The 51,702-nt window shown below is 70.4% G+C and carries 40 protein-coding genes and 2 pseudogenes; 23 read left to right on the top strand and 19 right to left on the bottom strand.

All coding sequences use genetic code 11. The annotated features are described in order from the left end of the window. Positions 1-91: 91 nt before the first annotated feature. The 15 genes and pseudogenes from ACZ63H_RS30400 to ACZ63H_RS30330 all read left to right on the top strand — a co-directional run. A pseudogene (locus ACZ63H_RS30400) lies at positions 92-343 on the top strand (NF041680 family putative transposase); the annotation flags it as partial. A gap of 959 nt (positions 344-1,302) precedes the next feature. Further along, positions 1,303-1,524, top strand: a complete 222-nt coding sequence (locus ACZ63H_RS30395) for a hypothetical protein (protein ID WP_469870544.1) — start codon at positions 1,303-1,305, stop codon at positions 1,522-1,524. Between the two features lie 72 nt (positions 1,525-1,596). Beyond that, positions 1,597-2,811 carry a tetratricopeptide repeat protein gene (locus ACZ63H_RS30390; RefSeq protein ID WP_469870542.1) on the top strand — a complete coding sequence of 405 codons (1,215 nt, stop codon included), beginning with the start codon at positions 1,597-1,599 and terminating at the stop codon, positions 2,809-2,811. Continuing rightward, positions 2,798-3,988, top strand: coding sequence for an outer membrane protein assembly factor BamB family protein (locus ACZ63H_RS30385; protein ID WP_469870540.1), 1,191 nt, complete (start codon positions 2,798-2,800; stop codon positions 3,986-3,988). Before ACZ63H_RS30390 ends, ACZ63H_RS30385 begins: the two co-directional genes overlap by 14 nt. Beyond that, on the top strand, positions 3,985-5,775 hold the full coding sequence (locus ACZ63H_RS30380; RefSeq protein WP_469870538.1) for a M3 family metallopeptidase: 1,791 nt from the start codon (positions 3,985-3,987) through the stop codon (positions 5,773-5,775). Before ACZ63H_RS30385 ends, ACZ63H_RS30380 begins: the two co-directional genes overlap by 4 nt. Next, positions 5,766-7,580, top strand: coding sequence for a M3 family metallopeptidase (locus tag ACZ63H_RS30375; protein ID WP_469870536.1), 1,815 nt, complete (start codon positions 5,766-5,768; stop codon positions 7,578-7,580). The genes ACZ63H_RS30380 and ACZ63H_RS30375 overlap by 10 nt, the downstream gene beginning before the upstream one ends. Then, positions 7,580-8,242: an O-methyltransferase gene (locus ACZ63H_RS30370; RefSeq protein ID WP_469870534.1), complete on the top strand. Its 663-nt coding sequence runs from the start codon at positions 7,580-7,582 to the stop codon at positions 8,240-8,242. The genes ACZ63H_RS30375 and ACZ63H_RS30370 overlap by 1 nt, the downstream gene beginning before the upstream one ends. Before the next feature lie 34 nt (positions 8,243-8,276). After that, on the top strand, positions 8,277-8,780 hold the full coding sequence (locus tag ACZ63H_RS30365; protein WP_469870532.1) for a hypothetical protein: 504 nt from the start codon (positions 8,277-8,279) through the stop codon (positions 8,778-8,780). 2 nt (positions 8,781-8,782) lie between these two features. Next, the gene (locus ACZ63H_RS30360) at positions 8,783-9,430 is read left to right on the top strand and encodes a DUF6445 family protein (RefSeq protein WP_469870530.1); all 648 of its coding nucleotides are present in this window, start codon (positions 8,783-8,785) and stop codon (positions 9,428-9,430) included. Beyond that, positions 9,427-10,137 carry a pentapeptide repeat-containing protein gene (locus tag ACZ63H_RS30355; protein WP_469870528.1) on the top strand — a complete coding sequence of 237 codons (711 nt, stop codon included), beginning with the start codon at positions 9,427-9,429 and terminating at the stop codon, positions 10,135-10,137. The genes ACZ63H_RS30360 and ACZ63H_RS30355 overlap by 4 nt, the downstream gene beginning before the upstream one ends. A 40-nt stretch (positions 10,138-10,177) precedes the next feature. Beyond that, complete coding sequence (locus tag ACZ63H_RS30350; protein WP_469870526.1) at positions 10,178-12,019, top strand: M3 family metallopeptidase; 1,842 nt, start codon at positions 10,178-10,180, stop codon at positions 12,017-12,019. After that, positions 12,016-12,774 carry an SDR family NAD(P)-dependent oxidoreductase gene (locus ACZ63H_RS30345; RefSeq protein ID WP_469870524.1) on the top strand — a complete coding sequence of 253 codons (759 nt, stop codon included), beginning with the start codon at positions 12,016-12,018 and terminating at the stop codon, positions 12,772-12,774. Before ACZ63H_RS30350 ends, ACZ63H_RS30345 begins: the two co-directional genes overlap by 4 nt. A 34-nt stretch (positions 12,775-12,808) precedes the next feature. Beyond that, a complete protein-coding gene (gene mpaD, locus ACZ63H_RS30340; RefSeq protein WP_469870522.1) occupies positions 12,809-14,080 on the top strand; it encodes a daptide-type RiPP biosynthesis aminotransferase in 1,272 nt (423 codons plus the stop codon). Continuing rightward, on the top strand, positions 14,077-15,522 hold the full coding sequence (locus ACZ63H_RS30335; protein WP_469870520.1) for an NAD(P)/FAD-dependent oxidoreductase: 1,446 nt from the start codon (positions 14,077-14,079) through the stop codon (positions 15,520-15,522). Before mpaD ends, ACZ63H_RS30335 begins: the two co-directional genes overlap by 4 nt. A 37-nt stretch (positions 15,523-15,559) precedes the next feature. Beyond that, positions 15,560-16,882, top strand: coding sequence for a glycosyltransferase family 4 protein (locus ACZ63H_RS30330; RefSeq protein ID WP_469870518.1), 1,323 nt, complete (start codon positions 15,560-15,562; stop codon positions 16,880-16,882). Between the two features lie 39 nt (positions 16,883-16,921). On the opposite strand, the gene ACZ63H_RS30325 is transcribed toward ACZ63H_RS30330, so the two are convergent. From ACZ63H_RS30325 to ACZ63H_RS30315, 3 genes are read right to left on the bottom strand one after another with little or no spacing between them, the layout of a single operon-like run. Next, a complete protein-coding gene (locus ACZ63H_RS30325; protein ID WP_469870516.1) occupies positions 16,922-17,722 on the bottom strand; it encodes an ABC transporter permease in 801 nt (266 codons plus the stop codon). 8 nt (positions 17,723-17,730) lie between these two features. Next, positions 17,731-18,531, bottom strand: a complete 801-nt coding sequence (locus tag ACZ63H_RS30320) for an ABC transporter permease (RefSeq protein WP_469870514.1) — start codon at positions 18,529-18,531, stop codon at positions 17,731-17,733. Continuing rightward, complete coding sequence (locus ACZ63H_RS30315; protein ID WP_469870512.1) at positions 18,528-19,520, bottom strand: ABC transporter ATP-binding protein; 993 nt, start codon at positions 19,518-19,520, stop codon at positions 18,528-18,530. Before ACZ63H_RS30315 ends, ACZ63H_RS30320 begins: the two co-directional genes overlap by 4 nt. 608 nt (positions 19,521-20,128) lie before the next feature. Here ACZ63H_RS30315 and ACZ63H_RS30310 point away from each other — a divergent pair. After that, positions 20,129-20,854: a class I SAM-dependent methyltransferase gene (locus tag ACZ63H_RS30310; RefSeq protein WP_469870510.1), complete on the top strand. Its 726-nt coding sequence runs from the start codon at positions 20,129-20,131 to the stop codon at positions 20,852-20,854. Between the two features lie 652 nt (positions 20,855-21,506). Here ACZ63H_RS30310 and ACZ63H_RS30305 read toward each other — a convergent pair. From ACZ63H_RS30305 to ACZ63H_RS30285, 5 genes are all read right to left on the bottom strand, one after another. Then, positions 21,507-21,668 (bottom strand): hypothetical protein, encoded by a 162-nt coding sequence (locus tag ACZ63H_RS30305; protein ID WP_469870508.1) that lies wholly within the window; start codon positions 21,666-21,668, stop codon positions 21,507-21,509. 271 nt (positions 21,669-21,939) lie between these two features. After that, positions 21,940-22,206 (bottom strand): hypothetical protein, encoded by a 267-nt coding sequence (locus ACZ63H_RS30300; RefSeq protein ID WP_469870506.1) that lies wholly within the window; start codon positions 22,204-22,206, stop codon positions 21,940-21,942. 205 nt (positions 22,207-22,411) lie between these two features. Next, entirely contained in the window at positions 22,412-23,788 is a 1,377-nt protein-coding gene (locus tag ACZ63H_RS30295) for a globin domain-containing protein (protein ID WP_469870504.1), read from the bottom strand. 323 nt (positions 23,789-24,111) lie between these two features. Continuing rightward, a protein-coding gene (locus ACZ63H_RS30290) for an IS5 family transposase (RefSeq protein ID WP_469870502.1) occupies positions 24,112-25,024 on the bottom strand; the annotation gives its coding sequence in 2 pieces (ribosomal slippage) (positions 24,112-24,667 and positions 24,666-25,024; 915 coding nt in all). A 61-nt stretch (positions 25,025-25,085) separates the two neighbouring features. Further along, positions 25,086-26,273, bottom strand: coding sequence for an MFS transporter (locus tag ACZ63H_RS30285; RefSeq protein ID WP_469870500.1), 1,188 nt, complete (start codon positions 26,271-26,273; stop codon positions 25,086-25,088). A 55-nt stretch (positions 26,274-26,328) separates the two neighbouring features. Here ACZ63H_RS30285 and ACZ63H_RS30280 point away from each other — a divergent pair, with 55 nt between their 5' ends. Continuing rightward, positions 26,329-27,072 carry an AraC family transcriptional regulator gene (locus tag ACZ63H_RS30280; RefSeq protein ID WP_469870498.1) on the top strand — a complete coding sequence of 248 codons (744 nt, stop codon included), beginning with the start codon at positions 26,329-26,331 and terminating at the stop codon, positions 27,070-27,072. Between the two features lie 51 nt (positions 27,073-27,123). Here the strand turns inward: ACZ63H_RS30280 and ACZ63H_RS30275 are convergent, their stop codons facing one another. Then, the gene (locus tag ACZ63H_RS30275) at positions 27,124-27,309 is read right to left on the bottom strand and encodes a hypothetical protein (RefSeq protein ID WP_469870496.1); all 186 of its coding nucleotides are present in this window, start codon (positions 27,307-27,309) and stop codon (positions 27,124-27,126) included. Between the two features lie 240 nt (positions 27,310-27,549). Here ACZ63H_RS30275 and ACZ63H_RS30270 point away from each other — a divergent pair, with 240 nt between their 5' ends. Continuing rightward, positions 27,550-28,092 (top strand): hypothetical protein, encoded by a 543-nt coding sequence (locus tag ACZ63H_RS30270; protein WP_469870494.1) that lies wholly within the window; start codon positions 27,550-27,552, stop codon positions 28,090-28,092. On the opposite strand, the gene ACZ63H_RS30265 is transcribed toward ACZ63H_RS30270, so the two are convergent. From ACZ63H_RS30265 to ACZ63H_RS30255, 3 genes are all read right to left on the bottom strand, one after another. Further along, complete coding sequence (locus ACZ63H_RS30265; RefSeq protein ID WP_469870492.1) at positions 28,080-28,871, bottom strand: hypothetical protein; 792 nt, start codon at positions 28,869-28,871, stop codon at positions 28,080-28,082. The genes ACZ63H_RS30270 and ACZ63H_RS30265 overlap by 13 nt on opposite strands. A gap of 1,144 nt (positions 28,872-30,015) precedes the next feature. Further along, positions 30,016-31,062: a hypothetical protein gene (locus tag ACZ63H_RS30260; RefSeq protein ID WP_469870490.1), complete on the bottom strand. Its 1,047-nt coding sequence runs from the start codon at positions 31,060-31,062 to the stop codon at positions 30,016-30,018. Between the two features lie 38 nt (positions 31,063-31,100). After that, on the bottom strand, positions 31,101-32,753 hold the full coding sequence (locus ACZ63H_RS30255) for a DNA/RNA non-specific endonuclease (RefSeq protein ID WP_469870488.1): 1,653 nt from the start codon (positions 32,751-32,753) through the stop codon (positions 31,101-31,103). 362 nt (positions 32,754-33,115) lie between these two features. On the opposite strand from ACZ63H_RS30255, the gene ACZ63H_RS30250 reads away from it, so the two are divergent. After that, positions 33,116-33,409: a hypothetical protein gene (locus tag ACZ63H_RS30250; RefSeq protein WP_469870486.1), complete on the top strand. Its 294-nt coding sequence runs from the start codon at positions 33,116-33,118 to the stop codon at positions 33,407-33,409. Positions 33,410-33,774: 365 nt separating this feature from the next. On the opposite strand, the gene ACZ63H_RS30245 is transcribed toward ACZ63H_RS30250, so the two are convergent. From ACZ63H_RS30245 to ACZ63H_RS30235, 3 genes are all read right to left on the bottom strand, one after another. Continuing rightward, positions 33,775-36,000 carry a trypsin-like serine protease gene (locus ACZ63H_RS30245; RefSeq protein ID WP_469870484.1) on the bottom strand — a complete coding sequence of 742 codons (2,226 nt, stop codon included), beginning with the start codon at positions 35,998-36,000 and terminating at the stop codon, positions 33,775-33,777. A 14-nt stretch (positions 36,001-36,014) separates the two neighbouring features. Further along, entirely contained in the window at positions 36,015-36,521 is a 507-nt protein-coding gene (locus ACZ63H_RS30240) for a hypothetical protein (protein WP_469870482.1), read from the bottom strand. A 162-nt stretch (positions 36,522-36,683) separates the two neighbouring features. Continuing rightward, on the bottom strand, positions 36,684-39,992 hold the full coding sequence (locus ACZ63H_RS30235; protein WP_469870480.1) for an ALF repeat-containing protein: 3,309 nt from the start codon (positions 39,990-39,992) through the stop codon (positions 36,684-36,686). Positions 39,993-40,735: 743 nt separating this feature from the next. Here ACZ63H_RS30235 and ACZ63H_RS30230 point away from each other — a divergent pair. From ACZ63H_RS30230 to ACZ63H_RS30220, 3 genes and pseudogenes are all read left to right on the top strand, one after another. Continuing rightward, the gene (locus tag ACZ63H_RS30230) at positions 40,736-41,713 is read left to right on the top strand and encodes an AraC-like ligand-binding domain-containing protein (RefSeq protein WP_469870546.1); all 978 of its coding nucleotides are present in this window, start codon (positions 40,736-40,738) and stop codon (positions 41,711-41,713) included. Between the two features lie 19 nt (positions 41,714-41,732). Next, positions 41,733-42,639 (top strand): annotated as a pseudogene (locus ACZ63H_RS30225) (IS110 family RNA-guided transposase); the annotation flags it as partial. 151 nt (positions 42,640-42,790) lie between these two features. Continuing rightward, a complete protein-coding gene (locus tag ACZ63H_RS30220) occupies positions 42,791-42,985 on the top strand; it encodes a hypothetical protein (protein ID WP_469870478.1) in 195 nt (64 codons plus the stop codon). Positions 42,986-43,415: 430 nt separating this feature from the next. On the opposite strand, the gene ACZ63H_RS30215 is transcribed toward ACZ63H_RS30220, so the two are convergent. The 4 genes from ACZ63H_RS30215 to ACZ63H_RS30200 all read right to left on the bottom strand — a co-directional run bounded on the left by ACZ63H_RS30215 (position 43,416) and on the right by ACZ63H_RS30200 (position 50,857). Continuing rightward, positions 43,416-46,682 (bottom strand): FG-GAP-like repeat-containing protein, encoded by a 3,267-nt coding sequence (locus ACZ63H_RS30215; protein ID WP_469870476.1) that lies wholly within the window; start codon positions 46,680-46,682, stop codon positions 43,416-43,418. Between the two features lie 1,298 nt (positions 46,683-47,980). Then, positions 47,981-48,700, bottom strand: a complete 720-nt coding sequence (locus ACZ63H_RS30210) for a DUF4232 domain-containing protein (RefSeq protein WP_469870474.1) — start codon at positions 48,698-48,700, stop codon at positions 47,981-47,983. Between the two features lie 307 nt (positions 48,701-49,007). Next, complete coding sequence (locus tag ACZ63H_RS30205) at positions 49,008-49,646, bottom strand: response regulator (RefSeq protein WP_469870472.1); 639 nt, start codon at positions 49,644-49,646, stop codon at positions 49,008-49,010. Between the two features lie 8 nt (positions 49,647-49,654). Continuing rightward, positions 49,655-50,857: a sensor histidine kinase gene (locus tag ACZ63H_RS30200; RefSeq protein ID WP_469870470.1), complete on the bottom strand. Its 1,203-nt coding sequence runs from the start codon at positions 50,855-50,857 to the stop codon at positions 49,655-49,657. A 151-nt stretch (positions 50,858-51,008) separates the two neighbouring features. On the opposite strand from ACZ63H_RS30200, the gene ACZ63H_RS30195 reads away from it, so the two are divergent. After that, positions 51,009-51,596: a VanZ family protein gene (locus ACZ63H_RS30195; protein ID WP_469870468.1), complete on the top strand. Its 588-nt coding sequence runs from the start codon at positions 51,009-51,011 to the stop codon at positions 51,594-51,596. Positions 51,597-51,702: the final 106 nt, after the last annotated feature.

The raw sequence follows: 51,702 nt of genomic DNA, 5'->3' as shown, positions 1-51,702 counted from the left end.
CCGTTACGACAAACGCGGGTACGTCTTCCTCGGCACCGCCACAGCAGCAGCCCTGGTCATCTGGCTGCGAACTTGATCGCCCGGACAAGTCCTAGCCGAGGACCTCCGCCGGCCCTGGGAACGCCGCGCCGAACCCCGCCGCCTGACCCCCGCCCGCGTCCGGCGCGGGTTTCGCAACCTCCGCGCCGCGACCGCGAGGCCGGCGGCCGCCCCAAAACCCACACGACCGGGCCCTGGACGACCTCCCGGCTCGAAGAACAAGCAGCGGGCCCCACGTCACGACGTCGGCAAGACGGCCAGACGCGCCGAATCGATCAAGGAACATCAAGCCCGACGACCATAAACGCCCAGCTGAGGCAGCGCAAGGCGGTTCTGGGACGTGGGCCGGGGCCTAGATTGGTGTTCTGGGCAGGTACGTCTCGATGACCCGAAAGCGGGTTGGAGGGAGACCATGCGGTGTCCGGGGGCCGGGGAGTGGGCTGACTGTGCAAACAGGGCGCCAAGACGCGCAAGGAGGCGGGCGAGGGGGAAGGGGTGATATTCGCGATGCCGGTCAGGGGAAGGGGTCTGTTGGTTTCGGGAGCATAGGCGGGACAGAGCACGGTCGGGTGGTGGGCTCCGGCCCCGGCGCGAACTCACCCAGAAGAAGCTCCGCCGCGGTGTCTACCGCTCCGTCCAGGCCCTTTCGGCTGGGTAAGTGGCGAGACACCCCACCCATGTGAGGGAGATGCCCAGTTCACGGCCTTCTGCAACACCCTTTAGCCGGTACGGACGCCGCCCTGCCGGGCGTCCCGCCGCCCGAGACCAGAAACCGCGTCGCCCCGCGCCGCAACACAGCCGGGTTCCGAAAGGATCAGAAAGCCATACATGGATCGTCCGGCAAGCGGCGGCAATGCGGCGACGGATCGCTGATTTCCAAAACCGGGGATCCGCTGCATACTTTGTCCCCTCGCTGACCGACCGTCGGAACGGCAGCACACCGCACGACGCCCGTGATCGACAGGACTACCGCTCCCGGATGTCGGCGGGTACCGCACTGGGCGCGGATCAGTCCTGACTGTGTTACCGCGCTTATTCAGGCCATCTTTGTCATCCGTCGCGATCAGCGATCACCCGCCGGAGCGTAGATCGGAAATGCTCGGTGCGATCTTGCAAATAGGAAGCATCCTTGCTGGTCGGCGCACTGGCGGCAGTGAGAGGCAGGAGATGATCGTTGCTGAAAATTCCTCGCGGAGATGTAACCGGGCGTGCCGGACGATCATATGCCGGCGCGCCTGTTGGTGTTGACCGAGGTGCCGACGCGTGCCAGCCTGCTTTCCGTCGTGTTGTCAGATCGCACTCAAGGCCGCAGAGAAGGGGGCAGTCGAGATGGGTGATCAGTTACTGCAGAAGGAACCCGCTTTCTTCCCGTTCGTCAGTGCGGAGATCTTCTTCGAGGCCGAGTCCGACGTCGAGGAAATCGATTTCGGAGACGCGCTCGACTCCGAGCTCGATGAAATGCTGCAGATCAGCGATTCGGAATGATTTGACGCCAGGAGGAGGATCACCGTCCGCTTCCTGGCGTCCCGCCTCCTCTCTGACGGGAATATCTTCTCGATGGAGTTCAAGCGCAACTCATTCCATGACACCATGACCGGCCTGGGCCGCGGCAGCCACCCGGAGTGCGATGCCGACATTTTCTCCCGGGCCTGCGTGGAATCCTTCGAGTCGTGCACATGGGCAGAGTTCGGCTATAGATTCACCCAGGTGTTCGAGCCTTCCGTGCTCTACGAGATTGCCCTGCTGGAAGGCGCCCCCTACGCCTCGCTCGCCGGCCTGGAAGACCGCGGCACCGAAGCTCTGGCCAGACTCGGCGGAATGCTCGACCAAGGTCCCGAACTCACTGTGGTCGAGCTGGTGAACGTAGCGTCCGCCTTGATCAGTATCTCGCGCTTCGAACTCGTACGGAACGTGCTCGCCATCCTTTCCAGGCGCAGTACAACGCCTCGAGAGGAATTCGAGATCGGATGGCTGGAGTTCGTCGTATCCAACCGGTGTGAAGGCGGCGCCGAATCCCCGGCCGCTTTCGAGCGGATGCGCCGGGCCGTCGACACGCGTGCGGTTCCGGTGAGCCGGATGCTGGACGCCTGCACCCAGGCCGTCGTGTGGTACGTCAAGCGCCGGGAGTTGCCGACCGCGGCCTTCGCGCGATGGCTGCGGCTCGGAATTTCGCTCAGCGGAACTCCGGAACTGATCGAACCCGGCGCTCTGTCGTCGTGGTACCGCGGTGTCGCCATGGTTCCCGCGGCGAGCGGGGACGCTGTGGCCACCCGCCGTGCGATGGACCGAGCCCGAGAGGCGGCCGCTGTACGCAGCGGAGGCGAGGCCCGGGCCACCGACCTGAATATGATCAAGACGTACTACGAATCCGCCATCAAGGAGTACCTCTATGTCCAGCGGGACATGGACGCGGCTGAGGAGGCAGGCAGGTCACTCATCGCGTTGGACCCCGTCTGGTCGGTCAGCTACGGAGAACTCGCGGAAGTCTATCTGCGGTCGAAACGAACAGAGGAAGCCGCTCAGTTGTATGAGCAGGCGGCCACGGCCGGGCCTCCGTACGTCGCGCACCATCTCCTGAAAGCGGCGATGTGCCGCGACCGGTGCGGAGACCACTCGCGCGCCATGGCGCATTTCGAGGAGCTGGCAGGCTTTGTCCCGCGCAGCCGACGGGTCATGTCGGCGGGCCTCGATCTGGCCCGCCGTCTCTCGCACCCTTCGGCGACGGCGTTCGAGCGCGGCCTACGGGAGATAGAGACCCATGCAGCCGATTGACGCGCCCGCGTTCCGCCACGATCCGCGGAAGGCGGTGCTCGAGTTGCGGACACCCACCGTCAACGCGTTCCACTTCGACCGCGAGCCGGTGGTGTGCGGTCACCACCGCTGCACACATCTGCGCGCGGACGGACAGCGGGTCGCCGTGCCGGTCTGTGCCACACCGGTCGCGGTATCCGGCCTGGGCGCTGTCTTCGCCACCTACGACGGGCGCGTCCGGCTCTGGGACAGCAGCCTGGAAAAACTTTACTGGGAGCGCCGGCTCGACCACGCGGTGTACGCCTCCCCGGTGGCCGACCCGGCTCGGCGGGCTGTCGTCCTCGCCACGACCAGCGGCCTCGTCCGGTCTTTCGATCTGCGCGGCCGGCCGCGCTGGACGGCTGAGGCGGGCGGGCCGGTGTACGCCACACCCACGCTGCTGCCCGACGCGGACATGCTCGTGATCGCGGCATTTGGCGGCCGGTGCGTCGGACTGCGGCTCGACACGGGTGCACAGGTGTTCGCCCGGGAGCTGCCGCGCCCGTGGCACGCCCGGTGGGGCGGCACGGCCGCCGATCGGGACCCGTACGCGAGCCCGGTGACACTCGACACCGGAGACGTGGCCGTCGGATGTGCCGAGCACGTGGTGTGCCTGGCCCCGGACGGGACGCGGCGCTGGTGCCGGGACCTGGGTAGCTCCGTCCGGGCGTCGCCGGTGGCCGTCCACTCCGAAAGCGCGGTCGCCGTGACGACCGTGGACGGCCGTTGCACCTTCCTGGACAGCCGCACCGGTGAGGAGCGGGGCGCCGTGGCGCTCGGCGGCAAGGTGGTGGGGAGCCCTGCGCTGTCCGGCACCGTCCTGGCCGCCGGGACTCAGGACGGCACCGGCTTCGGGATCGACGTGTGCACGCACGAGGTGCGCTGGCGGGTACCGGGCGCCGCGCCGCGCGATCACTCCTCGTACACCGTCACCCCGAGCGGTGGCTTCGCGGTGACGACGGCACGGGGCAACGTCCTGGGCCTCGGCCGGGACGACGGCCGGTTCCTGTGGGAGACCAGCCAGCTCCTCGGCCTCGCCGAGCACGACCCCGCGCTCGATGTCACGCCGATCGTGGCATCCGACGGAAACATGTACTGCGGGTCCTACTCCGGGATGGCCTACCGCTTCCGGTTCCGTCCGCGGCAGGACTCGCCATGACAGCCGCCACGCGCACCGAGGACAACAACCCGGTCGGCGCGGCCCTGGTCCGCACGGCGACCCGGTACCGCCGACTGGCCGCGCGGGACCGGCTCGCGGACGCCGAGGTGGAGGAGCTCGCGCTGCTGTCCGCGAACGCCGCCCACCTGCTCGCGTACGCCGAGGGAAACCAACGCCACCTCGGCCCCGCGCGCCCACTGCGGTCCGGCTGGCAGCGGCTGCTCGCCGACCCGGAAACCGACGCGGCACTGCTGGCCTTGCTGGAGAGCTCGGTGTGCGCCGGGGAAACCGCCGAGCGGACCCGGTGCGAGTTGCTGAGCCGGCTGCGCGAGCGGGCCGGCACCCGGAGGAGCCCGACGGCCGCGGAGATCGCCGCCGGATACCAGCGGGCGCGAGAGGCCCTCGACCGCGTGGACGAGGCGCAAGCGTCTTGGCTGGAGCGCCTCGGACTGCGCACCCGCGGGGCCGCACCCGCCGCCGTGTTCTCGCGGGTGGTGCGCGCGACGGCAGCGCCCACCACCCGCGAGAAGCTGGTGCGCGCCTGGGAAGCGCTGCGGATCCGGCACACCGGCCCGGTGCTGGAGCAGCTCGACGAGGTCCTCAGGCTGCGCCGTGAGCAGGCGCGTGCGGCGGGGGCGTCGAGCGTGGTCGAACGCACCCTGGAACGGTCGGCGGTGGACGAGGCGCGGGCCGCGGAGTTCATCGACGAGTACCTGGTACGCGCGGCGGACAGCACCAGACGTCTCGCGGCGCGCATCCGGGAGACGGCCGGCGCGACAGACCATCCGCTTGCTCACTTCAACACCTACGCGCGCACGGTGGCCGGCGGTGCCGCGCTGCCCGCCCTCCCGCTCGACGGCTGCCTGGACTACCTGACCGCTGTGACCCGAGACGTCCTCGGCATAGCGCTCACGCCGCCGGCTTCCGACCGCCGGGCCGAGCACATCGTCCTCGGAACCGCCGGCGGACGGGCCATCGGCGTCGTCTTCTTCGACCTGATGGAAACACCTCACCGCGACTCCGGCGACCGGACGGCGACCGCGCCCGTCGCCGCCCCGGCCGGGGCCGAGCGGGCCGAGGAACGGCCGGCAACGCTGCCCGAAGCGCGCGTGCTGTGCCGCTACCACTACGACGCCTCCGGCAGGCCGGTGGTCACCTTCGCGAGCCTGCACAGCATGCTGCACGAGTTCGGGCACGCGGTGAACCACTGGCTGCTGCGGCGGCACACCCCCAGCGACACCGGACTGGACTACCTGCCGATCGAGCGCATCGAGGACCTGAGCACCTGGTTCGAGAAATGGGCCTACCACCCGCGGCTCGCCGAACACCTCGGTCTCACCTCCGAGGACGCCGCCGGGCTCGACATCTGCGCCCGCATCAAGCGGCTGGAGTTCCGCAGCGCGAACCTCGACCGGGCGGTCGTCGCCGCGCTCGACTTCGACGTCCACCGGCGGGACTCCGGCGGTTACTCCGACTCCTTCCGCCGGCTCGACGGGCGCTTCCACCTCGGTGGCCTGTGCGGCCTCGGTACGATCGCCGGCTACCTGATGTCGCCGCTCTGCCAGGCCTACCCCGGCGCGAGCTTCACCTATGCGTGGGGAGCCGCGTTCGGTGCCCAGGCCTTCGCCCCGTGGCTGGTCACCGGCCCGGGCGGCGGCCACGCTGCGGCACGAGCGCGGGCCGACCGGATCCTCGCACCGTGCTTCGACCCGGACGCCCCCAGCGAGACGCCCGAACTCGACCCCCTGTTCCGGTTCTACGACGCGAGCGGTGAGCCATGCCTGTAGACCTGCCCGCCATTCCCGTGGGTGCGAGCCTCGCCGCGACGGATGCGGCCCTGGACGCGATGATGACACGGCTGCGCGCCCTGCTGGACCCGGACGACCTGGGCGAGGACGCCTTCGTCGAAATCTGCGCGATCTACAACAACGTCGCCTACCTCTTCCTCTATCTGGAGTCCAACGAGGCACACGTCGACTACAAGCGGCTCCTGCCCTGGCGGGACGCGTTCCACCGCGACGCCGGTACGGACGCCAAGCTGCTCGACCGGCTCCTGACACTGCGTTGCGCCGACCCGGAGGCCGAGGAGGCGCGCACCGCCTACATCGCCGGGCTTCGCGCCAAACTCACGACCGGACACGGGCACGACAATGACAGCCGGGAGCGGCTGCTCGCGGAGGCCAAGGACATCCTCGACGGAATCCGGCAGGACAGCGCCCTGCTGCTGAGGCGCCTGGGCAGCACCAGCGGAGCCGCCAACCCTAACGCCGTCTTCTACAAGCTGGCCGGCTCCACGGACAGCGCGGCGACGCGCGCCAAACTGGGTCGCGTGTGGCGCGCCACACGCGACCGCCGACTGGGCGACCTGGTCTCGGTGGTCGATCGCATGGTCGACGCGCGGCGGCGGGAGAGTCGGGAACAGGGCGCGGACTCGGTGCTGGCGGGCACGCTGCGCCGGTGCCGGGTCTCGGAGGAGACAGCCTGGCGCCTCGTCGAGCAGTACCTGACCGGCTCCCTGGAACACCAACGGGGGCTCGACTGCGAGGTCCTGGCCGCCACCGGCGCCACGGACCAGGCCATGGACCACTTCGGCCACTACGTGCGCGGCCTCCAGGCAGGCCGGGAGGTCCCGCTGCTGCCGGTGGAGGGCTGTCTGTCCTTCATCCAGCACGTGGCACTGCGCCTGTTCGGTCTGACGCTCAACGAGTCACCCGTACGGTCGACGCCCCAGGTGCGTGCCTTCGACGTCGCGCTCGACGGACGCCTCATCGGCCAAGTGAACCTCGACCTGTGGGAAACCGGCTCCCGACGCCGCACCGCCAACACCACGAAGGGAATCCGCAACCGGACGCAGTGGAAGGACATCGTGCAACTGCCGGTCGCCTATGTGTCCTGCAGGTTCCGCCGGGCCGCGGACGGTTCGAACCGCATCACCTTCCAGAACGTGCACAGCCTCTTCCACGAGTTCGGGCACGCCGTGAACCACCTGCTGATCCGCAAGCGGCTGCCCACCCGGTCCGGACTGGAGTACCTGCCGCTGGAACGGCTGGAAGATCTGAGCATGTGGTTCGAGAAGTGGGTGTACCACCCGCAGTTCGCCGACCACCTCGACCTGTCACCGGCCGAGCGGGACGGCCTGCGGCTGTGCCAGGACGTCAAAAGGCTGGAATACCGTCGCTCACACCTGGACCGCGCCGTCACCGCGGCTCTCGACTTCAGGCTGCACTGCAGTCCCGACGAGGGGATCGAGGAGGTGTTCCGGCGACTCGACGAGGAATACGGCATTGGCGCGCACTGCACGCTGGGCGACTTCCCGCCGTACTTCACCTGGCCGATGTTCCAGGCCCACCCGGGTGCCAACTTCGCCTACCTGTGGGGAGCCGGCGCCAGCGCGCAGCTGTTCGCCCCCTTCCTCGGCACGGCTATCGAGCATGCCGGCGAACCGGAGAGGGTGCGGGAGACATTCTCCCCGTGCTTCGAGTTCGACCGGCCCAGCGTCGTGCCGGACATGGCAGGCGTGTTCGCGTTCTACGAAACCCCGCCGCGCTCCGGAGCAGCACACGCACCGGCAGGGGAAGGAAAGGCAGGGTAATGCCCCCCTCAGCGAGTTATCTCCGTGCGGTGTTCCCGCCCCGGGAGAAGCTGCTCGACGCCATCCTGCGCGATTCCCTGCTGGCCGGCGGTCTGCGGCCGATGCAGATCGACGACGACGCGGCGCGGGTCCTCCAGCTGCTGACGACGCTTCACCGCCCGCGACGGGTCGTCGAGATCGGCACCTACATCGGCTACTCGGCGATCCACATCGCCCGCGGACTGCCCCCCGGCGGCCACCTGGTGAGCCTGGAGGCCGACGCCGGCCTCGCGAATCTCGCACGGGACAACCTGAAGACGGCTGGCGTAGCCGACAGGGTGGAGGTCGTGACCGGCCCTGCCGCCGACCATCTCACCGAGCTGGCCCCGGAAACCCTGGACATGGTGTTCATCGACGCGGACAAGGTCTCCTACTCCGCCTACCTCAGGCTCTGCTTTCCGCTGCTCCGCCAGGGCGGGCTGCTGGTGGCCGACGACGCGCTCCCCGACGGCGACTTCAGCAGCGAATCCCCGGACGACGGCGGGGCCGGAGCGCTCCGCGCGATCAACGCGTACAACCGGGCAGCCGCCCGCAGCCCGAGACTGCTGTCGGCCTTCATCGGCACCGGCAACGGCTTGATGGTCAGCTGCAAACTCGGTGAACAGCTCCGTGACACCTGCTGAAGGGACATCCGCCGCCGACCCGGAGGGCGCTGACATGCGGAAGACGATCGAGGTCGTCGACGACTTCTACCGTGATCCCCATGCCCGGCGCGAGCAGTTGCTCGCCCGGGGCACGGCCGCGTCCGGCGCCGCGGCGCCGGACGCCGAAGCTCGGACGCGCCTGGCCGAGCTGCTCGGGTGTACCGAGGTCGAACTGCCGGAGGTGACCGGCCGGCTCACCCACGTCGGTGCCGACGGGCAGGAGGGGGCGGCTCCGTACGCCTACGACAGCGCGTGGGCCGCTCTCGTGTACCTTGCACCGCCGGAGGCCGGTTTCCCCGGCGGCATCGGGTTCTACCGCCTCGCGGCAGCCGTCGGCGCACACCCGCGCGCACAGCGCTGGGAGGAGACCGCGTACGTGCCGTTGGCCTTCAATCGGGTGGTGCTGTTCCGCGGCGCGGTGGCCCACCGGTACACCGCCCGGGGCATCGACCGCGAACCGGTGGACGACCGGGTGGCCCAGCTGTTCCTCTTCGACGAGCCGGACGGAGGGCGGTAACGGTGTCCAGCAAGGTCATCGTCGTCGACGACTTCTACGCCCGACCCGACGCGGTCAGGGCCAAGGCGCTCAGCTCGCGTTTCGGCAGGATCGAGCCGTCCGAATACCCCGGCTTCGTCAGCCGGCTGGTCGTCGAGTCACGCTCGTTGGAGCAGGTGTTCGCCGAACTCATCGGCGCAGAGTTGAAAGTCGAGCGAGGCCGGTTCACCTGGGGCGGTTTCCGCTACATCACCGAGAAGTCCGGGCAGTCGGCGGTCGTGCACGCCGATACGGCCGTGGACTGGGCGGGGATGGTCTACCTCACGCCGGACGCCCCGATGAGCGCGGGCACCGCGTTCTTCCGCCACCGGCCGACCGGCCTGTCCTCGCCGCCGACGGACCGCGAGGCCCGCGCCCTGGGCTACGCGGACGCCAGGGAGTTCGACGACCGGGTCATCCGTCCGGACAGGGCCGACCCGTCGCGGTGGGAGCAGATAGCCCGGATCGGCCCGGTCTACAACCGGCTCATCCTGTTCCGGGGATGCCGGCACTACCACGCGCCGATGGGCGGCTTCGGCGACAGCCCGGAGACCGCGCGGCTGACCCACATGTTCTTCGTCAACGAGCTGCCGCCGGTGGGCCCGGTCGCACACGAGGTGACGGCGACATGAGGGCGTCACCGCCGAAGGCGGAACCGCTGCCCACAGCGCCGTCGAGACGCCTCGTCGACATCGCCGTGCACGCCTGCGCTCCGGGCGCCGACGTACGGGACTTCTTCTTCGTCCCCGTCGATCCCGTGGTCCTGGCCGTGCGCGGAGCGGCAGCCGTGGTACGCGACGCACTGGACAGCAGTCTTACCGCGCACACCGCGGCGGACGCGGCCCGTATCGCCGGCACGCTTCAGGCATTCGTGCTGGTCCAGCAGCCGGACACCGGACCGTGCAGACGCTGGGTCGTCGACGGGTGGCGCCTGCTGCGGGCCGGCGCCGCGGGGGCGGACCTGCGCGGCGCACCACTGCGGGGTGCCGCTCTGCAGGCCGCCCGGCTGGACTCGGCCGACCTGTCCGAGGCCGACCTCGCCGGAGCCGACCTGACCAAGGCCGACCTTTCCCGCGCGAACCTCACCGGCGCCGACTTGACGGCGGCCTGCCTGTTCAGCGCCGGCCTGCGGGAGGCGGACCTGACCGAGAGCGCGCTGTGCCGCGCCGACCTCCGCCACGCCGACCTGCGGGATTCGACGTGCGTCCGGGCCACACTGCGCGGCGCCGACCTGCTGGACGCCTTCCTCGGGAACCTCGATGTGTCGACGGCCTTCACCTCGGGCGCCGACGTCGGCCGGGCCGACTTCCTCAACGGCAGGGTGGTGCCGGAATGGTGACCCGCCCGCCCAGCCCCGCAGTCGCAGCACGGAGGTGCGCATGACGACGATCACCACCCGCAGGCCGAGCTACCGCGGCAACCTGCCGACCATCGCGGCGGATCTGGCCACCGGCTTCCGCCGCCTGTGCCTGCTGCTCGGGCAGGACGGTACCCCGGCCGGGCACGGCGGCCGGGTGCTGAGCGCCGAGGCGCTGCGCGAGATCGTCGTGATCTACTCCAACGCCTCCACGACCTTCGCCTACCTGGAAGGCAACCAGCGGTACGAGGACTACCGGCACCTGCTGGACTGGCAGGCGGCCTACTTCCACGACCGGGACCTGGCCGCCACGGCCGAAAAGGCCCTCGCGGCGGCGGGTCCGTTCCCCGACCGGGAGGACGAGAAGCTGCGGCTGAGGTGGCTGACATGGTTCGCCGGGCTTCGGCAGACGCCGGAGCCGGTACGGCGGCGCCAGGCCGGACTCGAGACGGAGATGCGTGAGGTTTTGCGGCGCATGGACGCCCACCACCGTGAGTTCCTGCAGCGCCTCGGGATCACCACCGTCGCGGCGAGCCCCTCGGTGGCACTGGCTCAGACGGCCAGCCGCCTCCGGGACTCCCGGACCAGGACCAAGCTCACCACGGCCTGGCGGCGGCACTGCGAGCCTGACGCCGCCGCGCTGGTACGGATCCTCGACGAGGCCGTCGACGTACGCCGGGACGCTGTCGGCGCGGGGCAGGACGGACCCCCCACCGTACTGGCACAGACCTTCCAGCGGTGTTCCTTCCCCCCAGGGGAAGCCGGTTCCTTCCTGCGTGAGTTCGTGCTCCGGGCCCGGGACGGCCAGCGCGAGTTGGAGTCCGCGATCCGAGCGGCGACCGGGTGCGCGGAACGCCCGATGGATCACTTCGGGCGCTATCTGCGGACGCGTGTGCAGGGGGGCGGTGCGCCCGCGTTCCGGCTGGAGGCGTGCGTGGAGCTGCTGGGCACGCTGGCCCGTCGAGTGCTGGGTGTCCGGCTCACCGCGGCCCCGGAGCAGGCCGCGCATGCCCTGACCTTCCGAGTGGACCGCGGAGGCGAGGAACTGGGCAGCATCGACTTCGACCTGCTGCGCCCCGGCGCACCCGACCCCCGCCCGGCCCCGGACCCGCAGCCCGCCGGGTACACGGAGCCGGGGCCGGCCAAGGCGAAAGCGCACGTGCTGTGCCGGGTGCACCCCGAGGCCGCATCGCGCACCGGCACGAGCAACGGCCTCGTCAGTTTCGCCGCCGCGGAAACGATCTTCCACGAGTTCGGCCACGCCCTCGGCCACCTGCTGCCCTCCCACCGGGCGCCGAGCGAGTCAGGGATCGGGCATCTGCCCCTGGAACGCCTTGAATACGCCAGTACTTGGTGGGAGCGCTGGCTGTACCACCCGGACGCCGCCGGCGTGCTGTGCCCGGATGACGACGCACTCCAGACCCTGTCCCGCGCCCGGCAACTGAGAGCGCTGGAGACCTGGAGCACCACCCTGCAGTGCGCCGTGGCCGCCGCGGTCGACATGGAAGTGCACGGCAGCCCGACGGGTGGCCACCGGGAGGCCTACGAACGTCTGAGCCGGGAATTCTCGCTCGGGGACCACTGCGCGTTCGCGGACCTTCCCGGCTACTTCACCCACCTGACGTGGCAGGCCGCCCCCGGTGCGGGATTCCTCTACCTCTGGGGAGCCGCCAGCAGTGCCGAGGCCTTCGAGCGGTACCAGCGGGTCCGCATCGCCGACCTCCCCGCTGCCGGGCCGCACGACGAGCCCGACCGGTTGCGGCCCGACCCGGCCCTCCGCAGCCCCCGACCTCGAGTCGAGCCGTACTTCGCGTTTCTCCGTACCGCCGTCGCGGACGGCCCCATGGAGGTGGCTTACCCGTGAGCAGGAAGAAGGCCGTCGTCATCGGCGCCAGCCACGGATGGGGCGCCTACCTCGCGGGCCGGCTCGCCGAGGAGGACTGGGAGGTCACCGCGGTAGGACGCCGGCCGGACCCCGACCTGACCGACAGCGCCGCGCTGCGCTACCTGCGAGCCGACCTGGCGACCGAGGACGGCTACCGGGCCGTGGAGCGGCAACTGCGGGAGCGGGCTCCCGCGCTGGTCGTCTACAACGCCGTCTCCTACGGCCCGCGCGACGCGCGGCTGCCTCCGCTGGCGGACCTGGAGGCGACGTTCAGGATCAACGCCCTGGTGCCGTACCACCTCCTGCTCAACCACGTGAACCAGGAGTCGTCGGCGGAGTTCTGCACCTATGTGGTCACGAACTCGGACTCGATCTACCACGCCAACAAGTACTCGGGGATCTACGCCGCGAGCAAAGCGGCCCTGCGGGTGCTGACCGGAGCACTGGCGAGCGCCTGCCAGTCCCGCCGGGCCGCCGCCGCCACCCTGTTGCTCGGGCCCCTGGCCGACAAGGAGAACTTCGAGAAGCTACGGGAGGTGGCCGAACGGACGGGGGCGGACCTCGACGTGGTCACGCGCCGGTATCTGGTCAAGTCGAACCAGGCATACGTGATCGACTCGTTCCTGTCCTACGAGTCCTGCGTGAAGAGCGTGCTGATGATCGCGAGCCTGGGCCGGGACGCGAACGGAATGCTGTGCAAAGTGGACGGCGGCTCGTCCGGGTCGCTGGTATGACGGCCGGGGCGAGCACCCCGGAAATGGAGGCAGGATGACGACGTACCAGCCGTTGTGGCCGCTGCTCACACCTCCCGACCAGCAGGGCCGCGAGGACCTCTGCGCGAAGTCCGCCCGCGGCGTCCGCGTGACCCTGGCCGACGGCCGCGAACTGCTGTGCGCCACCAGCGGACTGTGGAACTCCAACCTCGGATACGGCAACCCCGCCGTGGCCCGAGCGGTCGCCGCCGCACTGCACGAGGCTTCCTACCTCAGCGCCTGGAACGCCGAAAACGTCCAGGCGCGACAGGCCGCGGCCGACCTCGTCGAGCTCGCCGGAGCCGGCCACTACGGCAGGGTGCTGTTCTCCACGTCCGGCGGCGCGGCGAACGACCTGACGATCAAACTGGTACGCCAGTACCAGGTGCTGCGGGGCAGGGCCGACCGACGCGGGATCCTCGCCCTGCGCAACGCCTTCCATGGGCTGACGTTCGGGGCCGCGGCACTCACCGACGCGCACCTCGGGCAGCAGATGTACGGGGTGGATCGCCGCCTGGTCGCCCACGTGCCGGCGAACGACGGGGCCCGGCTCGAGGCCGCGCTGGAGCGCTACGAGGGGCGGATCGCCGCGCTGTTCGTCGAACCCGTCCTAGGCTCCGGAGCCGTCCCCCTCAGCGAGGAATTCGTCGCCGACATCCTGCGACTGCGCGGGGAGCACGGGTTCGTACTGGTCGCCGACGAAGTGTCCACCGGCTTCGGCCGCACCGGCGGCACAGTGTTCGCCAGTGACCTCTGGCCCGAGCCGCCCGATGTACTCGTCACCGCGAAGGCACTGACGAACGGCACGCTCGCGGCGTCCGCAGTCATCGTCTCGCGCGAGATAGCCGAGGCCTTCCTGGCGCCCGACGTGCTGCTCGGCCACGGCGAGACGCAAGCGGGCACACCGGCGGTGGGCGCGGCGATCAGCGCGACGGTGGCGGAGCTGCGCCGGCTGGACAGCCCCGCGCTCAGCGAGAAGACCGGCCGGCGGCTCGGCAGCGAACTGGCCGCACTGGCGGCCGAGCAACCCGCCATCGCCTCGGTCACCGGCAGGGGATGCATGTGGGCGCTGCACCTCAGAGCGCCGGACGGTGCGGCGCCGATGGCGCAGCAGGAGGTGTCCGAGCTGGTCCGCGCGATCCGCGATGCGGGGGCGATCGTGCACCCGGGTCCGCACTGCCTCCAGCTGATCCCCGCCCTCGTGTACACGGACGCGGAGATCGACGAGTTGCTGGCGATCCTCCGGAGGGGTTTCGACAGCCACCTGGCGACGGGCGGCCGGCGATGACGGCGGCCTATGACATCGTCATCGTCGGCAACGGCATCCTCGGGACCGCGAGCGCACTCGAACTCCTCAAGGCCGACCCGGCGCTGCGCGTCGCGGTCGTCGGCCCGGCAGACCGTCCGGGCGGCGCGTCGGCGGCCGCCGGGGCGATGCTGAGCTGCTTCGGTGAGGTGACCCATCGAACGCTGGCCAGCGAGCCCGGCCGCACCAGGCTGGAGTTGTCGCTGCGAGCACTCGATGACTGGCCCGCCTGGCTCGGCGAACTCAACGACGGCCTCCCGCCCGAGCGGCAGCTCACCATCCGCGAAGGCAGCTATGTCCTGTTGAACAGCTACGGCGGCCGGCTCGACAGCCTCAACTACCGGGCGATCGTGGATGCGGTGCGCGGCTACGGCCGCAAGTCGGAAGTACTGCCGCTGGGTGAGGTCCCGAACCTGGACCCGGCGGTGAACGCCCGGCCATTGGAGGCCTTGTACCTGCCCCAGGAGGGTTCCCTCGACGCTCGTGCCGTTCTCGACGCCGCGACCGAGGCGGCCGGACGGCGCGGCGTGACCGTGTACGACGACAGCGTCGTCGGCTGGCGGCAGAAAGACGGACGCGCCCAGGCCGTCGTGCTGCGGTCGGGGGGGACCCTCAGCGGCGGTCGCTTCCTGGTCGCCGCCGGTGCCTTCACCCCCGCGGTGGTCGAGAACCTGACGGACCCGTCGGCTCCGATGATGCCCGTTCTCGCCGGCGTGGGGGTGGCCGTCACCTGCGAGGCGACCTCATCGGGGCTGCGGCAGGTGGTCCGGACGCCGAACCGGTCGGGTGGCTGTGGGCTGCACCTGGTGCCGGGCGACGGCACGGTGTACGTCGGCGCGACGAACGACGTGCTGCTCGAGCCCGGCGCCTGGTCGAGCCTGGGCATGGCGCACTTCCTGGCCGGCGGGGCAATGGAGCAGTTCGACCGGCGGCTGTTCGGCAGTTCGGTCATAGCGTGGCACGCGGGCAACCGGCCCTTGCCCTTGGACGGCTACCCTGTCGTCGGCCGGTTGTGGCAGGACAACGTCTGGGTGCTGTCCGGCACCTACCGCGACGGCTTCCATTGCGCGCCGGTCCTCGCGCGCCACGCGGCAGATCTGGTCCGCGGCGGTTCCGGTGTGCTCGGCCACGACTTGTTCGTCCCGCTACGGCCGCCACTGCGCTCCCTGAGCCGGGAGCAGGCGGTCGACGAGATGGTGCTGCACTGCGTCTCCCAGTTCTACCAGTACGCTCCGCGCCTGGCTCCCTGGATGAGGGTCACCGAGGGAATGGAGGTTCAGGTACGCAGGAAAACCGAGGCCACCTACCGCGAGCTGGACACCGAGATCGGTCTAGCCCCGGAGCTGCTGGAGCTGCTCAACTGGGGCAAGAGCCGGAAACAGGCCCTTGCGGCATTCCGTCGTTATCTTGCTTCCGTGGCATGAATTCGCGGACAGCACACAGGCGTGACAAGGGAGAAATGTGGCGAAGAAAAGGCTGGGGATCATCATATGCGCACATGACGGGATATCCAGTATCTACGGAGGCGTCGGTGCGGCCACCGACGCCTACTTCGAGAGTGTGGACAGGCTGCAGCGTGAGCTCCATGCGGAGTACGAGATCCGCGTGTGGGCGATCACGCCCCGGATCGCCGAATCGAACGCCGGCTTCAGCCGTGTGCAGCTCCGGAAGATTCGTGGCATCTGCCAGGGGACCGGGGGCGATGTCCTCGAATGCTGCCACGTCTCGGATGGGGTCGACCAGTATGGTGATGCCAGGAACTGGGCCGTTACCTCCCCGACCGCAGCGCTACTGGCCTACCAGGTTCTGAAGGAGTACAGGCCTGTCGACGCCATCGTCATCGCCGAATGTACTCCGTTTGCGAAAACGCCGGACATCCTTCGGAGGCATGTCGACTTCGATATAAATATGCGCGCTGTCTGGACTCCTCATTCCACCACCTTGATTGAAGAGCGCGGCAGATACAACACCGCCAGACTGCATTTCGAACTGAACGCGATCAGAAGCATCAATTCCGCCCCCGGATTGTTCGTCGGCTACATCGGCCCCTATATGCGTGACCATCTCGAACGCGACTACGGTGTCCTGCCGAACAAATTGACGCCCTTGGTCAATGGGGTGACGAAGAGGGCGGTTCCTTTCTATCCGCAGGATGACATACGCAGCGCCTTGCTGCAGCGGGGGATTCCCACGGACAAACCGCTCGTCTTCTCTTTCGGCCGGGGTATGCATTACAAAGGCTTCGACATATTCATGCGGGCCGCAAGGGAACTGGAAGATCTGGACTGCCACTTCGTCCTTCAAGCCGCGGTGCCGTCGATGGACTTTCCTATCGTGGCAGATCTCAAGAAAATGCAGCACCCGAACATCACTGTGCTGTTCGACCTTGATTTCGTCCTGCCGAGACAGCTGATGCAGTGGGACAACACCGAGCTGGTGGCCGTGCTGTCGCGGGTCGACGCCCAGTCCCTGGTGCCGATGGAGGTCCGCTCGTACGGCAAGGCCCTCATCCTCGTGTCCGACAGGGACGGACTGCCCCGACAGGTCCACGACGGGCAGGACGGCTTCGTCACCGACCTGCGGGTCGAGGAGGTGGCCCGAACGATGCGGGAGATCCTGCGCATGCCCCCGGCGCGCAAGGCCGAGATCGCGGCTGCCGGAGCCCGCCTGGTCCGGGAGGAGTACGACATGTCGAAGAACTTCACTGCCGCGATCGTGCGGCTCCTGGGACGCGGCCCGGCGGCCCACCGCCCGCCGGGCGGTCAGGCGGACTCCGTCACCTGACCACGCCTCCGCGTCGTGCCGGGCACGGCGGGACGACGGTCAGTGCCCGCTGCTCTCGTAAAACCTGGACTGCCGCACCCAGAACCGGTACGCCGCATACATCAGCAGCACGCCCGCAGCCGGCGCGCCCCAGCCGAGCCAGCCGGGAACCGCCAGTTCCTCCTCCCGGTTGAGCAGCATCGTCGCCGGCAGGTAGGCGACGAAGGCGAGAGGGAAGAGGAAGGTGAACGCGAAGCCGGCCGCCGACCCGAAGATCTTCAGGGGATAGTTCCCGAAGTCGTTGAAGATCGTATCGATGGTGAGCCTGATCGGCATGGTCTGCTTCATCGTGAACGCCAAGGCGCAAGCGGCCAGTTGCAGCGCCCCTTCCACCAGTGCACCCCCGACGACCGCCAGCACGAGATAGGCCACGGCCGCCGGCGACCAGTCGACCGGAGCCCGGCTCGAGGCGAGGGCCAGCAGAGCCACGCCCCCGATGAGGTCGCCGAGCGCGGTCAGCCGCAGCCGGCGGCCGAGTAGTTGCACGAGCGGCGGGGCGGGCCGCACCAGATAGCGGTCGTACTCGCCCCCGACGATCACCTCGTCGACGTAGATGAGCTGGTTCCCCGGCGTGGCCCACAACGAATGGGCCATCAGGCGCATGCCGTAGAGGAAAGCGATCTCGTCGAGCCCCCAGCCGCCGATCGTCCCGAAGCGCTCCAGCACGGCCCACAAGAAGGCGAGCCCGACGCCCTGGTAGAATAGCCCGCCCACGATGTTGACCCATAGGTTGCCGCGGTACTGGAACTCGGCACTGAAAGCCGCGGCGACGAGCAGCCGGTAGGTGCGGAACCAGCGCATCGGCGACCTCAGCCGCCCTGCACCAGCACGCGGAGCCGCGCCCGGTACCAGACCCCGGCCGTGAGGACGCTCAGCGCCGCGGCCCACAGCACCTGCACCCCGAGAGCCGCACCGACCCCGCTGCCCTCGATCCGCCCCAGGTAGACAGCCGCGGGGACATAGCTGGTGGCCTGGAAGGGCAACGCCTGGGCCACGGCCTTGACCGGGCCCGGCATGAACCAAAGCGGCACCAAAGCACCCGAGAAGAACTGGGTGACGAAGCGGTAGACCATGCGCAAGCCACTGATCTCCAGCGTCCAGAAGGCGACCATACCCAGCAGCAGCAACAGCAACTGGTTCACCACCAGAGCACCCGCCAGCGTCACTGGGTAGGCGACCGCGGCCACCGCTGAGGCCGGGGCTTGGGCAGTCCCGATCAGCAACGCGAACGGCAGCGCGATCAGCAGTGCCGGGACCGAGGCCGACGCCCTGCCGAGTTGTCCGGCCAGCATCTGGGCCGGGAACCCCACCGGACGCAGCAGATCCACCGCGACCTTGCCGTCCCGCACGCGCTGCTCGATCGGTGACGACTGCCAAGGGCTGAACAGCGTGTACTGAACGGTGGCCAGCGTCGCGTACGCCGTCATCGTCCGAAGCCCGACGCCACCTACCGCTGCGCGCTCGCCGTAGAAGGCCGCCCACACCACCCGCAGCAGGAAGATCTGCAGCAGCATCATCACGAACACCGACAAGTACGCCGAGCGATACGCGAGCGCGACCTGGAACTCCACGCGGGCGACGGCGAAACACCGCGCAAGGCGCCCGGTCATCCGCGATCCTGGTAGATCCGATGGATGACGCTCTCCAATTCCGGCTCCACGATGGCCAGATCCGTCACCTCGCAGCGGGCCAGCACCGCGGCGATCAGCTCGGCCGGCCGGGTGCGCACCGGATCGAACCGCAGCCAGACCCGCCCTTCCTCACGCTTGACGACCTCGGCGTCGTCGACCTCGACCAGTTCCCGTGTCTCCACGACCAGCTCTCGGTAGGGCGCGTAGCGAGCCTTGAGTTCCGACACGCCGCCGTCGTAGACGACCTTGCCCCGGTCGATCATCACGATGCGCTCGCAGAGCTGTTCGACGTCGTCGAGATCATGCGTGGTGAGGACGACGGTGGTGCCCGAGGCGCGGTTGAGCTCGGCGACGAAGCGGCGGATGCGGTCTTTGGCGACGACGTCGAGACCAACGGTCGGCTCGTCGAGATAGAGGATCTGCGGGGCGTAGAGCATCGCGGCGGCCAGATCGCCGCGCATCCGCTGGCCGAGCGAGAGCTGACGCACCGGAGTGTCCAGGAAGGGCCCGAGGTCCAGCAACTCGGTGAAACGGTCCAGTTGGGCGGCGTACCAGGTCCGCGGCATGTCGTAGAGCCTGCTGATCAGCACGAGTGACTCGCGCAGCGGAAGGTCCCACCACAGCTGGCTGCGCTGGCCGAAGACCACGCCGACCTGCCTGGCGTTGCGCTCCCGCGCCCGCCACGGCGTCACCCCGGCCACCGTCACCCGGCCCGAGGTCGGCACCAGGACGCCGGTGAGCATCTTGACGGTCGTGGACTTACCGGCCCCGTTGGGTCCCAGGTAGCCGACCACCTCGCCGGGCTCGATGGAGAAGCTGACGCCGTCCACCGCCCGGTGCACCGTCTGCCGACGCGTGAACAGGGCCCGCAAGCCCCCGAACGCCCCTTCCGGCACCACCGGCCTGCGGAACTCCTTGACCAGATCCTCCACCTCGATACGAGCGTCACGTGGCAATGTGGCATTCATTCCTTCGAGGTCCGTCACTCCGGCTGCGCACGGTGGGGTCACGCACCGAGTTGCGGCGCCCGGGCCGGGTTTCCGGCCGGACGCTGAAGCGTTCACTTGACCGAGATAAGGTCGGAGAGGCGGATGAGCCCCATGGCCGGGTTCCTGAAACCCGCCATGACCAAGGTAAGCCTGTGAGGCCTCTCCGTGCCAGACCGCATCACGCACTCGGTGGAGCCTCGTTCCGTCGACCCGCCGGCTTCCCGGCACACATCTGTATGAGTCCCGCCGAGGAGCACCCTCGACAGGTCATCTCCGTAACGACGCACCGCAACACAAGTGACCCTCGAATCGCGTGCGGCGCGGCGCGTCCAGTGAGCGCGGGTGTCAGCGAAGACCCGGGCGCGCTCCTTTCCTTCCGCGGCGAACCGCCCACCCGCCCAGCGGAGGCAACCGGCCCTCCCCCACCGCCAGACGCGGCGCACCGCTGTCAACAAGGCCGTGAACACCCAGACCAGGCACGCCCTGACCGCAGCCGTCGTAAGCTCGGCCGCCCTCGCCCCCACCAGCCAGCTGCGTCAGGCGAAACTCGGTAGCTCTTCGAGGTCGACTCGCATACGTTCGGCCGCATGGCTGACGACTGCTTCGGGCATCCGCGGCTCGCCGCGATCTACGATCCGCTCGACCCCGACCGCAGCGATCTCGATGCCTATCTCCGGATGGCGGATGAGTTCGGGGCGCGCCAAGTTCTGGACATCGGTTGCGGCACCGGGGTGTTCGCGCTTCGCCTGGCCGACCGCGGGATCGACGTCGTCGGTATCGATCCCGCCCAGGCATCCATCGACGTCGCCCGGGCCAAACCGGGCAGTGACCGAGTGCGCTGGATCTGCGGTGATGCCGCAGCCATCCCGTCACTGCAGGTCGACCTCGCGACGATGACAGCGAATGTCGCCCAGGCCATCGCTGATCCGGGCACCTGGCAGACGACGCTGCAGGGAGCCTGCGCGGCACTACGGCCCGGCGGGCACCTGGTCTTCGAGACCCGCGATCCGGCCAGGCGTGCCTGGGAAGAGTGGAGCCGCGACAACTCCTACCGCAGGACGGGCATCCCAGGCATCGGCACTGTCGAGTACTGGGTCGAGTTGATCGAGGTGAGCTGGCCTCTGGTGACGTTCCGCCAGACCTACGTTTTCGCAGCGGACGGACAAGTGCTGACGTCGGATTCGACGTTGCGCTTCCGAGATCGCGACGAGATCGAGACGGATCTGGTCACGCACGGCTACGTGGTGCAGGACGTGCGCGATGCGCCCGACCGGCCAGGCGCAGAGTTCGTCTTCCTCGCACGACGCGCCTGACCCAGTCCAGGACAAGCGGTGGTGAGCAGCCGTTTTCGCGTCTGGACGCGCCGCGCTTTGCCCGGCGCGTCGTCGAGCAGCAGGCGGCACGGCAACCGGCCCTCCTCGACCGGTGGATCTCGGATGAGGAACAGCGCCAGGCCGAACGGCGCCGTGCTCGGGAGCGGCGGCCGGAGCCGGAGCAATGGCTGATCCAGTACGGCTTGAACCGCTCCAACGCCGACGGCGTGCACACCGGTGACTGCTGGGCCGCCGCCAGAGCGGCCGGTGCCGCCCCGCCACCCGGCAGCAGGCGCGCGACGCCCTGCTTAGTCGGGTAGCCGGATCACGTTGCCGTGACCCGGCTACCCGACTAAATGGCCGAGCCCCGGCGCGACGGGCGGTCTGCGCCGGGGCGGCTGGCACGGTTGGGGTCAGTCCGGCCTGCTGTCCTTGGTCACCTCCTCGTGGGTGGGATCGACATGCTCGTCGTGCTCTTCTGCGGACTCGTCGGTCGTTGGTTGCTCGTCTCCCTCTCGAGTCCCGGTCCTTGGCTGATGCCAGGCGTAGGCGCTGGCCAGTTGGAGCACGGCGAGTGCCGTGGTCCAGACTGCGGTGGCTCGTCGGCCGACGCTCATGACCGATGCGGCGGCCAGCAGCAGTGCGGAGACGGTCAGCAGCCGGCTGAGGGTCCGGATGCCTTGACCTTACGATCCTGGTTGTGATCGTTACCCGGAGCCGGCAGAAGCGCGGTGTGCACCGTCATCGCCAGCAGGGCGAAGGTCTGGAGGAGGAAAGCGAACATCAGCAGTGCGGTGTAGCTGGAGTCGGACACGGTCCCCCTCTTCTAGGTGGTGAGGGCGCGCTGGTGCGCCGTAGGGGGACTTTGACGGGGGCTGTTGTTAGCGCCGCAACTGTGCGAGTGGCGGTCCGCGGTGAAGGCCGGTACTCGGTGGTGTCCGCGGGGCAGGGCCGGAGCATAGGAGCATCTCCAGTCCCCGGTCCGGCCAGGCGAGGGCCGGGCCGGGGAGGTGTGCGCTGCCCGCGGCGGGGGCGTTCGGCTTGGGCCGTGCGCGCCGAGCGGGCGGTTCGCATCAGCCTCGCGGTCAGGTGCGGGATTCGCAGGTCCGGCGATCGAGGTGCTCGAGGACGGCCGTGGCGGCTTGGAGGAGGGTACCGGTGAGGAGGTCGAGTTCGTCCAGCTTGGCCAGGGCCTCGGCCGGCTTGAGTTCACCGAGTCGGCTGAGCTGTGTTCGCTCGCTCGCGCCGGCGTGAGCGGCGTGTTTCGTGGCTTCCGCACGCAGCCCGGCGAGGAGTGTGTCGGCCAGTTGCTGTGCGGTCCGGAGGGGACGGGGCCGGTGCTCGGCGATCATCACACGGAGCCAGCGGGGCCATGCCTCCGGCGTCTCCAGTTGGGGCCTGTCGGTGGAGCACACACCGGTACGAGGTGCACTGGCCGGCGTTGCATGCCCCGGGGCTGCCCGGGCACGGCTTCCGTCAACCAGCTGACGGCTGCCACGACAGTTTCCCTTGACAGTGGAGTCGCATGCAGGCGGCGCTGTGCGATCAGGCAGCGCATCACATCGGCAGGGGCGCCGGACCGGCGGGCAGAGCGACAGCGGACGGGACGCGGAGCGGCTGTCCAGGGGGTGCCGCCCTCCCGGCCGGTCCGGCCCCTGCCGCGCTCCCTCGCACGTCCTGGGCTCCGGCCGACGGCAGGTCGTGACGGAGGTGTTCGGCCGGCAGTCCGGCACGGACGAGGGCGCCCGTCACCGCGCTCACGGCAGTCGGCGGCCCGGCCACGAGGGTGGGAGCGGCCACCGGGAAGAGACACTCGGCCACGGCCTGGACCAGGCGGTCACGGGTCCGTTCCTCCGGTGCGGCTCCGGCGATCACCGGCACCACGGTCAGCCACGGGCGGCCACTCGCGAACGTGGTCAGGTAGTCGGTGTCGTACAGGTCGGACAGCGTTCCGGCACCGATGAGGAGCCGCACCGCGCAGCCCCGGTGTTCCGATCCCGTGCCCATTCGGGCGTCCAGTTCCCGCAACAGCGCCTTCATCGCGGCCCAGCCGGTGTCCCAGGCCACCAGCCGTAGTTCCCCCAACGGCTCGTCTCCGAGTGTCAGGTTTCCCTTCGGTGGTCCGATCCGCACTTCGTCCCCGATCGACGTGTGGCGCACCAGGGCGTCACTCACCCCGCCGGGCCCGGTGCGGCGGACATGGAACTCCAGCTCCTCCTGGCCGGGTGCGCCGGCCGGATAGTACGGGCGCCAGGTGTGCGGCAGTCTCGCGGACTCCAGCGTGACGTACTGCCCGGCGCGGTACCGGAAGGTCTCGTGCGGCCGCAGCCGGAGCACCGCGAGGTCCGGACCACGCAACTGGTGCGCCGTCACCGTGACACGCCAGCACGGCGGTTCGTGCAGCGCCGCGTCCGCGCCGCGCACCATGGCCGTCACACCGAGGCGCAGCATCCGCACCCACGCCCGTTCCAGCTCCACGTGCCAGCGCTCGCCGGCCTGGATGCGCAGCGCTGCGCACAGCGCTGCCTCGAACGCGGCGTACTGCGCCGGCAGCAGACCGAGCTTGCGGTGATCACGGCCGAGCTGGGTGAAGGTCCGGGTGATGTCGTCGGGCCGGTCCAAGTGCTCGATCAGGTACGAGAGAGCCCGTGCGAGATGGGCCCTCTGGAATTCCATCGAGGCGGGGAAGAGCGACCGCAGCGAGGGATGCCGCGCAAACAGTGCCTGGTAGAGGTGGGTGATCAGCTCCTCGAAGGGGGCCACCAGGCCCAGGTGGTCCATGATGGTCCGCTGGTCGGCGCCGCCGTCGTACGGTTCTCCGGCCGACTGCTCCTGCGCGTCCGCGGTGTTCCCCGGGGTGAGCAGTCGACGCCGCAGTCGCATCGCCTCGTGCCGGGCCAGAAGCGTGTGGTAACTCCGGTCGTTCGCACTCATGATCAGAACCCCGTCCGCGTCTCACGGCCCATGCCGGTGACCCGCCCGGCACACGGGGCCGGGGGGACCGGCGCGCCACTCGGAGGCTGGCAGAACAGTCGAGGCATCGGTGAACTCCTAGGAAACGAAGAAAGGGGTGACGGCCCTCAGGCGCCCCGACCGGGACGCGCGACGCCCACAGAAACCGCAGGCCAGTATGACACTACGGACATATGCCCCAACGTCCCTGGTGAGACGGGCCGTTGGGCCCTTGCGCCGACCCGTGGTGACAAGAGGCACCGGGCCCAGGTGGCCGGCCGGGCGCAGCCCGAGGGGGCGGGCCACTAGAGCCTGTCTGACAAAGGATCTTGGGCGGGTTCGCGGAGCCAGAGGATGAGCGAGGCGAGTTGGAGTCCGGCTTTGTAGCGGTTGGCCAGTTTGTCGAAGCGGGTGGCGATCGCGCGGAACTGTTTGAGGCGAGCGAAGCAGCGTTCGACGACATTGCGTTTCTTGTAGAGCTCACGGTCGAAGGTCGGTGGCCTGCCGCCGGCCTGTCCACGCCGTACGCGGTTGGCCTTCTGGTCTGTGCGTTCCGGGATTACTACCCGGATACCCCGGTCTCGGAGGGCTTGTCGGATGGCGCGGGAGGAGTACGCCTTGTCCGCGATGACCGCGTTGGGTCGGCAGCGGGGGCGTCCGGCGCCTGCTCGGGGCACTCTCAAAGTGCCCATGACGGTGTCGAAGACGGTGGAGTCGTTGACGTTTCCGGGTGTGACGACAACGGTCAGGGGCAGGCCCCAGCCGTCGCAGGCGAGGTGGATCTTCATGGTCAGTCCGCCGCGGGACCGACCGAGTGCCTGGTCGTTGCCTGCGAGGTGTGCCGGGTCCTCTCGTTCATCCCTGCTGGTGTCCTTGCTGCACGGCATGCTGGTGCGCGCGGGCGATGGTGGAGTCCACCGATACCGTCCACTTCACCGTGCCGGCTGCGTCCTGGTGTACCTGGACGTGTTCGAGCAGCTTCGCCCAGGTGCCGTCCGTCTCCCAGCGGGCGAAGCGTTCGTAGATGGTCTGCCAGGGGCCGTAGCGGTCCGGCACGTCCCGCCAGGGTGTGCCGGTCCGCAGGCGCCACAGCACGCCGTTGATGACCTGCCGGTGGTCCCGCCACGGTCGTCCCCGCCCGTCAGTTCTCGGCAGCAGAGATGCTATCCGCTCCCACGCGGTTTGAGTCAGTTCGCCCCGGTGGACGACAGGATCCATGCTCGGACACGTCCTCGTCCGTCCGGTGGGGGCATACGCGTTCTCACTGGCCGGCGTGGGTCTACGCGTCTTGTCGTGCGGTTGCGGGCGCGGGTGAGACGGTCTGAGTGCCGGCGGCGGTGGGTTCAGGCACGGTGCGGAAGAGGAGCCAGCTGAGGGCGGGCATGGCGATCAGGGGGGTGAGGGCGGTCTTCAGGGTGGTGGTGTCGGCGAGGTGTCCCAGGAGGGGGCTGATGAGGCCGCCGATGCTGACGGTGAGGCCGAGGGTGATGCCGCTGGCGGTGCCGATCCGGGAGGGCAGGTAGTCCTGGCCGAGGGTGACCTGGAGGGAGAAGGGGACGTAGAGACCGGCGGAGGTGAGGGCCACGAAGAGGAACATGGCGGGGCCGGGTGTGTAGATCACGCCGGTGACGGCGGCGATGGAGAGCAGGTAGGACCAGCGTGAGACGCGGACGCGGTCGTAGCGGCCTGCCAGGGAGCCGCCCAGGACTGAGCCGACGGCGCCGCCCAGGAACAGTAGGAACAGTGCGGTGGTGCCCGCGGTGGTGCTGCCTTGCATGCGCTGCTGGGCGTAGAGGGAGATGAAGGTGCTCAGGCCGGTGAAGACGATGGAGCGGAAGACGACCGCGAAGGACAGCTTCACGAACGAGGCCACGTCGTCCGCGCTGGGAGGCGTCTGGGTCTTGGCCGTTTCGGTCTGGGGGCGGGCGAGCATCCGCAGGACGGGCACGCACAGGGCAGCGCCGGCGAGCGCGGGCAGGACGAGGACGGGTGTCCAGTGCAGGGAGCCGTGTCCGATCGCGGCCGCCACCATGAGCGGGGCGAGCGCGAAGCCGATGTTGCCGCCGAGGGAGAACCAGCCCATCGCGCTGTGACTGCCCTGGCTGGCCTGCCGGGCCACGCGGGCGGATTCCGGGTGGTAGGCGGCCACGCCGATTCCGGAGACGGCGACGAAGAACAGGGTGAGTCCGTAGGAGCCGCTCAGGCCGCTGAGCGCGATGCCCACCCCGCCCAGCAGGGTGCTGACCGGCAGCAGCCACGGCATCGCCCACCGGTCGGTGAGCAGCCCGAACAGCGGCTGGGCCACCGACGACAGCAAGGAGGCGGCCAGCACGATGCCGGAGGCGACCGCGTAGGTGTAGTCCCGTTCGGCCACGAAGAACGGGATCAGCGCCGCGACGGCGCCCTGGTAGATGTCGACGCAGGCGTGCCCCACGGCCAGCAGCGCCATCGATGTGTTCCTTCGCATCCCACCCATGCTGGAAGGACCACCCGGTGTCGCGCTTTCGATAGATTGACAAGTGATGCAGAAAATCCGCCACACCCCTGTTGCGCCGACCCGGACCCAGCGCCTGGCCCCAGGCGGCGAGATCGACGCGCACCGCCACGACGACCACCAGATCGCCTACGCCAGCCGCGGCACCATCGCGGTGACCACCGACGCCGGCTCCTGGATCGCCCCCGCCACTCGCGCGCTCTGGATCCCCGCCGGCACCGTCCACCAGCACCAGGCCCACGGCGAACTCGACCTCCACCTGGTCGGCCTGCCCACCGCCGACAACCCCCTCGGCTTGGACAAACCCGCCGTCCTCGCCGTCAGCCCGCTCCTGCGCGAACTCATCGTCGCCTACACCCGCGACCCCGACAACGACACCGCACCCCACCACCGCCTGCGCGCCGTCATGCTCGACCAGCTCGCCCTCGCCCCCGAACGCCCCCTGCACCTGCCGGCCCCCACCGACCCCCTGCTCCGCGAACTCCACGACATCTTGTGGGCCGACCCGGCCGACAACCGCCCTCTCGACGACCTCGGACGCCAGATCGGCGCCAGCCCCCGCACCCTCTCCCGCCGCCTCCGCAACGACCTCGGCCTCACCTACCCGCAGTGGCGAACCCAGATCAGGCTCCACCACGCCCTGATCCTCCTGGCGGACGACACCCCCGTCACCACCGTCGCCCACCACTGCGGCTGGTCATCAGCCAGCACCTTCATCAGCGTCTTCAGCCGCACCTTCGGCCACACCCCCGGCACCCGCCCCACCACCTGACGAAGACCCCAGCCGGCGCGTGAGCCGTCAAGGCCCTTTGTCAGACAGGCCCTAGGGCGCCTCCTCGGGAAGCGCCTTCAGAGTGGCGCCCGGCGGACCGAACGGCACCACGGGGAGTTCCGCGGCGGCAAGAGCCCGCCAGTGAGCCGCGAGCCGCTCGGCGGCGACGGCGGCGACGGCGGCGACGGCGGCGACGGCGGCGACGGCGGCGACGGCAGGAAAGACCTCGTCGTTCATACGCCGACGCTAGACGCGGCACCTCCGACACCCCCGCCCGCGGAGCCCATGATCACCCGTACGAGCCTCCCGTGGCTGCCTCCGCCCCAACTGCTACCCGCCTTCCCCGCCACTCAGGCCGGAGACAGTGATGTCACGGCAGTCCCACAGGAAAGTGTCGAGGCGGCGCCCGTGCCCGAATGTCAGTGCCTTCCGGCACGCTACCTGTGCAGCCGCCATCGCAAGGAATGAGCACGATCCATGGCCGACGCACAGGACCGACACGACATGGTGAAAGACATGACCGCGTTTGCCGCCCAACGGCTCGAGGACGACTGGAATACCGCGGAGGCCGCCGGGCACGGCGTGCAATTGTCCGCCGAAAAGCGCACCAGTCACCTGGCCGTGGGATGGACCCGCCTGCAGACGCAGGACAATGTCCGTCTGGTCTACGACGTGCGCTTTTGCCGACGCTACAGCCCGCACGCGATCCTGGCGGAGATCGAGCGGAGATGCCGGCTGCTGGAAAGCGGCGACGAAGGCACTATCAGGATCCTCTTCAGGAGTGGTCGGATCACCCGCGGTTCGCCCCTCACTGGCGGCTCGACCTCTCTGACGGCCGTCTGCTGGACCGGCTCCGCACACAGCGCACGGCCTGACACACCGGCCACAAACCGCACGGCACGCCCCGGCCCCGGGGGCGAGGCCCACCTGAGCCATCCGGGCCGTGGAGCGGCGGGAGCGGACGGTGTGGCCGGGCGCCGCGTGCGCAGCAACCCGGCCACACCCGCTCAACTGGCCTGAGCGGCGCCTGCGGTAGCCCCGGAATCCTGACCGGTCACCGCGGAAGGCGTCTCCGCAAGCTGCCCGGAGGGCTGCTCCTGGGCCTTGCCCGCGGCCGTGTAGAAGACAGCCGCGCCCTGCTTGGAGCGCTCCGCGTGACCCTTGGCCACCAGATTCTCAAGGGTGTTGCGAATGACGGTCGCCTTGACGTCGCGCTCAGGGTGAGTCTCGCCGAGGGCGGCGACGATCTCCGCGGCCGAGCGAGGTTCGTTCGTCCCTGCAAGGTGTTCACGCACCAGGTCCACCAGGGTGGGCTGCTTGTCGGCCTTCCCCTTGTCGGCCGCACCCCCGTGCGTCTGCGTGGCCGTCTTCGCCTTGGCTTTCGGCTGTGCCTCCGCCTGCGATTCGGCGTTCACCTTGGCCGGGCTGGTGGCGGCGGCCGACTTCTTCTGCCGGCTCTGCTTGGCCTTGCCGGACCCGGATGCGGCAGACCGAGAGGCGGTCGACCTCGGGGTGGTGGCTCCCGATGCGCCGGAGCGGGCGGCGTTCTTCCGGGGGGCCGGAACAGCTGTGGTGGCGGGCGCCGCAGGGGCCGGGTCCTGGAGCGTGAGGCCGAGCGCCTCCCGCATGGTCACCAGCACAGCGTGGTCCCGCTGCAGACCGGCCAACTTCTCCTGCAGGGCTTCGATTTCGGAGCTGATGCGTGCCTGCTCCTGCTCATTGTTTTCGAGGTCGGCCGTGACTGCGGTGGCGTACTGCGATGCCAGTTCACTGAAAGGCGCTGTCGCGTTCTCGGGCATATAGTTGAACCTTTCCTCGGCAGCGGCGGACCGCCGCGTGCGTGAGCCGGTTGGGCCGCGAGACTATCCCGAAACACTGCTGTCCAGCCGACTTCCATGCTGCTATGTGCCGCGGCTCGGGCTGATGTACTCGCCACCCGGCAGGAGACGCACGGCATTGCCGAACGAGTCCGGGACGGGAAATGCCGACGCTAAGGCGGCCGTTGGGCGCTTCAGCCCTGATGCTCAGGCGGGCAGGAAGGGATGTCGGCTGACGCTCCGGGCTTGCCGGGCCAGAGCAGGGACGTGGGGCGCAGGGTGGTGACGGCGGTCCCGCCGCTGCCGCAACCTCCTGCGTCGCACCCGCCGCTTCGCGGGCGCCCGCATGCGCGCACCCGACGACGTCCGTGCACTCGCAGCCGGCGGAGGGGACTATCAGATTCATGACGTCCACGCACAGCGTCCCCAACGCATCACGCCTGGCGCCTTCTGTGACCGCGGTGCCATACGACCGCCATCACGCCCGCCGCCTGACCCGCGCTCTGCACACAGACCACCTCCGCCTGTACGGCTTCGCCGACGACCCCGCCCCGCCACCTGTTCGTTATCGCGAGCATCGGTGACGAGCCCGGTCGGCTGCGGCGGGGTACGCCTCCGTGATGAGCACACCACGAAGATCAAACGGATGTACCTCGCCAACCGAGTAGGCGGCCAGGGAACCGGCCGATGCCTGCTCGAAGGCCTCGAGCAGGCACGCCGCAATCTACGGGGCTTCCCACGTCATGCTGGAAACCGGACGGTGGAACACCGCCGCCCCGGCCCTGTACCACCGCGCCGGATACGTGCTCTGCCCCTCATACATTCCCGGACGCGACCAAGGGGTCAAACGCGGTCGGGCGGACGGCTTTCGAGACGGTCGGTCGTGCCGGTGCCGTGAGCAGTGAACTCCTGTAGCCGTGCCCCCAGTACGGTGTTCGTCCCTCGGATGCGTTCAAACCATTCAAGATCATCTACGGGAGGCGGGGGTATGCCGGTCCGGCGACCTGGCCCTCAGAGGTCACCATCGGTCCCGCGGCGCCTTGGGAGACGTCCGGGGCGGAACCAATCGGGTTCGCAGTTCACGGACAGCGGTTCGGAGGTCAACCGGGAGATGATGCCGGGTCGCTCACTGGATCAGTGCGATGTGGGGATGGTCCGGGGACGTCGGGCACACATGGAGCTGGAGGTCATAGCCGCCGACGATGCCGATCAAGGTGAAGTTGCCGTCCCGGGCGCCCAGGGGAGGCGTGGCCGGGTTCGTGGGTTCCTCCTCGGCGATCCAGGTTCCGCTGCCGCCGTCCCATTCCGAGGAGGCGATGGTGAGGAGCGGGACCATCTCCTCGGTGCCGCACTCGGGGCAGGGACGGGGCACGGGGTCGGTGGGGTCCCAGCGGGTCCAGCCGCCGGTTTTCCAGCCGGGGGCGGTGGAGAGGTTGTTCAGGTAGAACTCGCCCGGGTCGTCCGCGTACGTGCTGTACCGCTCGGGGTCGAGCGTCCGCCAGCGACTCATGTCGTCGATCTGCTCTCGGAGTTCCTTGCTCAGCTCCCTGGGATGGGGATATTCGGTGACCTGCTCCGGTGAGAGAAGGCACGGCTGCGGGAGGTACTGGTCGCGCTGGACGATGGGCGGCTCGGGCGGTGCGTCGAGGATGTCGGTGACGGTGGTGGAGGATCGCCAGAAGAGTGCGGTCCGCGGGTGGGCTGCCTCCTCGTGGTCGAAGGGACACCAGAGGACCTGAAGGAGGTCCGCGCCGGACGGGCGCGGGAAGGGGACGTCGCGGGCGTAGAGCTGAGCGACGGGGAGGAGGGGGATGGGACCGTCGAACCATGGGCGGCCCGCGTTGAGCCGCTGCCAGGTCGCCAGTTCCTCGGGGGTCCACTCGGGCGCCCCGGGGTCGAGGCGCCGCCGCTCAGCCGCTGCGGCGCGGTCGCGGCGCAGGAGCCGGACGTCGTCCGGGGAGTGGACCACCGGCGCCACGCGGCTGTCGTGCGGCTCGTCGCAGTACGGCCACGGCTGAGCGGCGGGCCACAGGAGCGGCCCGCCGACGGAGCTGTCGTGCGCGGACGGGAGCCCGGGGCGCGGGTGCAGCCGGGTCGCCGTGCGCGCCAGCGGGGCCAGCTGAGGGAAGAGCGCGGTGACGTCGCAAGGCCGCGGTGGGGTGGTGAAACTCATGTCGGCTCCCGGTGGCCCGAACTGGTGGGGTCTGCGGATCAGTTGCCGAGATTGAACGTCCCCGTGTTCTGCAGGGTGTTGGTGACGTAGACGTTGGGGAACAGCTCCTCGGTCGCCCCGTTCGCCCGTTCGATGTGAGCGCTCATCGTGACGCCCACCGGGATGGTACTGTCCGCGTTCTTGTAGACGGGTGTCACCTGGTAGAAGATCGCGTCATCCGTTCCGAGGCCGGGCGTCCTGCCCTTCACCAGGTTCTCCGCAAGGGTCTCGTAGGTGCGCATGCTGGGCGTGCCCGTGTTCATACCGGACTGCCAGCAGGGGACGAGGTTGTACCGGGTGCGCTCACTCGTGCCCTGTCCACCGAGGACCTTTGCGATGAGGTGGCACCGGGCCAGACCGGCGGTTTGTCCGGTCGCCTTCTTGAACGCCTCCGCGTCCTTCCAGCCGGTGATGGGATCGCTGGTTCCGGTCCCTTCGGGGGTCTTCAGCCCCAGGCATGCCGTCGCCCGGGCCGGCCGCAGTCCGGGCTTGCCCTCGGGGTCGCTCCGGTTGACGAACGGAACCGGCTTGGTCGTGTTACTGAACCAACCACCGTCGTTGAGATGCGAGTCGTCCGGTGCGGGGTCGTTCAGGCAGCTGGCCTGTGGGCCGGTGTCCGGTGCCGAGACCGTCAGCTCGAACTCGTCGGCGTCGATCACCCGCTGGTCAGCGAAGCCGTCGGCGAGCTGTGTGTCGGCGAACCGCTTCTCGGCGGGCGTGACATGGGCCTGCACGCAGGGTGAGGCGGGGTCCAGGACATTGCCGTCGTTCAGGACGTACGTGTCCCATTCGCCGTTGTCGAGGTTGGGGATCACCTCGACGCACCGCGCGCCGGCGGCACCGCCTTCTTTCGCCTCGCCGAAGGGGAAGTCACCGCAGGTGTCGGCATTGACGAGTTCCGTCTGGGCCGTGAAGCCGCCGCACGTGCTGGCGGTGCGGCCGGCCACGCCGCTCGTCGACCGGGTCAACGGCCTGCCCTTCTTCCCCCAGGCACCGTCGAGGTTCTCCTGCGCCCAGCCATAGGCCGAGACGGCGCCGCCGGGGTCCGAGCCCGTCGTCTTCATCGGTACGACGGGCATGACCGAGGGGACGGCACAACCCGCCGGTGACGTACCTCCGACCGCGTCGTCGCAACGGATCCTGCGCGGGTTGTCCCACGAGGCGTTCGGATCGACGGCTGTGGCGCCCGGGGAGGTCACGTACATCTTGTACGAGGTGGCGAACTCCGCGGCGGCGCCCGCGGCGGGGGTCGAGGAGTACGCGACGGTGCCGCTGAGGGACTGGCCCAGGACCAGGTCCCCGCCGTACCAGGGCGCGGTCTTCGTCGCCGTGCAGCCGGTTCCGCAGGAGGCGCGGAACTTGGCGGTGAGCGCGGTGACGTCGCCGCTCGCGCCGGTCATCTTCACCGTGACCCGCTCGTTCCACGTGGTGCCCTTCGTGGGCAGTGACGCACCGGTGGAGACCTCCAGTGTGCCGCGCCCGATCTCCACGCCTTTGTCGTCGCGCAGGATGTAGAGGACGTTCACCCCGGTCACGCAGTACTCGAAGCGCTCGTACGAATAGACGCCGGGGCTGATGATGTCACAGCCGCCGGCGGCAAGACTCCGCACCTTCGCCGTGGTGCGCGCGGCCGGGGCGGGGCCGATACTCACACATACCTCGGCGGCCCCCTTCCGGCGCTCCCTCGAGCCTGCCTTGGTGGACTCGCAGTGCTCCCCGGCCCCCTCGGGGAAGGGACTGGTCCTGGTGGCGGGGGCCGGAACGTCGGACCGGGCCGAGGGGTCCACCCTGCCAACCTGCCGCGGCTTCTCGTGGGCGCCCTGCCGCACCAAGGTCATGCCCGTTGTGGTGAGCACCACCGCCACCATGGTCAGCACGGCGAGCACGGCCGACCGGGCACGTCTTCGGGCTGCGCCTCCGGGGCGTATTCGGGCGTCGTCTCTGGGACGGATCTCGTGCATGTTCGTCAGGTCTCCCTTCTCGTCTGGGGGTGGGTGGGGACGCCGGACGTACGGTGCCCCGGGCAGGCGGCACCGGCGCCATCGCCGGTCTCGGCGAGCCCGGCGACCGCTGCGGCTCCGGTGTCGCCTTCACCGATCTCTCCGGCGTCGGCCGGCCCGAGCGGGCCGACGGCGCCTGCTACGGCGGCACCACCATCGGCACCCTCTCCAGCACTCGACTCGGCACCGTTCCCGCCCCGTGGGCCGCGACCGCGCGCCGGCTGCCTCCAGCCGCCGATCGCCGAGAAGTGGCGGAAGCACCTGCCCGGCGTCGGCGGAGGGGCAACTCGTCGGCCGCGGCGGGCTGATCACCGGCGTCACCGGCGAGGTGCGGACCCACCGATCGGGGTCCGTGCCACCGAGGCTGCCGCCGGATCATCTCCGCCGTCACCGCGGTTCTGGTAGTCATGGCCGAACGGCGGGTCCGCTCGCTCGACACCGTCCGTTCGGTGGCGGGGTGGTGAAGGCGCCGAGCAACGGCTGGACAACCTCACCGCGAGCGGCGGGCTCGAAGGCCCGCCGGAGGCGGCAAGGCGTCCAGGTCGGCATCGATGCGGGCAGACGGATCTCTCTGCACGGCGACGGCCGGCCGTTCAAGGCTTCGGAGGGCCCGCCGGCAGTCGACCTCTCGGCGCCCTAGCGGAGACCGCTGGAGGCCTGCGGCTGCGGCGAGTTACCGTGCCACGTGGCCGAAGCGGTCGCCCGTGGCCGGGAGGCCGCCGGTGCCGGGCTGGTAGGTGGTCGTCTGAGCGATCGTGCCGCCGGTCACGTTGGACATCGGCAGGATGTGGAGCGCCCCGTGGCCGGAGGGACCGTAGGGCATGCCGACGTACAGCCTGGTGGCAGTGAAGTGGATGTTGTGGCCCATGTACTGGTCGGATCCCGGGGTGCCGGGGATGCCGACCATGCCCGCCTGGATCCAATGGTCGGAGTCGCCGGGCGTGCCGAGGAGCGAGAAGGTCTGGATGGCGCCCGCGTCGGTGGCGGTGTCGATGTCCTCGCCGGGGATGCCGACGGCGATCCGCATGGTGGCTGCGGTGCTTTGCGCTCGCGGTGCGGTGTTCACGGCACTGACCTGGTCGCCGAAGTGGTCGTTGGGTTCGGCGGCGCCGGTCACCGCGTCGTTGCCGGTTCCTTGCCAGAGGCTGTTGAGTTCGCCGAAGGTGTTGGCGGCGGTGAGGTGGACGACGACTACGCGGCCGGCCTCGGCCTGGTCGACGTTGTTGACGCCCAGGCTTTCGCCGGGTGAGCCGATGGCGAGCACCGACTCGGTGGCGGCCGCGGCGCCGGACGGGCGGTAGTCGGCCATGGACAGTGAGGCGCCGAACTTGTCGCCGGTCTCGGAGCCGCCGCTGATGATGTCGGAGTCCTGGTCGATGCCGTGCAGAGGGGTGGGGATGCCGTCGGTGTTCACCTTGTGGTCGAAGATCCACACAGCGCCGGCACCGGCATGACCGTTGATGGCCTCGTTGGGGGCGCCGATGGCGAGGTGGTTGCCGTCGGCGGCGACGGTGGTGCCGAAGCCGTCGTTGGCCTCGTTTCCGCCGGGAACGGTCGAGCTGTCCTGGGTGATGGAGGTGTTGGTGTTGCCCCGCAGGTAGAAGGCCATCCCCGCCTTGGCCAGGCTGCCGGAGCTCTGGCCGGGAACGCCGATCAGCAAGTACGGCTCGCCCTCGGCGGTTCGGCCGGCGGCGACCGAGTGGCCCATGCGGTCACCGGTCTGCGAGGCCGCGGCGGCGATGGCTCCGGAGCCGGTGCCCTGCTCCAGGTGGAGGGTGGCGGTGCCCGTCCCGATGCCGTTCCGGGCGCCGTAGAGCACGTCGACCGTGCCTGCGTCGCTGGCGCTGCCGAGGTCTTCGGCGGGGGTGCCGACGACGAGGTCGGTGCAGCCGTCCTCGTTGTGGTCGACGGTGTCGAGCACCTCGCCGAACCAGTCCTCCGGTTCGGCGCCGCCGGGCACCCAGCCGAGGTCCTGGGTGATCTCGGCGGTGCCCTTGCCGCCGCCGTAGACCACCCGAATCAGACCTGCCGCGGCCTTGCCGCCGACAGTCGCCTTGGGGTCGCCGATTGCGATGTCCTCGATGCCGTCGCAGTTCAAATCGGTGACGGGGGCGGCGCTCAGCGTGGAGTCCATCCACGGCGCCAGGTCGTCGACACGGGTGACGATCCCGCTGGTGCGGGTCTCGGCCGCGTCGGTGCCGAAGCAGCCGCCCTGGTAGGATCGGCTGCTGAGGGCGACCAGCTGGTGGGTGCCGTTCGTCGTGCGGATCACGGGGCCACCGGTGTCGCCCATGCACACGCTGGCGCCGTCCTTGCCGGTGTACGCGGCTGTGGTGGCGGCGGACGCGTCCACCGAGAGTGCACCAGTGTGCAGCTGCAACGGCGCCCATTCGGTGGCTGTCCGCCCATATCCGGCGAACTGCAGTTCCTCGCCCGTGCCGGGCGCGGAGGAGGCCAGGGCGATCGGAGCGACTTCGGTGACGGGCCGGGACAGGCGGGCCAGCACCAGGTCGCGGTCGGTGCGCGGCACCAGTTCCACGATCTCACGCACGGCGCCCTGGCTCGTGGTCAGGTCGGGGCGGCCTATGGTCGCGGTCGCTCTCAGGTGCGGTTTGCCGGAGGGCACGGCGAGGCTCTGCTCGGGGTCGCCGACGAAACAGCTCGCCGCGGTGAGCACCCACTCGCGGTCTATCAGCACGCCGGAGCAGCCGCGTGTGGCGTCGCCGATGTCCAGGCGGGCGGTGTAGCCGTACGTGCCGGAGGATTCCGCGGGGCCGGTGACGGCGTGCGCGGACGGAGTGCTGAGCGAGAGACAGGCCGCGAACAGCGCTGCGGCCGATGCGACGCGGACGACGTGTCTGCGGTGCCGGGTGGAACCGGTGTGGTGGGAACGGGACATGGCGCGCAGCCTCCTCACTTGCTCGTACGGATCTCAAGCAGGGCGAACTCGCGGCTCTGCGGATCGGCGGACTCGCCCACCGGGGTCCAGGTGTCCTTGGCAACCTCGATGTCCTGGCGGGTGCTGTCCGCGGCGGTGAGGGTGACGTCGGCGGACTGGGCGGCGGCGCCCTTGACCGCGTACACCGAGGGGACCTCCAGAGTCAGCAGGCCGGAGGTGCCGATGACGCGGAAGCAGAACTGGCCCTTGCCCCGCGCCCATACCTCCAGCTGCCCGGTCCCGGCGGCGCAATCGGCCAGCAGGATGTGCCCGTCACCGCGCTTGAGCAGGATTCCCTTCTCCGCCTTGATCTTCTCCGCGCCCGGGTAGGCGAAGTTCTCCACCGCGTAGCCGGGTTGGTCGTTGACGACCGCCCTGGTGGATGGCGCCGGGACGCCGGTGGGGGTGGTGAGGGCGAAGAGCGCGGCGGCACCGGCAGCCGCGAGTGCACCGGTGGCGACGATCCGCCGTAGAAATCTCATGGAGGGGTCCTTGCGTGTAGGGGAAGTGAAGAGAAGCGCTGGGAGTGAAGAGTGCTGAGCCCACCGGGCTTCCCGGTGGCATGCGGAGTTCGCGTGCGGGAGGCGGGGCGGCAGGTGGTCGCGTTCCCGCAGATACGCGACCACCCTTGGGTTGCGGGCCGTTCAGGCCGCCAGGACGTACTCCAATTCCTTCTTGGCGAGTCTGAGGGGCCTGTATCCCCCGCGTGTGACGGTGGCCAGGGCGAAGTCGCCGAATGCTCTGCCGAATGCCGAGCTGCCGAAGCCGTACTCGATCCCGGTGAGCCCGGCCTTCAGCCCGCTGGCCCCCATCGCGATAGTGGAGGCGACCCCCGCCACGGTTCCGGAGACGGGTGCGGTGGGCGGTGCGACGACGGCGACCACGGTGGCGCCGGCAGCGACGACGCCCGCCCCGGTCTCCACCCAGCCGGCCACCTTGATCCAGGTGCCCCTGTCCTGCCACCAGTGGTCCTTGTGCTTGACCCGGTCGTTGTCAGGCGTGTCGGAGGGGTTGACGTTGTTGTCGCGGTCCTGCTGGGCCTTGCGCTGCGCTTCCAGCGCCTGCCTGCGCTGTTCGTCCTCCCGGGCTTTCAGCCCGATACGGTGGGCGTCCCGGGCGGCGGCATCGGCCTCCGCGGCGCTCCTGCCCGCCCTGATCTGGTCCTGGCGGGCCTGCTCGGCCGAGGCACGGGCCTGGCGCGCGGAGTTGTCCGCGTTCTCGGCCGCTTCCAGGGCACGATTGGCAGCGTAGTTCGCGGTGCGCGCGGCGGCACGGGCGATCGTGGCGGCGGACCGGGCCTTCTCGGCAGAGGCCTTGGCCTCCGCGGCGGCCTTGTCCGCGATGTCGGCGTTGCCGCGGGCCTCGGCAGCGGATGCGGCGGCGTTCCGGGCGGATGTCTGAGCGGCGGTGGCCCACTTCTCCGCCTCAGCCGCGGCCTTGCGTGCCTCGGCGGCCACCTTGGACGCCAGCGCGGCGTCCTGCTGTGCCTCGTGAGCGACGCGGGCGGCTGCCGCGATCGCCCCCTTCATGGCCGCGACATGGGCGTTGGTGTCGAGGTCCAGTTGCGCGGCGAGGTAGCGGACCTTCTCCAGGAACTGCCGGCGCATCCAGGCCGGGCCCTCCATCGCGATCTCGCCCAACACCCGCAGGTACGCTTCGGCGCCGTTGAGCAAGGCGGCGATCTTGGCCCGGTCGTCCTCCATGAGCAACTCGGGGAACTCGACGTCGAGGAAGTGTTGCAGCGCCTGCGGGGTGCCGTCGTTCAACGCGTCCTCCGCACCCTTCCGCACGGCGGGTCCGGGATTCTCGTTGATGATCTTCACGATGGCGCGCCGATTGTCCTCCTGCGACGCCTTGACGCGTCCCGAGGTGTTGAAGTCCCCCACAGCCGTCGAGCTGTTGCCGGCCAGCACCTGCGCGGCGGCCTCGGCGACGGCGGGGCCGCCGACCTGCGCCAGATAGAGGGCGGTCTCGCGGTCGTCCTGGGCCTGTGCCAGGGCCCGGTCGAGGTCGATCCAGCTGAGGACGGCATCGTCCGTACCGGCCAGGGCGAACTGTGCGGCCTCGCGGGTCCAGGTTCCGCTCGCCTGCAACAGCCCCACAGCCGCCTTGCGGCCCGTGACGGCGGCCAGCGCCAGGTCACCCGCGCTCAACGCCCGCTCGGCTTGGCCGAGGAGGTCTAGGATCTCCTGGTTGATCTGCTGGATCTGGTTGATCCTGCCCGCGTAGGCCGTGAGCGTCTCCTTTTCGGCGCGGGCGAGTTCCTGGGCTTCCGCGATGCCCTCCTGGCGCTCCATCTCCAACTGGGCCGCCTCGGCCTCACGGGCCTTGGCCTCCACTTCGACAGCGTCCGCGACGGCTTTGGTGGCGGTGTCGGCCGCCTTGACCGCCTCGGCCGCGTGCGCGGTGGACCTGTTGGCGAAGTCCCGGGCCTGGCCGGCATACTTCACCGCCTCCTCGGCCGCGTCCGCGGCCTTGTCAGCATGCACGGCGGCCGAGTCGGCGGCCGCGCGCGCGGACTGTGCCGCGGCGGCGGCAGCGTCCGACAGGGCGTCAGCCCTCGACGCGGCATCACCGGCCTGGCGAGCCGCTGAGGAAGCGATGGCCGCCTGGCGGCGCGCCTGCTCGGCCGCACGGCGCGCCTCGCCCGAAGCGGCGCCGGCCTCGGCAGCGGCTGTGGCCGAGGCATCCGCCGCACCAGCAGCCCCAACAGCGGCAGCAGCGGCCCGCTTGCCCGCGGCCTTGGCGCGTCCGACCTCCTGAAGGACCTTGTCCAGCCCTGCCACCATCTCGCGGGCCCTGGCCGCGGCGTTGCGCGCGGAGACCGCCGCGTTCTTCGCCGCCTCCGCCGCGTTGGCGTCCTTCGAGGCGTCGATCGCCGCCTTGTACGCTCGCGACGCCGCGGACGCCGCCTTCGACGCGGCATGTTGGGCGGCCGTGGCCGCCCGCGTTGCCAGTCGCGATGCCTCCGTTGCCACCTGGGACGCGCGCACCGCGGTCCGCGCCGCGTCCGCCGCGCCCTGCGCCGCGGACATCGCGTGACGGGCCGCAGCCGCAGACTTGCGCACGTCCTGCTGGGCTGCCCTGGCCTCCTCCGCGGCTTTCTCAGCGGCCTCTCCGGCCTTGCCCGCCGCGGTGATCGCCTGCTCGGAAGCGGTGACGGCCATGTCCGTCTGGGACTGGGCGATGCGGCCCGCCCGGGCCACATCCGCGACCAACTCCTCGATCCTGGAGGCCTCCTGGTCCCGGGCACGGGCGATATGCTGACCCACCTCCAGGAACCACTCGACATCGCTGTCACTGCCGCTGAGCGCGCGCGAGGCGTACTTGCGCGCCTCCGGTCCGGCCACGGTCATGGACTTGGTGACTTCGACGCGCATGTCCTCGGCACGGGCCGTGAACTGGCCTTCGGTCAGGAAGGTGTGCAGTGTGGCGGGCGTGCCGTCGTTCAGCGCCGCCTGTGCGGACCGGGTCAGGGCTTGGCCTCCCTCGTTCATGACCGTGGTGGCGGCCACCCGGTAGTCCTCCAGCACGGACGGCTTGAAGCCGTTCGCGACGAACGCCGCTATCGCCGTGTCACCGGCGTTCAAGGCCGCCACGGCATCGCGCTGCATGCCCTTCCCGGCCCCAGCCAGGAACGCCATGATCGCGACCCGGTTGTCCTCCGCCTCCACTTTCGGCAGCGTCTCGGACAAGAACAGCGCGACGTCGGTATCGCTGCCGGGCAGCGCGTGACCGGCCGCCGCTTTCGTCGCCCTGCCGCCCGTCATCCACGCCTTGACCACCTTGGCCCGCTCGGTGTCGGGGAGATCGAGACCATCCCCTGTCCCCGCGTCGCCGTCCTCTGAGGCCTGGGCCCGGGAGGCACCTGCCACCGGCAGCGCCGACGCTGCCACACCAGCCGCCATCGCGGCTATCAGGCGGCGCCGACTCCACAATGTCGTCCGCTTCATGAAATACCTCTCTGCCTACTGGGAAACGAAGAGAAGAAGAGAACAGCCGGGAAGAGTCACCTCCTCTGGGAAGGGCGGTTTTCCCTGGAGTGAAACCTCGGACGCCAGCGCCCGCCGCACGAACCGTCCGGCCTGGGACGCGGCGACTCAACGGCTCCATCCGGTTGGAGCCAGCCCGTCGCGCACACGCACACACATCGCCCGCCGGATCCGATGCCGCTCCCGACCCGGCCCGACCACATTGCCACGTCACCGGAGCAACTTGGCCCGCTGCGTGCGGGACCGCCGGACTGCCCGACCAACCGCGAGCGAGGGGTGCATGACGCGGTGAGGCGAACCTGCCTCCGGCTCCGCCTTGGTGCCTCAACTGCGGCCGGCACCGCCGGCGCCGCATGTGTGCCCTTCACAGGCATCGCGATACAGACCCGCGCCGGGGGCGTCCCGGCCGTGCGGTGCGTACCGGCTGATCAGTGCCTTGATCAGACGTTTCATCCGTCCCCCCGTGGCAACGCGGCGTGCCTGTCAGCTCTTGCGTGACGTCCGCCGATTCTTGCCGTCGACGGGGAAGTCCACATCAGCACACAGCGACAAGGACTTGGCAACGAGCGCCAGTCAGCGCCAGTCATCCCGCGCCTCCCACACCTCCCATGGCTGACATCGGTCTGTAATTCGCCTGTTCCATGAGGATCATGCGCGCGCACACTGTTGACGACCACCCGCCGCGTACACGGGAGATGCGCATCATGACGACCGTGCTGGACACCTCTTTATTGCCGACTGCGCAAAGAACCGCCGCCTGGGCCGAGACGTCGGCGCTGGCCCTGGTGACGACGCGGTTCAGGTTCCCCGAGCCCGAGCGCTTCAGTGCGCGCATCCGGGCAACGGAGCTGGGCGCCACCCAGTTGTCCGAGATGTCGTACGCGCCGTTGTTCTCCTACCGCTCCCCCAGGCTGATCCGCGAGTCAGACCCCGAGCTGTACCAACTGGCCGTCATCACCTCGGGCCGGCAGAACATCGAGCAGGCCGGCCGCCAGGCCTCGCTCGGCCCGGGAGACATCGTCCTGTACGACAGTTCCCGCCCGTTCGAGGCAGCGGTGGAGGCAGGCTCGGAGCCATCGGGCTCTCTTCTGCTGCAGTTTCCCCGTGCCCTGCTGCCGCTCCCCGACAACATGGCCGCGTCCGCCTGCGGAACGGTGCTGAGAGTCTCCAACGGTCTGGCGCACGTCCTCCGGCAGACGCTCCGTGCAGTGGCCGACGCAGCGGGCGAGCTGACCGACGGCGAACGGACCAGGACGGAGACAGCTCTCGTCCATCTGGTTGCCGCCGCCGTCGCCGGGCACACCGGGCACGCCTCGGGTCTTTCCCCGGAGTCCCGCACCCAAGTGCTCTACCGTGAGAGCCTGGTGTTCATCACCCACAACCTGCACGACCCCGGCCTGAAGCCGTCCGTCATCGCCGCGGCCCAACACGTGTCCACGCGAACGCTGCATCGCGCGTTCCGCGATCACGACACCACGGTGAGCGACGTCGTCCGCCGCGAGCGGATCACCCGTGCTCGTCGGGACCTGGCCGATCCGCTGCTCGACGTCTGCCCTGTGAGCGTGATCGGTGCCCGCTGGGGATACGTACGAGCCTCCGACTTCACCCGTGCCTTCAAGGCCGCGGTGGGCATGACCCCCACGGCATACCGCGCGGCGGCCCAGGCCACCGCCCCGCTCTGACCGGAACAACCACACAGCGGGAATGTCCCACCCCGACGCCAAGGACGCCGCGGTGATCGCGGACGCTGCACGGACCATGCCGCACACCCTGCGCTCGCTTCAGCTGACCGACGAGATCACCGCCGAACTGACCGTGCTGGTGGGTTTCGACCAGGACCTGGCGGCCGAGGCGACCCGCACCTCCAACCGGATACGCGGCCTGCTCACCCAGTTCCACCCCAGCCTGGAGCTCGTCCTGGGCCCGCGCCTGGACCACCCGGCGGTGACCTGGCTGCTGGAACGCTACGGATCCCCGGCCAGCTAGCGAAAGGCCGGTCGCCGCAGGCTCGTTGAGGTGATCCGGCCCAGGGCTCCACGCATGGCCCAGCGGCTGATCGACGAGGTTTTCGACGCGCTCGACGAGCAGACCGTCGTGGTCCCGGGCACCGCCATCCTCGACCTCGTGATCCCCTCCCTGGCCCGTTCACTCGCCGCCGTCCACGAGCAACGACGGGCCCTGGAAGCACAGATCGGACAGCTGCTGGAGGCTCACCCTCTTTCCGCGGTCCTGACCTCGATCCCGGGAGTCGCGGTCAGGACCGCCGCCACCTTGCTGGTCACCGTCGGCGACGGCGCCAGCTTCCCCACCGCCGCTCACCTGGCCTCCTACGCCGGCCTAGCCCCCACGACCAAGTCGTCCGGGACATCGAGCCACGGCCAACACGCGCCCAGAGGCGGCAACCGGCAGCTCAACCGCGCGATGCTCCTGTCCGTGTTCGCTTCGCTGCACGATCCCGCCTCCCGCACCTACCACGACCGATGTCGGGCCCGTGGGAAGACCCACACCCAGGCTCTTCTCCGGCTGGCCCGCCAGCGGATCAACGTCCTGTTCGCGATGCTCCGCGAACGGCACCTTCCACGAACCCCGAACCCCACGTCTCGCTTGACCAAAGACATAGAGGCCCCCCGCAGCCGGCAGAGCACGGCTCGCCGGGGCGCGGGCCGTACAGGGCCCGGCCGCCGGGCCACCGCACAAGCCCGGCGGACAGGGCGACGTCGCTGTCGACTTCCCCGGCCCGCCCGTCGGTGGCCTGGGCCATGCGCAACCCGGTGGTGACCTCGCCCGTCGTCGGGGTGACCAAGCCGGCCCAGCCGGCCGACGCGGTCGCCGCGGTGGACATCGAGATCGACGAGGACGAGGCAGCCTACTTTGAGGAGCCCTACCAGCCGCACGATGCCTTCTACCTGGAGGATTCCTTCTACAAGTCGCGGCCTGTGGCGGGCTCCCGGTAGTCCGGGCCACCCCCGGGCCTTAGACGACTCCCTGGCCTCGGCCTTCACAGCCCTGTGGTGGGCCCAGCGGTGCCTGCGGGCGGTCGCGCACGACTGCGAGGTACGCACGCTGCCCGTCAGCGCGGTGAGCAGGATGCCCGGCGATCTGTGCGGGACGGTGGACGGTGCCGGGGAGACTTTGCCGAACTCAAGGTGGCGGAGTTCCTTGGACGCGTGCCACGGGTGAACTCCGTCGGATCACACGAGGGCGCGGACGGGTCTTCGCTGACCGTGGCCGCCACGTCTTTTCGACGGTGCCCTCATCGTGAAATTCAGGTGATTGTCCCGCCGGCGCACCACGCGGCACGCGCCCTGGACGGGGGTCGTCCAGGGCACGTGCAGTGTCATTGTGGTCGGCCGGCTTCCGTGCGCACCGGCGTGGGGCCGGACGTCAGGCGGGGTCTCCTCCCAGGTTGAGCCAGCCGCGCACGGATCCGGAAGCGGCGAGCACCAGGTAGTCCGCCTTGCCGTCGCGGTCGATGTCCGCGAGCCGGAGGGCTTCGCGGGAGGCACCGACTCCGACGGCGTAGACGCCCCGGTTGATCCAGCCGCCGTGGCCTTCGCCACCGTTGTTGAACCAGGCCCGGATGACACCCGACTGATCAACCGTCAGGTAGTCGTCGCGGCCGTCGCCGTTGACGTCGGCGAACCGGACGGAGTCGCGCGTGGCCCCGTCGACGCCGGCCGCGTAGGTGCCCCAGCTCGACCACGAGGGTTTGCCGCCGTTGCCCGGCGTGTTGCGCCAGGCCCGCACTGATCCGTTGTCGGCCACGACCAGGTAGTCGTCCCGGCCGTCACCGTCCAGGTCGGCGAAGCGGACCTCGCGGCCCGGGGCTCCGACGCCTGGGGCGATCTCGCCCCAGGCGCTCCAGGAGGGCTTGCCGCCGTTGCCGGGCGTGTTGAGCCACGCCTTGACGGCGCCGGTGTCCTGGAGCACCAGGTAGTCGTCCCGGCCGTCACCGTTGACATCCGCGAAGCGGACCTTCTCGCCGGGCTCGCCGGTGCCCGGTGCGATCTCCTGCCAGCCGTTCCAGTGCGGGACACCGCTGCCGGAGGGGACACCGTCGCTGAGCCAGGCGTCCACCGAGCCGTCTTGGTTGACGCGTACGTAGTCGCTGAAGCCGTCGCTGTCGACCGCGGCGAAGTCGTACGCGTAGGCGGTTCGCTCGGCGTAGACGACGCCCAGGCTCCTCCAGGAGGGCTTGCCGCCGTCGCCGGGGGTGTTGCGCCAGGCGCGGGCGGTTCCCTCGTTCGTGACGGCCAGGAAGTCGTCCCGGGCGTCACCGTCGAGATCGGCCCAGGTGATCTCGTAACCCGGGACTCCGGGCACCGCGGCGATCTGTCCGAGCGAACTCCAGGAGGGCTTGCCGACGTCGCCCGGGGTGTTGCGCCAGGCGCGGACGGTTCCCTCGCTCGTGACGGCCAGGAAGTCGTCCCAGCCGTCACCGTCGATGTCGGCGAAGGTGATCTCGGAACTCGACACGCCGGGCACCTGGGCGATCTGGCCCCGGCTGCTCCAGGACGGCTTGCCGCCGTCACCGGGCGTGTTGAGCCACGCCTTGACGGCGCCGGTGTCTTCGAGCACCAGGTAGTCGTCCCGGCCGTCACCGTTGACGTCGGCGAAGACGATCTGGTGGTTGGGGGCGCCGACGCCCGGGGCGATCTGGCCCCAGCTGCTCCAGGACGGCTTGCCGCCGTCACCGGGCGTGTTGAGCCACGCCTTGACGGCGCCGGTGTCCTGGAGCACCAGGTAGTCGTCCCGGCCGTCACCGTTGACGTCGACGAAGCGGACGTTGTCGCCGGGCTCGCCGACGCCGGGCGCGATCTCCGTCGCACCGGACCAGGACGGCTTCCCGCCGCTGCCGGCCTTGTTGTACCGGGCTGTTACGGCCCCGTTCTCCTGCATGGTCAGACGGTCGTCCCGGTGATCCCCGTCGATGTCGGCGAACTCGACCCGGCCGGGGCCGTCGGCCGGAGTGCCGGGCACCGAGATGACCTCTCCCACGTTCCGCCAGCCGCCGGCGGCGTCCGGCTCGCAGGTACCGCCGCCGGGGGCGGGACCGGTGGCAACGGGGTCCTCGAGCCAGCCCCGGTCGACGGCGTCGTAGATGCTGTCGCGGAAGGCGGCGCTCATCTTGGCGTAGCCCTGGTCGCTGGGGTGCAGCTGATCGGCGAGGTCCTGCGTGGTCACCCGGCTCATGTCGGTGAGCAGGACATGTTCGCCGGCGTCCTGGCGCTGCCTCACCAGCTCCGGGATGTGACTGTTGTACTCGACGATCCGCGGCTCCACCTCGGGTTTGGTGGAGGGCACGATGGTCGCCACCGCCACCACCGCGCCGGGGGAGGCCGCGAGGAGCTGGTCGATCAGCCGGCCCAGTCGTGCCGGGGCACCTGCGACGTTGTAGTTCTGGTTCATGTCGTTGGTTCCGGCGTGCAGCAGGATGATGTTCGGCCGGTAAGCCGGTACCGAGCAGGCGGCCACGTCGGATATCTGGTCGATGCGCCAGCCGGAGTGCCCCTCATGGCGGGGGTCCGGGAGCTTACCGGACCGCATCGTCCCGACGAATTCGAGCGTGTGGCCCGCCACGTCGAGATCGTCCCAGAGTCCGGCACGGTAGCTGGATCCGGTCGAGCTTCCACGGCCTTCGGTGATCGAGTCGCCCAACGGCATCACGCGCATGGAGTGGGTGAAGCCAGGTATCGACTGGGCAGCGGTCCGCATGTTGTTGCGCAGGTTCGTCTGGACCAGCTCGATCCATTCCCCGAGGGATCCCATGGATGCCGCCCCGTTGCCGCCGATGAGCCACCGCAGGGCAGTGCCCAGGTTGCGCACCTTCGCGCCCAGGCGGGCGAACGCTTCGCCCATCTTCCCGCTCGTCACCCACGGGGCCAGCAGCTTCCCCATGGCGAGCCCGCCGGCCGCGGCGCCGAGTCCGACCAGGACAGCTGCTATCCAGGTGTCCTTCGTGATGTCCTCGCCCTTGAAGACGGCGGCCATCATGTAGCCCAGGAATCCTCCGACGAAGCCCGAGATCCCTTCGCACACCGCTACTCCCCAAGCCCCCATGAGGGGCGCGGCGTAGTAGAGGCAGGCCGCGCCCACCACCAGGGTCGCCGCGATGCCCACCACGGTGGCCGCGAAGTCCTGCCACCAGTTGGACGCCGTCGAAACCTCGCTTTCGGGGACGACGATGTCGATGCCGGTGGCGGTCACCGTGACCGTGCCGGCGATATCCGTTCCCGGACGGGAGGCGGGTTCCGGGAAGTCCGCTGCGGCTGCCAGGGTGTACAGCTCCTTGGCGACCGCCGAGAGGGAGCCGGAGCCGTTGCTCAGCTTGTCGATCGTCCGCTTCGCGGCGACCGGGTCCATGTCCTCGACGTCCATGCTGACGACCAGGTCGCCTGCCGCGGCCTCGGCGGACGCGGCGGACGAGCCGGTGGCCAGCGCGGCCGGGGCTGCGGCGGTGTCCGCGACGTCCGCCCGCCCCTCGCCACAGGTCATGCGGATTCCCGCACCGAGAGGAGTCCGCAGGGCGGCGACCGCCTGCTGGCAGGCGGACTGCCGGGCGACGTCCGCGTTCTCCAGCCCCAGCGCGGACTGCGAACCCGCGTACAGCATCAGGGAGGACGCAAGCCCGACCGCGACCAGTCGCAACACCGACCGGATGTCCCGTGGGCCTGCTTGTCTTCGGGGTCCCGAAAATCTCTTTCTCAACGTCATCCATTCCTAGTCGATCGGTCCGCCGGAGCGATGCGCGTCGCGGACCTTCCCTGCGGCCGGCTGAATCGGCGGCCGCGGGGAAGGCCCGCGACGCGCCGGCCGGGGAGGTGAGGGGAGGGTGGGGGCTGGTTCCGGTGGCTGGCCGGTGCGGGTTCCGATGCCTGTTGGGTACGGGTGCCGGTGGCCGGTGGCCGGCGTGGGTTCCGGTGGCCGGCCGCTTGCCGGCGGATCCGGTCGACGGGTGAAGTGGTGGCGTCCGGCGCTGTGTTCGAGACCGTTGCGACACGGGCGGTCCGCGGCGAAGGCCCGGCCGTGGGCCACGAACACGCCGAAGTCCGCCCGGCGCCAGAGGAAGTGGGTGACACCGGCCGGCTTGAGGAACGCGGTGCGTGGATCGGCGTGCCGTGTCCCACCTGGCACGGTTCGACGGCGGCCAGTCCGAAGGTCCGGCTCATGGCACCGGTGCGCGACGGGAACCGGAGGTGCGTCGCCGGTCCCCGCTGTTCGGTCTTCGCGCCGCCGGCTCCGTCGCTGAGCGGCGACGTGTCCTGCCGAGGGGTCTGGCCGTCGGCGGGGCGGCGGAGCCGGGCGAGAGCCGGGCTGCCGGCGCGCGGGTGGGCGTAACCGACCGGAACCCGCGGCGTACCGCACCGCTTTCCCCCGCACCGCCCCTCGCGGGCGCGGGCGATCCGGCCGGTCCGGCTCGCGGGGGTGGTCCGTGGGTGCGGGGCGGGGGCAGCGTCCGCCGGGATGGCGAGGCCGTGCCGGGCGTACGCCCGGTGTCTGCGCATGGGGGCTCTCCTGAACGCCTTCGCGCCGCGCCGGCGCAGGGGGTGAGGTGACGGTGCGGCCAGGCCGTGCGCCGTGCGGGCGCCGGCTTCCGCGCCGGTGGTCACGCATGCGGGGCGGCCTTTTCCGGCGGCGGTGCCGGAGTCGGCCGGCCGCATCGCTCCGCGGCCTGGACGGGCGGCGGTGCTCCTGCGCACCGGGAGGCCGGAGCGCCGCGCGGAAGCGCTGCGGACACCTCGGCGAGGTCGGGATGCGGCCGAGCCCGGAAGGCGGTTGCACCGCGGGCGTGGCCGGCCCGGGCATCGCAGGGGCGGGCACGGTGGTGGTGCGGGGCGTGCCACGGCCGGGTCCGGCTCCCGGCGTACCGTGGCCGCGAGGGCGGGCCCGGCGGTGGACGGGGGGACCGGGGGGGCGGGACCCGCGACCCGGTGGCCGTCCCGGGGTGTTCAGCCCGCCGGGACCGCGTCCGCCGGGTTCGTGTGCCAGTTCGTCACGACCGGCTGGTCCACGACGATGTTCCCCACGGGCAGTGAGACGGGGTGCGGGTCGCCGTCGCTGACGGACACGATGACGGTGCCGTACTCGGTGCCGCCGTCGCTGTTCGTCGTCTTGGGGTTGACGCCGGCGTAGAGCGTGGTGCCGCCGCTCAGGGTGATCTCGCCGCCGGCGGACTGCTCGGCGGGGCGGGCCTGCGTCCCTCCGGAGCCGAAGGCGACGACCGGCAACCCGCCGGGCAGCACGCAGGTGATGCCGGGCTTCGCGCTGACGCTGATCCGGAGGTAGCCGCCGGCCTGGGTCATCGACCTCGCCGCCCAGCGCAGGTCGTTGGAGCCGCAGCTCTGGCCGTAGCCGGTCTTGTCGGCGGCGCCGCCGTCGCCGGGCGTCCCGGCCACGTCCGTGCCCTTGCTCTTGCCGCCACCGCCGCCGCCGCGGGCCGTGCCCGCCGTGTCGGCGGCCGACGGGCTCTCCTGGCCGCTGCCCGCACCGCCCGTCCCGGTGGCGTCGGACGACGGCTGGGAAGAGGAGGAAGACGTCGCCGTCGAACCGGCGGTGGAGTGCGCCGAGTCGTCGCCGGTGGCGGCGGAGTCGTCCTGGCAGGCCGACAGGAACAGTCCGGCGCCGAGTACGGCGGAGACGGCGAAGGCGGCGCGGATGCGGTGGTTCATGAGGGGTCCTCTCGATCAGCGGGCACCTGGCGGCGCCCTGGGTGATTGCATTGCCTCGTCCGGTCAGCACAACGGGAGCACCGAGGGATCAGTTCGATGCGGTGGCGCCTTCAGGACGGCTCCGGCACACGGCTGTTACGGAACACACCCGAATCCGGGCGATTGTCGCCGGTTTGCCCGTAGTGGGGTCTGGTGTGAGGTGGCCGCGCGAACGGTCGGCGAGACCGCGAGGCTTACCGGGGCGTGCCGGCCGCCTCCGGTTTCCTCCGCGCGGTGCCTGGCCGGCGTCCGGGGAGGGCTGTCACCGTCACGTCCCGGGGTGGGCGTGGCCGTTCCGCCAGGCCCACGCGGCGATCTCCACGCGGTTGCGGGCCGACAACTTGCCCTGGATGTTGGTCAGATGGGTCTTGACGGTGCCCACGGTGATGCGGAGCGCACCGGCGATCTCGGCGTTGGTCAGCCCCCGGGCCACCAGGCGGGCCACGTCCGTCTCGCGCGGTGAGAGATGCGCTTCCGATCCCGCCGCGAGGGGTGTCCGCATCATCCGTTCCAGCAGCCGGACGGTGATGGAGGGGCTGATGAGCGAGTCGCCGGCCGCCGCCGCGCGTACCGCCTCCGCCAGGAGCCGGGGCCCGGAGTCCTTGAGGACGAAGCCGCACGCGCCGGACTGGAGAGCCCGGGTGACGTACTCGTCGTCATCGAAGGTCGTCACCATCACGACTCTCGGCGCGTGGGGCGCACCGGGCCGGGTCAGGGCCCGCAACGCGTCGAGACCGTCCAGGCGGGGCATGCGGATGTCCATGAGGACGACGTCGGGGCGGTGGCGCGCGGCCAGGTCGACGGCCTGCACGCCGTCCCCGGCCTCGGCGACGACCTCGATGTCGTCCTCGACGGACAGGATCATCGCCATGCCGGTGCGGACGATGGCCTGATCGTCCACGATCATGGTCCGGATCACGCGGCGTCGGCCCGGGACGGGGCGGGGAGCAGCGGCAGGCGGGCGTGGACCCGCCAGGTGCCGCCGCTCCCGGCGCCGCTGCGCAGGCTGCCCCCCGCGCCGGTCACCCTCTCCTCCAGGCCCGTGAGGCCGTAGCCGGGCGCGGCCGAGGGCCCGGCCGCTCCGTCGTTGTCGACCGAGACGGCCACGTGCCGCTCCTCGACCCCTACCCGCACGGTCACCGTGCGGCAGGCGGGAGCGTGTTTGCGGATGTTGGTCAACGCTTCCATCACCACGCGGCGGACGATGTCGGACACCTCCGCCGAAAGCCGCCCGGTGGGCCCGTCCTCGACGAGTCGCACGGACACGCCGGCGGTGTCGAAGTCCGCCACCAGGGCGCGTACGGCGGTCATGCCGCCGGGCGGGGCGAGCGGGGCGCCGGGATCGTCCGCCCTGAGCGCGCCGACCATGCGGCGCAAGGACACCAGTGCCTCCGCGCCGGTGTCCTCGATGCGCCGCAGGGCGGCCGGCACGAGGTCGGGCCGCTTGCCGGCGATGACGCCGGCGCCCTGGGCCTGGACGACGATGCCCGTCACGTGGTGGGCGACGTAATCGTGCAGGTCCCTGGCCAGCCGCACGCGCTGTTCGAGGCGGACGCGGTACTCCCGTTGCCGCCGGTCGGCCGCGACGAGCCGGGCGGTCACGGCGGCGCCGGCCACGGCCACGGCGACCAGTGTCATGACGAAGGCGACGAGGACGCTGCCCTCGCGGACCTCCACCGCGAGCGGGCGCGACACCACGCCGGCGATCAGCGCGGCCGTCCCCGCCGCCGCGGGGACGGCCGCACCGCGCCGGGCCGTGAACGCCAGGACGATCAGCAGCGCGACCGGTTCGAAGGCGCCGTACGCCGTGGACGCACCGTGGCCCGCGCGCAGGTGCAGCGCCGTGGTGCAGGCCAGCGACGCCAGCGCGGCGCCGAGGCCCGCGCAGGCCGTGACCCGGGAGCCCTCGCCGCGCCGCGCGGTCCAGGGCAGGGCCAGCAGGGCGACCGCGGCCGAGGCCGCCGACAGGCCCAGCAGCGCACCGGTGTCCGGCCGGCGGAAGGTGCCCCACCGCAGGTCGAGCTGCGCGGCGGCCACCGCGAGGCAGAACAGGGCGGGCCACAGCAGTGCGGCGGCGCCGCGCGGACGGGCCGGCGGCCGGGGTCGTCGTGAGGACATGCGATGAAGAGTAGGACAGCCCGCTCGTCGTGCCCTCTGCCGAAAGTCGTAGCGGTCGTCCCGGAGACCTGTCCTTCGCCGGATCCGCACAGCGGCCGGCGTCCGGGAGGGTGGCCATCGATGTCCTGCCGGAACCCGGAGCAACTGCCGCATGAACGTGAACCTGACCATCGAAGCGCCCTACGTCCTGGGGCCCGCCCTCGCCGTCCACCTCGGTGTGGCCGCCGTGCGGCTGCGGCGTGCGCGGCCCGGCTGGACGGGCCGGCACGTGGTGCTGCGCACCGCCGCGTGCCTCTACGCCGCGGCCGTGGTGTCGATCACGGTCTTCCCGCTGGAGGTGACCTGGGGCAGGTACGCCAACCAGATGCCGTGGCTGAACCAGATCAACTTCATCCCCCTGGTCACCGCCGACGTGACCGCCGTGCCCAACATCCTGATGTTCGTGCCGCTCGGCATCCTGCTGCCTCTCCTCACGCGCGTGAGGAGCACGGCCCGGGCCGTCGGAGTGAGCGCGCTGGCGAGCCTGTGCATCGAGTCGGCGCAGCTGCTGTCGTACGTGCTCTTCCACAACGGCCGCGCGGTCGACGTCAACGACCTGCTCGCCAACACGCTGGGCGGGCTGACCGGGTACCTCCTCGTGCGCCTCGCCCTCGGCAGGCCCGCGGTACGGGAGCGGGTGCGGCACTTCGCGCTGCCCCGGTCCGCCGCGGGCGGGCCGGTCCTGACGGCGACCGCCTGACCGGCCGGGGGGGGGGGGGGGGCGGCCCCCCCCCCCACCCAGGGGGGGCGGGGCCAGCGGGGGAACGGCGCCGGGGCCCCCCCACCTGTGTTGCACGGAAACCCCA

This window comes from Streptomyces sp. NPDC104831 (genome assembly GCF_055583025.1).
The sequence above is the reverse complement of the archived record's forward strand: the minus strand, read 5'-3'. Positions and strand labels throughout refer to the sequence as shown.

Excerpts from the sequence above, each read along its gene's own strand:
- ACZ63H_RS30390 (WP_469870542.1), top strand. The coding sequence starts at position 1,597 with ATGGAGTTCAAGCGCAACTCATTCCATGACACCATGACCGGCCTGGGC.
- ACZ63H_RS30385 (WP_469870540.1), top strand. The coding sequence starts at position 2,798 with ATGCAGCCGATTGACGCGCCCGCGTTCCGCCACGATCCGCGGAAGGCG.
- ACZ63H_RS30380 (WP_469870538.1), top strand. The coding sequence starts at position 3,985 with ATGACAGCCGCCACGCGCACCGAGGACAACAACCCGGTCGGCGCGGCC.
- ACZ63H_RS30375 (WP_469870536.1), top strand. The coding sequence starts at position 5,766 with ATGCCTGTAGACCTGCCCGCCATTCCCGTGGGTGCGAGCCTCGCCGCG.
- ACZ63H_RS30370 (WP_469870534.1), top strand. The coding sequence starts at position 7,580 with ATGCCCCCCTCAGCGAGTTATCTCCGTGCGGTGTTCCCGCCCCGGGAG.
- ACZ63H_RS30365 (WP_469870532.1), top strand. The coding sequence starts at position 8,277 with ATGCGGAAGACGATCGAGGTCGTCGACGACTTCTACCGTGATCCCCAT.
- ACZ63H_RS30355 (WP_469870528.1), top strand. The coding sequence starts at position 9,427 with ATGAGGGCGTCACCGCCGAAGGCGGAACCGCTGCCCACAGCGCCGTCG.
- ACZ63H_RS30350 (WP_469870526.1), top strand. The coding sequence starts at position 10,178 with ATGACGACGATCACCACCCGCAGGCCGAGCTACCGCGGCAACCTGCCG.
- mpaD (WP_469870522.1), top strand. The coding sequence starts at position 12,809 with ATGACGACGTACCAGCCGTTGTGGCCGCTGCTCACACCTCCCGACCAG.
- ACZ63H_RS30335 (WP_469870520.1), top strand. The coding sequence starts at position 14,077 with ATGACGGCGGCCTATGACATCGTCATCGTCGGCAACGGCATCCTCGGG.
- ACZ63H_RS30325 (WP_469870516.1), bottom strand. The coding sequence starts at position 17,722 with ATGCGCTGGTTCCGCACCTACCGGCTGCTCGTCGCCGCGGCTTTCAGT.
- ACZ63H_RS30320 (WP_469870514.1), bottom strand. The coding sequence starts at position 18,531 with ATGACCGGGCGCCTTGCGCGGTGTTTCGCCGTCGCCCGCGTGGAGTTC.
- ACZ63H_RS30315 (WP_469870512.1), bottom strand. The coding sequence starts at position 19,520 with ATGAATGCCACATTGCCACGTGACGCTCGTATCGAGGTGGAGGATCTG.
- ACZ63H_RS30310 (WP_469870510.1), top strand. The coding sequence starts at position 20,129 with ATGGCTGACGACTGCTTCGGGCATCCGCGGCTCGCCGCGATCTACGAT.
- ACZ63H_RS30300 (WP_469870506.1), bottom strand. The coding sequence starts at position 22,206 with ATGATCGCCGAGCACCGGCCCCGTCCCCTCCGGACCGCACAGCAACTG.
- ACZ63H_RS30295 (WP_469870504.1), bottom strand. The coding sequence starts at position 23,788 with ATGAGTGCGAACGACCGGAGTTACCACACGCTTCTGGCCCGGCACGAG.
- ACZ63H_RS30285 (WP_469870500.1), bottom strand. The coding sequence starts at position 26,273 with ATGCGAAGGAACACATCGATGGCGCTGCTGGCCGTGGGGCACGCCTGC.
- ACZ63H_RS30280 (WP_469870498.1), top strand. The coding sequence starts at position 26,329 with ATGCAGAAAATCCGCCACACCCCTGTTGCGCCGACCCGGACCCAGCGC.
- ACZ63H_RS30275 (WP_469870496.1), bottom strand. The coding sequence starts at position 27,309 with ATGAACGACGAGGTCTTTCCTGCCGTCGCCGCCGTCGCCGCCGTCGCC.
- ACZ63H_RS30270 (WP_469870494.1), top strand. The coding sequence starts at position 27,550 with ATGGCCGACGCACAGGACCGACACGACATGGTGAAAGACATGACCGCG.
- ACZ63H_RS30265 (WP_469870492.1), bottom strand. The coding sequence starts at position 28,871 with ATGCCCGAGAACGCGACAGCGCCTTTCAGTGAACTGGCATCGCAGTAC.
- ACZ63H_RS30260 (WP_469870490.1), bottom strand. The coding sequence starts at position 31,062 with ATGAGTTTCACCACCCCACCGCGGCCTTGCGACGTCACCGCGCTCTTC.
- ACZ63H_RS30245 (WP_469870484.1), bottom strand. The coding sequence starts at position 36,000 with ATGTCCCGTTCCCACCACACCGGTTCCACCCGGCACCGCAGACACGTC.
- ACZ63H_RS30240 (WP_469870482.1), bottom strand. The coding sequence starts at position 36,521 with ATGAGATTTCTACGGCGGATCGTCGCCACCGGTGCACTCGCGGCTGCC.
- ACZ63H_RS30235 (WP_469870480.1), bottom strand. The coding sequence starts at position 39,992 with ATGAAGCGGACGACATTGTGGAGTCGGCGCCGCCTGATAGCCGCGATG.
- ACZ63H_RS30230 (WP_469870546.1), top strand. The coding sequence starts at position 40,736 with ATGACGACCGTGCTGGACACCTCTTTATTGCCGACTGCGCAAAGAACC.
- ACZ63H_RS30220 (WP_469870478.1), top strand. The coding sequence starts at position 42,791 with ATGCGCAACCCGGTGGTGACCTCGCCCGTCGTCGGGGTGACCAAGCCG.
- ACZ63H_RS30210 (WP_469870474.1), bottom strand. The coding sequence starts at position 48,700 with ATGAACCACCGCATCCGCGCCGCCTTCGCCGTCTCCGCCGTACTCGGC.
- ACZ63H_RS30205 (WP_469870472.1), bottom strand. The coding sequence starts at position 49,646 with ATGATCGTGGACGATCAGGCCATCGTCCGCACCGGCATGGCGATGATC.
- ACZ63H_RS30200 (WP_469870470.1), bottom strand. The coding sequence starts at position 50,857 with ATGTCCTCACGACGACCCCGGCCGCCGGCCCGTCCGCGCGGCGCCGCC.
- ACZ63H_RS30195 (WP_469870468.1), top strand. The coding sequence starts at position 51,009 with ATGAACGTGAACCTGACCATCGAAGCGCCCTACGTCCTGGGGCCCGCC.